This window comes from Bradyrhizobium sp. SZCCHNRI20481 (assembly GCF_032485055.1).
Lineage (GTDB): Bacteria > Pseudomonadota > Alphaproteobacteria > Rhizobiales > Xanthobacteraceae > Bradyrhizobium.
In genome coordinates this window covers 339031-394885 of record NZ_JAUEUE010000004.1, presented here as the reverse complement: position 1 = coordinate 394885, position 55855 = coordinate 339031, and the positions used below count along the sequence as shown (strand labels likewise).

The 55855-nt window shown below is 64.4% G+C and carries 54 protein-coding genes, 1 tRNA gene and 1 pseudogene (2 of these 56 running past the window's edge); 37 read left to right on the top strand and 19 right to left on the bottom strand.

Going from position 1 to position 55855, the window contains the following annotated elements; translation table 11 throughout:
- The 3 genes from QX132_RS08645 to QX132_RS08635 all read left to right on the top strand — a co-directional run.
- Window positions 1–532: the 3' portion of a YeeE/YedE thiosulfate transporter family protein gene (locus tag QX132_RS08645; protein WP_315772277.1), read on the top strand. The gene continues 26 nt to the left of window position 1, outside the view; 532 of the gene's 558 nt are visible here — the last part of the coding sequence; its start codon lies beyond the left edge, outside the window; the stop codon is at window positions 530–532.
- Between the two features lie 49 nt (window positions 533–581).
- Window positions 582–923, top strand: a complete 342-nt coding sequence (locus tag QX132_RS08640; protein WP_315772279.1) for a rhodanese-like domain-containing protein — start codon at window positions 582–584, stop codon at window positions 921–923.
- 257 nt (window positions 924–1180) lie between these two features.
- The gene (locus tag QX132_RS08635; RefSeq protein WP_316160745.1) at window positions 1181–3148 is read left to right on the top strand and encodes a methyl-accepting chemotaxis protein; all 1968 of its coding nucleotides are present in this window, start codon (window positions 1181–1183) and stop codon (window positions 3146–3148) included.
- Between the two features lie 157 nt (window positions 3149–3305).
- On the opposite strand, the gene QX132_RS08630 is transcribed toward QX132_RS08635, so the two are convergent.
- The gene (locus tag QX132_RS08630) at window positions 3306–4145 is read right to left on the bottom strand and encodes an SDR family oxidoreductase (RefSeq protein WP_316160744.1); all 840 of its coding nucleotides are present in this window, start codon (window positions 4143–4145) and stop codon (window positions 3306–3308) included.
- A 151-nt stretch (window positions 4146–4296) separates the two neighbouring features.
- Between QX132_RS08630 and QX132_RS08625 the strand changes: the two genes are divergently transcribed.
- Window positions 4297–4686, top strand: coding sequence for a response regulator (locus tag QX132_RS08625; RefSeq protein WP_315736285.1), 390 nt, complete (start codon window positions 4297–4299; stop codon window positions 4684–4686).
- Between the two features lie 135 nt (window positions 4687–4821).
- Here QX132_RS08625 and QX132_RS08620 read toward each other — a convergent pair whose 3' ends face one another.
- Window positions 4822–5019 carry a hypothetical protein gene (locus QX132_RS08620; protein ID WP_315813825.1) on the bottom strand — a complete coding sequence of 66 codons (198 nt, stop codon included), beginning with the start codon at window positions 5017–5019 and terminating at the stop codon, window positions 4822–4824.
- A 257-nt stretch (window positions 5020–5276) separates the two neighbouring features.
- Between QX132_RS08620 and QX132_RS08615 the strand changes: the two genes are divergently transcribed.
- The gene (locus tag QX132_RS08615; RefSeq protein WP_316160742.1) at window positions 5277–6512 is read left to right on the top strand and encodes a GGDEF domain-containing protein; all 1236 of its coding nucleotides are present in this window, start codon (window positions 5277–5279) and stop codon (window positions 6510–6512) included.
- A 21-nt stretch (window positions 6513–6533) separates the two neighbouring features.
- Complete coding sequence (locus QX132_RS08610) at window positions 6534–7157, top strand: peptidoglycan recognition family protein (RefSeq protein ID WP_316160740.1); 624 nt, start codon at window positions 6534–6536, stop codon at window positions 7155–7157.
- 92 nt (window positions 7158–7249) lie between these two features.
- Here the strand turns inward: QX132_RS08610 and rpoH are convergent, their stop codons facing one another.
- Both rpoH and QX132_RS08600 read right to left on the bottom strand, forming a co-directional pair.
- Entirely contained in the window at window positions 7250–8149 is a 900-nt protein-coding gene (rpoH, locus tag QX132_RS08605; RefSeq protein ID WP_315737032.1) for an RNA polymerase sigma factor RpoH, read from the bottom strand.
- Between the two features lie 219 nt (window positions 8150–8368).
- Window positions 8369–9349: an RluA family pseudouridine synthase gene (locus tag QX132_RS08600; protein WP_315796600.1), complete on the bottom strand. Its 981-nt coding sequence runs from the start codon at window positions 9347–9349 to the stop codon at window positions 8369–8371.
- A 31-nt stretch (window positions 9350–9380) separates the two neighbouring features.
- Here QX132_RS08600 and QX132_RS08595 point away from each other — a divergent pair, with 31 nt between their 5' ends.
- The 3 genes from QX132_RS08595 to QX132_RS33025 all read left to right on the top strand — a co-directional run bounded on the left by QX132_RS08595 (window position 9381) and on the right by QX132_RS33025 (window position 11367).
- Window positions 9381–9719, top strand: coding sequence for a hypothetical protein (locus tag QX132_RS08595; protein ID WP_315795684.1), 339 nt, complete (start codon window positions 9381–9383; stop codon window positions 9717–9719).
- 402 nt (window positions 9720–10121) lie between these two features.
- Window positions 10122–10196, top strand: a tRNA-Glu gene (locus tag QX132_RS08590).
- Window positions 10197–10905: 709 nt separating this feature from the next.
- Window positions 10906–11367 (top strand): very short patch repair endonuclease, encoded by a 462-nt coding sequence (locus QX132_RS33025; RefSeq protein ID WP_410052852.1) that lies wholly within the window; start codon window positions 10906–10908, stop codon window positions 11365–11367.
- A 40-nt stretch (window positions 11368–11407) separates the two neighbouring features.
- On the opposite strand, the gene QX132_RS08585 is transcribed toward QX132_RS33025, so the two are convergent.
- The 7 genes and pseudogenes from QX132_RS08585 to QX132_RS08555 all read right to left on the bottom strand — a co-directional run bounded on the left by QX132_RS08585 (window position 11408) and on the right by QX132_RS08555 (window position 17985).
- On the bottom strand, window positions 11408–12652 hold the full coding sequence (locus QX132_RS08585) for a 5-methylcytosine restriction system specificity protein McrC (RefSeq protein WP_315795731.1): 1245 nt from the start codon (window positions 12650–12652) through the stop codon (window positions 11408–11410).
- Window positions 12649–13563, bottom strand: coding sequence for an AAA family ATPase (locus QX132_RS08580; RefSeq protein WP_315795732.1), 915 nt, complete (start codon window positions 13561–13563; stop codon window positions 12649–12651). Before QX132_RS08580 ends, QX132_RS08585 begins: the two co-directional genes overlap by 4 nt.
- Before the next feature lie 46 nt (window positions 13564–13609).
- On the bottom strand, window positions 13610–14449 hold the full coding sequence (locus QX132_RS08575; RefSeq protein WP_315795734.1) for a hypothetical protein: 840 nt from the start codon (window positions 14447–14449) through the stop codon (window positions 13610–13612).
- Window positions 14450–14463: 14 nt separating this feature from the next.
- Window positions 14464–15564 (bottom strand): DNA cytosine methyltransferase, encoded by a 1101-nt coding sequence (locus QX132_RS08570; protein ID WP_315795736.1) that lies wholly within the window; start codon window positions 15562–15564, stop codon window positions 14464–14466.
- A gap of 8 nt (window positions 15565–15572) precedes the next feature.
- Entirely contained in the window at window positions 15573–16937 is a 1365-nt protein-coding gene (locus QX132_RS08565) for a DNA cytosine methyltransferase (protein ID WP_315795738.1), read from the bottom strand.
- Window positions 16938–17211: 274 nt separating this feature from the next.
- A pseudogene (locus tag QX132_RS08560) lies at window positions 17212–17718 on the bottom strand (cytochrome P450); the annotation flags it as partial.
- Between the two features lie 57 nt (window positions 17719–17775).
- The gene (locus tag QX132_RS08555) at window positions 17776–17985 is read right to left on the bottom strand and encodes a hypothetical protein (RefSeq protein WP_315756027.1); all 210 of its coding nucleotides are present in this window, start codon (window positions 17983–17985) and stop codon (window positions 17776–17778) included.
- 309 nt (window positions 17986–18294) lie between these two features.
- Here QX132_RS08555 and QX132_RS08550 point away from each other — a divergent pair, with 309 nt between their 5' ends.
- The 4 genes from QX132_RS08550 to QX132_RS08535 all read left to right on the top strand — a co-directional run bounded on the left by QX132_RS08550 (window position 18295) and on the right by QX132_RS08535 (window position 21514).
- Window positions 18295–18684 (top strand): HPF/RaiA family ribosome-associated protein, encoded by a 390-nt coding sequence (locus QX132_RS08550; RefSeq protein WP_316160738.1) that lies wholly within the window; start codon window positions 18295–18297, stop codon window positions 18682–18684.
- Between the two features lie 314 nt (window positions 18685–18998).
- A complete protein-coding gene (locus QX132_RS08545) occupies window positions 18999–19214 on the top strand; it encodes a hypothetical protein (RefSeq protein ID WP_316160737.1) in 216 nt (71 codons plus the stop codon).
- A 305-nt stretch (window positions 19215–19519) separates the two neighbouring features.
- Window positions 19520–20206: a Crp/Fnr family transcriptional regulator gene (locus tag QX132_RS08540; RefSeq protein WP_315736294.1), complete on the top strand. Its 687-nt coding sequence runs from the start codon at window positions 19520–19522 to the stop codon at window positions 20204–20206.
- 168 nt (window positions 20207–20374) lie between these two features.
- The gene (locus QX132_RS08535; protein WP_316160735.1) at window positions 20375–21514 is read left to right on the top strand and encodes a sensor histidine kinase; all 1140 of its coding nucleotides are present in this window, start codon (window positions 20375–20377) and stop codon (window positions 21512–21514) included.
- 82 nt (window positions 21515–21596) lie between these two features.
- Here QX132_RS08535 and QX132_RS08530 read toward each other — a convergent pair whose 3' ends face one another.
- The 3 genes from QX132_RS08530 to QX132_RS08520 form a co-directional block, all read right to left on the bottom strand.
- A complete protein-coding gene (locus QX132_RS08530) occupies window positions 21597–22781 on the bottom strand; it encodes a cytochrome P450 (RefSeq protein ID WP_316160733.1) in 1185 nt (394 codons plus the stop codon).
- A gap of 197 nt (window positions 22782–22978) precedes the next feature.
- Window positions 22979–27799 (bottom strand): DUF3320 domain-containing protein, encoded by a 4821-nt coding sequence (locus tag QX132_RS08525; protein WP_316160731.1) that lies wholly within the window; start codon window positions 27797–27799, stop codon window positions 22979–22981.
- Between the two features lie 96 nt (window positions 27800–27895).
- Complete coding sequence (locus QX132_RS08520; RefSeq protein ID WP_315736298.1) at window positions 27896–28540, bottom strand: glutathione binding-like protein; 645 nt, start codon at window positions 28538–28540, stop codon at window positions 27896–27898.
- Between the two features lie 89 nt (window positions 28541–28629).
- On the opposite strand from QX132_RS08520, the gene QX132_RS08515 reads away from it, so the two are divergent.
- Window positions 28630–29301, top strand: a complete 672-nt coding sequence (locus tag QX132_RS08515) for a TetR/AcrR family transcriptional regulator (protein ID WP_316160729.1) — start codon at window positions 28630–28632, stop codon at window positions 29299–29301.
- Window positions 29302–29305: 4 nt separating this feature from the next.
- On the opposite strand, the gene QX132_RS08510 is transcribed toward QX132_RS08515, so the two are convergent.
- On the bottom strand, window positions 29306–30271 hold the full coding sequence (locus tag QX132_RS08510; RefSeq protein ID WP_316160728.1) for a glyoxylate/hydroxypyruvate reductase A: 966 nt from the start codon (window positions 30269–30271) through the stop codon (window positions 29306–29308).
- Window positions 30272–30360: 89 nt separating this feature from the next.
- Between QX132_RS08510 and QX132_RS08505 the strand changes: the two genes are divergently transcribed.
- The 5 genes from QX132_RS08505 to QX132_RS08485 all read left to right on the top strand — a co-directional run bounded on the left by QX132_RS08505 (window position 30361) and on the right by QX132_RS08485 (window position 33357).
- Window positions 30361–30666, top strand: a complete 306-nt coding sequence (locus tag QX132_RS08505) for a hypothetical protein (RefSeq protein WP_316160727.1) — start codon at window positions 30361–30363, stop codon at window positions 30664–30666.
- Window positions 30667–30766: 100 nt separating this feature from the next.
- Window positions 30767–31135 carry a YciI family protein gene (locus QX132_RS08500; protein ID WP_315717600.1) on the top strand — a complete coding sequence of 123 codons (369 nt, stop codon included), beginning with the start codon at window positions 30767–30769 and terminating at the stop codon, window positions 31133–31135.
- Entirely contained in the window at window positions 31132–32403 is a 1272-nt protein-coding gene (locus tag QX132_RS08495) for an RNA polymerase sigma factor (RefSeq protein ID WP_315777769.1), read from the top strand. Before QX132_RS08500 ends, QX132_RS08495 begins: the two co-directional genes overlap by 4 nt.
- A gap of 132 nt (window positions 32404–32535) precedes the next feature.
- Window positions 32536–32907, top strand: a complete 372-nt coding sequence (locus QX132_RS08490) for a DoxX family protein (RefSeq protein ID WP_315737036.1) — start codon at window positions 32536–32538, stop codon at window positions 32905–32907.
- A gap of 30 nt (window positions 32908–32937) precedes the next feature.
- Window positions 32938–33357: a VOC family protein gene (locus QX132_RS08485; RefSeq protein ID WP_315736303.1), complete on the top strand. Its 420-nt coding sequence runs from the start codon at window positions 32938–32940 to the stop codon at window positions 33355–33357.
- Between the two features lie 5 nt (window positions 33358–33362).
- Here the strand turns inward: QX132_RS08485 and QX132_RS08480 are convergent, their stop codons facing one another.
- Both QX132_RS08480 and QX132_RS08475 read right to left on the bottom strand, forming a co-directional pair.
- Window positions 33363–33809, bottom strand: coding sequence for a hypothetical protein (locus QX132_RS08480; protein ID WP_315736304.1), 447 nt, complete (start codon window positions 33807–33809; stop codon window positions 33363–33365).
- 4 nt (window positions 33810–33813) lie between these two features.
- Window positions 33814–34614, bottom strand: a complete 801-nt coding sequence (locus tag QX132_RS08475) for an SDR family oxidoreductase (RefSeq protein ID WP_316160726.1) — start codon at window positions 34612–34614, stop codon at window positions 33814–33816.
- A gap of 946 nt (window positions 34615–35560) precedes the next feature.
- Here QX132_RS08475 and QX132_RS08470 point away from each other — a divergent pair.
- On the top strand, window positions 35561–36769 hold the full coding sequence (locus QX132_RS08470) for a hypothetical protein (protein ID WP_315772320.1): 1209 nt from the start codon (window positions 35561–35563) through the stop codon (window positions 36767–36769).
- Window positions 36770–36815: 46 nt separating this feature from the next.
- On the opposite strand, the gene QX132_RS08465 is transcribed toward QX132_RS08470, so the two are convergent.
- On the bottom strand, window positions 36816–37334 hold the full coding sequence (locus QX132_RS08465) for a helix-turn-helix domain-containing protein (protein WP_315772322.1): 519 nt from the start codon (window positions 37332–37334) through the stop codon (window positions 36816–36818).
- Between the two features lie 107 nt (window positions 37335–37441).
- On the opposite strand from QX132_RS08465, the gene QX132_RS08460 reads away from it, so the two are divergent.
- The 17 genes from QX132_RS08460 (at window position 37442) to ftsH (ending at window position 54834) form a co-directional block, all read left to right on the top strand.
- On the top strand, window positions 37442–37993 hold the full coding sequence (locus QX132_RS08460; protein ID WP_315812869.1) for a dihydrofolate reductase family protein: 552 nt from the start codon (window positions 37442–37444) through the stop codon (window positions 37991–37993).
- A 186-nt stretch (window positions 37994–38179) separates the two neighbouring features.
- Complete coding sequence (locus QX132_RS08455; RefSeq protein ID WP_315812870.1) at window positions 38180–38830, top strand: glutathione S-transferase family protein; 651 nt, start codon at window positions 38180–38182, stop codon at window positions 38828–38830.
- Between the two features lie 112 nt (window positions 38831–38942).
- Window positions 38943–39356, top strand: a complete 414-nt coding sequence (locus QX132_RS08450; protein ID WP_315812871.1) for a YciI family protein — start codon at window positions 38943–38945, stop codon at window positions 39354–39356.
- Between the two features lie 30 nt (window positions 39357–39386).
- Complete coding sequence (locus QX132_RS08445) at window positions 39387–39803, top strand: YciI family protein (protein ID WP_316160722.1); 417 nt, start codon at window positions 39387–39389, stop codon at window positions 39801–39803.
- A gap of 33 nt (window positions 39804–39836) precedes the next feature.
- Window positions 39837–40205, top strand: a complete 369-nt coding sequence (locus tag QX132_RS08440; protein WP_315772332.1) for a hypothetical protein — start codon at window positions 39837–39839, stop codon at window positions 40203–40205.
- A gap of 262 nt (window positions 40206–40467) precedes the next feature.
- Window positions 40468–41193, top strand: coding sequence for a TetR/AcrR family transcriptional regulator (locus QX132_RS08435; protein WP_316160721.1), 726 nt, complete (start codon window positions 40468–40470; stop codon window positions 41191–41193).
- A gap of 129 nt (window positions 41194–41322) precedes the next feature.
- The gene (locus QX132_RS08430) at window positions 41323–41808 is read left to right on the top strand and encodes a DUF2852 domain-containing protein (RefSeq protein WP_315736314.1); all 486 of its coding nucleotides are present in this window, start codon (window positions 41323–41325) and stop codon (window positions 41806–41808) included.
- Between the two features lie 457 nt (window positions 41809–42265).
- Window positions 42266–42949 carry a protein TolQ gene (gene tolQ / locus QX132_RS08425; RefSeq protein WP_315717584.1) on the top strand — a complete coding sequence of 228 codons (684 nt, stop codon included), beginning with the start codon at window positions 42266–42268 and terminating at the stop codon, window positions 42947–42949.
- Between the two features lie 39 nt (window positions 42950–42988).
- Window positions 42989–43468 (top strand): biopolymer transporter ExbD, encoded by a 480-nt coding sequence (locus QX132_RS08420; RefSeq protein WP_315736315.1) that lies wholly within the window; start codon window positions 42989–42991, stop codon window positions 43466–43468.
- Window positions 43465–44499, top strand: coding sequence for a protein TolA (locus tag QX132_RS08415; RefSeq protein ID WP_316160720.1), 1035 nt, complete (start codon window positions 43465–43467; stop codon window positions 44497–44499). Before QX132_RS08420 ends, QX132_RS08415 begins: the two co-directional genes overlap by 4 nt.
- A 68-nt stretch (window positions 44500–44567) precedes the next feature.
- Complete coding sequence (gene tolB / locus QX132_RS08410; protein ID WP_315812927.1) at window positions 44568–45848, top strand: Tol-Pal system beta propeller repeat protein TolB; 1281 nt, start codon at window positions 44568–44570, stop codon at window positions 45846–45848.
- A 248-nt stretch (window positions 45849–46096) separates the two neighbouring features.
- Window positions 46097–48436 carry a putative bifunctional diguanylate cyclase/phosphodiesterase gene (locus QX132_RS08405; protein ID WP_316160719.1) on the top strand — a complete coding sequence of 780 codons (2340 nt, stop codon included), beginning with the start codon at window positions 46097–46099 and terminating at the stop codon, window positions 48434–48436.
- Window positions 48437–48798: 362 nt separating this feature from the next.
- Complete coding sequence (locus tag QX132_RS08400; RefSeq protein ID WP_315736318.1) at window positions 48799–49521, top strand: N-acyl amino acid synthase FeeM domain-containing protein; 723 nt, start codon at window positions 48799–48801, stop codon at window positions 49519–49521.
- A 279-nt stretch (window positions 49522–49800) separates the two neighbouring features.
- Window positions 49801–50295: a peptidoglycan-associated lipoprotein Pal gene (gene pal / locus QX132_RS08395; RefSeq protein ID WP_315736319.1), complete on the top strand. Its 495-nt coding sequence runs from the start codon at window positions 49801–49803 to the stop codon at window positions 50293–50295.
- A 201-nt stretch (window positions 50296–50496) separates the two neighbouring features.
- Window positions 50497–51546, top strand: a complete 1050-nt coding sequence (ybgF, locus tag QX132_RS08390; protein WP_315736320.1) for a tol-pal system protein YbgF — start codon at window positions 50497–50499, stop codon at window positions 51544–51546.
- A gap of 62 nt (window positions 51547–51608) precedes the next feature.
- A complete protein-coding gene (gene tilS / locus QX132_RS08385; protein ID WP_316160717.1) occupies window positions 51609–52682 on the top strand; it encodes a tRNA lysidine(34) synthetase TilS in 1074 nt (357 codons plus the stop codon).
- Between the two features lie 235 nt (window positions 52683–52917).
- Window positions 52918–54834 (top strand): ATP-dependent zinc metalloprotease FtsH, encoded by a 1917-nt coding sequence (gene ftsH, locus QX132_RS08380; RefSeq protein ID WP_315736322.1) that lies wholly within the window; start codon window positions 52918–52920, stop codon window positions 54832–54834.
- A 216-nt stretch (window positions 54835–55050) separates the two neighbouring features.
- Here ftsH and QX132_RS08375 read toward each other — a convergent pair whose 3' ends face one another.
- Window positions 55051–55855, bottom strand: partial view of an alpha/beta hydrolase family protein gene (locus QX132_RS08375; protein ID WP_316160715.1) — the 3' portion only. 401 nt of this gene lie beyond the right edge of the window; only the last 805 of its 1206 coding nucleotides appear in the window; the start codon falls outside the window, past its right edge; the stop codon is at window positions 55051–55053.

Here is a 55855-nt window from a genome sequence, read left to right as displayed (position 1 = left end):
CCCGCTGCTGATGGGCGCCGTGTTCGGCTATCTGCTGCAGCAGGGCAAGGTCACGAGCTGCAACGTGATCGAGAACCAGTTCCGGCTGCGCGACTTCACCGTGCTGAAGGTGATGGGCACGGCGATCTTGGTCGGCGGCATCGGCGTGCTGCTGCTGGTTGATACCGGCAACACCAAATATTACGTCAAGGACGCCAACATGCTCGCGGTCGCGCTCGGCGCGGCGCTGTTCGGCGTCGGCATGGTGGTCTACGGCTACTGCCCGGGCACCGCGCTCGGCGCCATCGCCAGCGGCAGCGTGCATGCCGCAGTCGGCGCTTTCGGCATGATTGTCGGCGCGATCCTCTATGCGCTGAGCTTCGACTGGGTGAAGGCTCACGTCCTGAATGTTTGGGCGCTCGGCAAGGTGCGGCTGCCCGACATCACCGGCGTGCCGGATGGCGCCTGGTTCGCCGCGCTCGCGATCGGCGCAGGTGCGTTCTTCTTCTGGGTCGAAGCATCCGAGGCCAAGGCGAAGCGGACACAGGGGTAGGCGGAGTCGCCTGAGTGCCCCCTATGTCAATCAGTGAGAGGTTCCTCCTATGCTATCAGGACTGTTCAGCAAGCTGACCGGATCGACGAGTGTGCCGGCGATCGAGCATGACGAGCTGGTGCGGGCGCATCAGCAGCGGAGCTGCGTCATCGTCGACGTGCGCGAGCCGCATGAGTTCAAGGGCGGACACATTCCCGGCGCCGTCAATCACCCGCTGTCGCGTTTCGACCCGGGCGACCTCGTGCACGACAAGCCGGTGGTTCTGATCTGTCAGGCTGGCGGCCGCTCGGCCACCGCGCTGCGGCGGGCGCTGTCGGCGGGGCGGCAGGATATCCGCCACTATGCCGGCGGCATGAGCCGCTGGCGGGCGCGCGGCGGTCCTGTCGCCTGAACGCGCCCTGTCCGACAGATCCGACCTTCTGCTCTGTCAGGACGTTCCGAACGGATCTGTTCTGGTTGAGATGAAATGACCTGCAACCAGCGTGGGTTGCGGCAGGTTAAGAGTAAAGTGTGCGGCGGAAAGCTTCGATAGCCGTTCTCGCCCGCAGCAGCTAATTTGTTGTTGGTCCACTCCATTGGTTGACTCGTTCAGGAATAATTAGTTGCAACGCTGCAATACTCGAACACCGGTCGACGTTCGAGGATTGCATGTTGAAGCTTGTTGGCTTGAGAACCCGGATCACCCTCTCTCTGGTGATCGGCGCGGCCGCGACGGCCCTCTTCGTGCTGCTGGTCGCCATGTGGATCATCGGCGGCATCATCGACCGCGCCAATGAGCGCGAGCTCCACGCCCAATATGACGCCTTCAATTCGCGCCTGCAGCTGGAGTCGACCCGCGCGGAAGCCATGAGCGCGGTGGTCGCCAAGATCCCCGCCGTCCAGGACGCCATGGCGCAGAACGACCGCGACGCCTTGATGCGGCTGTTCGGCGCGGGCATGGCCAGCATGAAGTCCGATTACGGTGTCGACCAGTTTCAGTTTCACACGCCGCCGGCGATGTCCTTCCTGCGCGTGCACCAGCCGGCCAAGTTCGGCGACGATCTGTCGGGCTTCCGCAAGACGGTGGTGGCCGCCAACACCGACCGCAAGCCGATCGTCGGGCTGGAGGGCGGCGTTGCCGGCCTCGGCCTCCGCGGCGTCGTACCGATCGTTTCCGCCGGCAAACATCTGGGCTCGGTCGAGTTCGGCCTGACCTTTGGCCAAAACTTCTTCGACGAGTTCAAGCGCAGCCGGAATGTCGACGTCGCGTTCCGCTTGGCTGGCGACAACGGCTTCAAGCTGTTCGCGACAACGATCGGGGAGACCTCCTTCTTCGCAAGCGGCGAGTATCGGGAGGCATCGGCCGGCAGCTTCCTGTCGCGCCAAGGACAGCTCAAAGGCGTTCCGGTGGTCGCGCTGCTGGGCCCGATCAAGGATTTCTCCGGCAAGCCGATCGGCGCCGTCGAGATCATCATGGACAACAGCGAGTTCATCCAGGCTCGCAATCGCGCCGGGGCGTTGGCGATCGGGATGACGCTGGCCGGCCTCGTGCTGATCGCGCTCGCCGGGCTGTTGATCGCGCGCAGCATCTCCCGCCCGATCGTCCAGATGACGAGCGCCATGCGCGAGCTCGCCGATGGCAACCTGGACGTCAGCGTCCCGGCCGACTGGCGCAAGGACGAGGTTGGACAGATGGCGCGCGCCGTTTCGGTCTTCAGGGACAACGCCATCCGGATGAGGGATCTGCAGGCGGAGCAGGAGAAGGCCCAGGCTCGTGCCGAGGAGGACCGGCGCCGCATGCTGATGGAGGTGGCCGATGGCTTTGAGGCCAGCGTCCGCGGCGTTGTCGACGCAGTGTCGGCTGCGGCCATTGAAATGGAGGCGACCGCTCGTTCGATGTCGGTGACGATCGATCAATCGAAGCAGCAGGCCCTGACGGTGTCGCAGGCGTGCGGCTCCGCATCGGATAATGTCAACACCGTTGCCTCGGCGGCCGAAGAGCTGTCATCCTCGATGAACGAGATCAGCAAGACGCTCGAGCGTGCATCGTCCGTGGTTCGCAAGGCCGCGGACGAAGGGCAGCAATCCAACGACAAGGTGCAGCGGCTCAACGTTGCCGCCAGCAAGATCAGCGAGGTCGTCGCACTCATCAACCAGATCGCCAGCCAGACCAATCTGCTGGCGCTGAATGCGACGATCGAGGCCGCGCGCGCCGGCGAGTCGGGCAGGGGATTCGCCGTCGTCGCCAGCGAGGTCAAGACACTGGCGACCCAGACGGCCAAGGCGACCGAAGAGATTGGTGCTCAGATCGCCGCGGTTCAGGCCGAAACCGCCGCCGCGGTCCAGAGCATCGGCATGATCTGCACCACGATCCAGGAGGTCGACGAGATCTCGACCATCATCGCCTCATCGATCGCGCAGCAGGACGCCGCGACCCGCGAGATCGCCGGCAATGTGAACGTCGTCGCCGGCAAGACCCAGGACGTCACGCGCAACATCGCGGGCGTCACGACCGGGGTCGTGCAGACCGGCCACGCCGCTAACGAGGTGCTGTCGGCGGCCGGCGAGCTCGCGCAGCAGTCGACCCGGCTGCGCAGCGAGGTCAACCAGTTCCTGGCTCATATCAGAGCGGCCTGACCGGTCGTTGGGTGGCTGAAGTATCAAGCTCGCCGACACGCCGATCGCTCCGGCGTATCCGCCACGGGGGTGATTCCCGTGTCCGACCGGCATGAGCTGTGTCCTGGTGCCGTGGTCTCGAGAGCGCGAGGCGGGGCGGCGCCTCCCGTCCCGTGGCTCACGCCTGCTTCGCGGCCGCCTTCTCGAGCCGCTTCGCCATCACGCGCCAATAGGTGCCCGGCATGAACCGCTGCAGGAGATCCATGAAGCGCGCATCGCCGCCGATCAGGATGCGGGGCTCATTGCGCTCGATGCCCTCGATGATCCGCAACGCGGCATCGCGCGGGCTGGTCCTGGCGAGCCGCTCGAACCGTTCGATGGCCTGCACGCGGCGCGCATTGTCGGTCATGCCGTGGCCGGCGCGGGCGTTGCGCGCAATCGCCGTGGCGATGCCGCCGGGATGCACGACGGACAGCCGCACGGGACTGTCGGCGGCTGTGAGTTCGTGACGCAGGCTCTCGGAAAATCCCCGCACCGCGAACTTTGCCGCGGCGTAGGCCGATTGGCCGGGCGGAGCGATGATGCCGAAGATCGAGGACAGGTTGACGACATGCGCTTCGCGCTGGCGCGAAAGATGCGGCAGGAACGCGCGCGTGCCGTGCACGACGCCCCAGAAATTGATGTTGAACAGCCACTCCATCTCCGCCTGATCGATCTCGGCGAAGCTGCCGAACAGCGCCACGCCGGCATTGTTGACGACGATGTTGAGGTCGGGATGCGCGCGGGTCGCGTCCTCGGCGAACTGGGTGACTGCAGCGACATCGCTGACGTCCAGCCGGTGCGTGGTCACCTTGCGGCCGCTCGCGGCGAGCTCGGCGGCGAGGCTTGCGAGGCCCGCCTCGTCGCGGTCGGCGAGCGCGAGATCGCAACCGCGCGCCGCCAGCTCCTGCGCCAGCGCACGGCCAATGCCGCTGGCTGCGCCTGTCACGGCGGCAGATGCGCCTCGAATGATCGTCATTGTCGCTTCACTCCCCTGATCGACCGGATCTACGTGCCTGTTCCAATTGCAGCTGGGTTTTCTGCCACTTTTTCTGATTGGAACCGAACCATCCGGCCGTTCAGCTTTTAACTCACATTACTTTACGAGCACACATTCGTGGAGGACCTGCATGGGACAGTCGCAACCTTTCCGTGCCACCGCACTGATCGTGGAAGACGATCTGGCGCAGCGCGAGATGATCACGCTGCTGCTCGAAGAGAGCGAGTACGACGTGATCGCGTGTGAGAGCGCGGAGGCCGCCGAACTCGTCCTGAACAAGCCGGGTCATCGCATCGTGCTGCTGATGACCGACGTCAATCTGGCGGGCCGCATGAACGGGGTCGAGCTTGCCCATCTCGCCAAGGCGCGTCACCCCCACATCAATGTGGTCGTCACTTCTGGCCGGCCGTTGTCGCAGCCGCTGCCGGGCGGCACGAAGTTCTGGAGCAAGCCGTGGGCGCCGCTGGACGTGCTGCGCGAAGCCGAGGTGACGCTCGAGCGCGCGCCCGATATCGGGTGAGGCCAAGGTCTTGCTCCGCCAGCGTCGCTCAAAGGGTGATGCGTGGCAATGTCGACCGGTGGAGACGTGGGACCGGCTAGCGGCCGAGTCGACTGAGAGCCGGGTGGAAGCCGCGCTCCCACCCGGGAAGTGCAACTACTTCTTCTTGGCAGCCTTCTTGGTCTTCTTCGCAGCTTTCTTGGTGGCCTTTGCGGCCTTCTTCGCCTTCTTCGCCATGGAATCCTCGTCAGGAGTTGATGGATTGCAACGCGACTTCGAGGCTTCGCTGGCGCACGCCAGCCATGCATCAGCCTCGGGTGTCGATCCCAGCAGATTCGCGAAGCTCTGCCTCACGCTGTCACCAGCACGGTTGCGCTTATCCACAGCTCGATGCATTCGCCGGCCAGTTGCGCCGTTGGCACGCAGGTCGTGACAAGGTTAGCGGATCGTAAAAGGTGTCTTCATTGATTCAAAACCAAGGCGCAATCTTGGTTGCGACCTTGAGGAACCGTTAACTGCGCCGCGCCCATGTTGCCGCGAACAACAGGGTAGCTCATGAGCGCGGCGCTATTGAACATCGAGGACAGGAGCTGCGGCGTCCTGCTGTCGGGATGCTGAACGTTCCGACGCTATGGACCGCCTTCGTGGTCAATTTCCTCGCGCTGGGCCTGATCTGGGCCTACGTGATGCGCAGCTATCCCAATCTGGATTCGGCGCGGTACTGGACGGCGTCTGCGTTCATGTGCGCGCCAGCGGCGACGTTCGCGCTGACGCGGTTCTATTTCGGCTCGTTCGTTCCGCTGCTGGCCGGCGGCTCGCTGATGACCTTCGCGATCTGCCTCGCGGCGATGGGTGTCGAGCGCTTCTATGGCTACAGGGCGTCGTGGCGGCTGAGCTTGACCGTCGTTGCGATGACCTGCGCGTCGATCGCATTCTTTCAATACGTGTACGACCACGGCCCGCTGAGGATCCTATGCTACTCGATCGGGCAGGCGGTCCCCATGGCGATCATCGCGCGGCTGGTGCTGGATGCGAGGCGCGGGCCCGTCAATCCGGGAGCGCGGCTGGCCGGCCTGCTGTCCGTTCTGATCATCGCGGTGTTTGCCGCGCGGTCGATCGGGGCGTTCGTCGGCGCCGATTTCAATTTCAGCCACTCCACCAGCGGCCAGGCAGCCGCGGTGCTGCTGCTGATCTTCCTGTCGATGTCGCTCAACTTCGGCTTCCTGCTGATGGCGGTGGACCGGCTGCGCAACGAGGTCGCCGATCTCGCGCTGCTCGACGATCTCACCGGCGTCGCCAACCGCCGTCACCTGATGCAGCGCCTGAGCGAGGAATGCGCGCGCGCCGAGCGCTCGCGGCGGCCGTTCGCGCTGCTGGTGATCGACCTCGACGGCTTCAAGACCATCAACGACACCCATGGCCATGCCGCCGGCGATGCCTGCCTGCAGCACTTCACGCTGATGGCCCAGACCCGGCTGCGCCCCGGCGACATGCTGGCGCGCACCGGCGGCGACGAATTCTGCATCGTGCTGCCGGCGTCCGCCTTGCGCGAAGGCGCGATGATCGCGCGGCGCATCCTGCAGGTTTGCCGCGACGATGCGGAGGCCTGTGCCGGCGCCGAGGTGCCGATCGAGGTCTCGATCGGCATCGCCGAATGGACCGAGGATGTCGGCGCATTCCCCGACCGGCTGATGGCGCGGGCGGACCAGGCGCTCTATGCCGCCAAGAAGGAGGGCAAGAACCGCTATGCCGTCTTCGCCGGCGACCATGAGACGCCGGCACTGGCGCCGGACCAGATCGAGCCGATGATGGCGCCGCCGCGCCGGCAGGATGCCACCGCCGGGTAGCCGGTGCTATCGTTGCCGGCCATGAGGCCGGTTCTGTTCTTCCTCCGCGCAGCGCTCGCGCTGCTTCTCCTTCCTGCGCCGGTCTCGGCCGAGGATCTCACGTCGCTCGCCCGCTCGTCCGGCACGCCGGACATCCCCGGTCTGAAGATGGTCTGGCTGGCGCCGTGGGGCGATCCCGCCCAGGCCCATCCCTGGACCAACATCATCGTCCACCAGACCGAAGGGCCGGCGGGATCGGCGCGATCAGGGGCGCTGGCGCAAGCCAAGAACCCGAAACGGCGCGGCGTCACCCTGTGGGTGGAAACCGACGGCACGGTGTATTGGGCGGTGCCGGAAACCCTGGTGACGCTGCATGGCGACGGCGCCAACCGCAACGACAACCGCTATATCGACAACGGCCCGACCTATCGCAAGGTCGTGCGCGACAATTCCATCGGCGTGGAGTTCGCCGGCAACTATCCCGACGTCACCCGGCCCGCCACCGAAGCCCAGGTCGCCGCGTGGCGCATTCTCTCGAAGCTGCTCCGGCTGCGCTATCAGATCCCGCGGGAGCGGATCTATGCGCACAACTGGATCGACTACAAGGATGCCCGCTATTGCGAGGGCTGTGCGCTCGCCGGGCTCGCCCGCGCTGCGCCGGACTGATCACATAACAAACTGATCACATAACAAGAAGCCGGCGTCTCCGCCGGCTCCGATCGCATCCAAAGACCACCTTCAAGCCGTAAGCCGCGCCGTTAATGCGCGGCCTCCAGGGCCGCCGCCTCCTGCTTGGCGATGGCGCCCTTGACGGCGGACTGCACCTTCTCGAACGCGCGCACCTCGATCTGGCGCACCCGCTCGCGCGACACGCCGAACTCGGCGGCGAGGTCCTCGAGCGTCATCGGCTCATCGGCCAGGCGTCGCGCCTCGAAGATGCGGCGCTCGCGCGCGTTGAGCACGCCGATCGCGCCGTTCAGCGCCTGCCTGCGGTGGTCATACTCCTCGTGCTCGGCCATGATGGCTTCCTGGTTGGGCGAGGTATCGACCAGCCAGTCCTGCCATTCGCCCGCTTCGCCGTCGTCGCGGATCGGCGCGTTCAGCGAGGCGTCGCCGCCGAGGCGGCGGTTCATGTCGACCACGTCCTGATCGGTCACGCCGAGGCGCTTCGCGATCAGCTTGACCTGATCCGGATGCAGATCGCCTTCATCCAGCGCGGAGATCTTGCTCTTGGCCTTGCGCAGGTTGAAGAACAGCTTCTTCTGGTTCGCCGTGGTGCCCATCTTCACGAGCGACCAGGAACGCAGGATGTACTCTTGTATCGACGCCTTGATCCACCACATGGCGTAGGTGGCGAGGCGAAAGCCCTTCTCGGGCTCGAACCTCTTCACCGCCTGCATCAGGCCGACATTGCCTTCCGAAACGACTTCGGATATCGGCAGGCCGTAGCCGCGATAGCCCATGGCGATCTTGGCCACGAGCCTGAGGTGGCTGGTCACGAGTTTATGCGCTGCGTCGCTGTCGTCATGCTCGCGCCAACGCTTGGCGAGCATGTACTCCTCCTGCGGTTCCAGCATCGGGAACTTGCGGATCTCGGCGAGGTAGCGTGAAAGTCCGGATTCTCCATTGAGAACCGGCAGCGTAGCTGTACGGGCCATCGAGCGCCCTCCAGTTGGTTCAGGCCCCCGATAGCGGCGGGCCAGGCAAAGCGGTCGCTTGGTTAAAGCCGGCCGGTTTGCGACGTTCCATGCGTCGACCATTCGACGCAGGCGCAACATACACCATTTTCGCCCCCCGGTGGAAGGATTCCGGGGGTCACGTCCCCGTGTGGCTGCCATAACCTGCTGGCATACTTGCGTTTTTCTGAAGGCGCTGCGTCATAGCGCCGCTCGCAGGGCGCTCCTCAACAGCATGAGATCCTCCGGCAGCTCCGATTCCCAGTGCATTATTTCTCCCGTCCGCGGGTGCTCGATGACCAGGAGATAGGCGTGCAGCGCCTGCCGCCCGAGCGCCTCGAGCGCGTCCCGCGCGGCCGGCGCGAGCTGGTTCGCCTTGGTCTTGAAATGCGGGCCATAGACGGCATCGCCGAGCAGCGGATGGCCGAGGTGAGCCAGATGCACCCGGATCTGGTGGGTGCGCCCGGTCTCGAGATGGCAGGCGATCAGCGACGCCACCGGCTTGCCGTCGCGGCCGACGAAGCTCTCCTGCACCTCGTAATGGGTGATGGCCTCGCGCCCCCGCGGGCGCACCGCCATCTTGTCGCGGGCATGCGGATGCCGGTCGATGGCCGCGTTGATGGTGCCATGCGGCCGGTGCGGCACCCCCCACGCAAACGCCAGATAGCCGCGCTCCATCGCGCCGGTGCGGCCGTGATCGGCGAACTGCGCGCTGAGCGAGGCGTGCGCCATGTCGTTCTTGGCGACCACCATCAGCCCGGTGGTGTCCTTGTCCAGCCGGTGCACGATGCCGGGGCGCTTCACCCCGCCGATCCCGGAAAGACTGGCGCCGCAATGCGCGATCAGCGCGTTCACCAGCGTTCCCGTCTCGTGCCCGGCCGCGGGATGCACGACGAGGCCGGCCGGCTTGTCGATGACGACGATGTCGTCGTCCTCGTAGATGATTTTCAGCGGGATCGCCTCGGCCGCGGGCTCGGCCGGCACCGCTTCCGGCACGTCGATTGTGATCGTGTCGCCGGCGGCGACGTGATAAGCGGGGTCCCGCACCGCCTCCGCGCGGAGGCTGACCTGACCGGCCAGGATCAGCGCCTTCAGCCGCGACCGCGACAGCTCCGGCAGCCGGACCGCGAGCACGCGATCGAGCCGCGGCGAGCCTTCGTCGCCGGCGACCGTCACCGTCATCACGCCGCTAGGATTTGAAGTCGAGATGTCCATGAATTCCACCGTTGCGCCCGAGCCGTCCTCGCCCGAGCAGGCCCAGCTGATGGCGCGGCTGCGGCGCATGATGATGATCGCGGGCGTGACCACCTCGATCGCGATCGCAGTGCTTCTGGTCGCCATCGGCTACCGCCTTTTCCGCGGCGATGGAAGCACAGCTTCGGGCCCGGACCTCACCGCCATGCTGCCCAAGGGCGCCCGCATCGTCGCCACCGGCACCGCCGGCGACCGCCTGGCCGTGACGCTGGATGTCGGCGGCACCACCGAGATCCGCACCTTCGACGCCAAGTCCCTGAAACCCACCGGCCGCCTCCGCTTCGCCGTGGAGCCGTAAGGGCAGGGCGGTTTCGCCCGGACGCCAGCCATTATTGCGTTGCTGCCCCATCTCTGCCGACTCGGGCGGTCAGCGCCTCCCCCGCCTGCGGGGGAGGTCGCATCGCATCGAAGATGCGATGCGGGTGGGGGAACTCTCTCCATTGGCACCGGCGCCGGCAGCGCCCCCACCCCAACCCTCCCCCGCAAGCGGGAGAGGGAGCCCACCGCCGCCTTGGCCGGCTGTTTCCATCCTATGATGGCCGATCCCTTCGCCACCCGGGCAGCCCACTCCCCTCCCCCTTGCGGGGAGGGGTCGGGGGTGGGGGTCCCCACGGGGAAAGACCCTCGAGGCACTCACCCCACAAAATTCCCATCCCCGTCTTGCGGCGCGGCGATTTCGAGGCTATGCGGTTCACCTCACGCTCCCTTCGTCTAGCGGTTAGGACGCGGCCCTCTCAAGGCTGAAACAGGGGTTCGATTCCCCTAGGGAGCGCCATTTCCGGCGCTCAACCCTTCATGTCTGACCTGTAAGCGCGGCTCCGCAGCCTCGCGGCGCGCTGTCGCGTCCGAGCTTTGCTCATCGGCACGCCCCTCATAGAGAAGGGCGCAGGGAAGGCCGGGTGCAGGCCGCACCCATGGCCCGCCTGCAGAAAGAAAAGCAGGCGGCAGTCACCACAGGATTGGCCGAACAACCGGCCTTCCCTGCGCGATGGGTTGAACGGCTGCTCCGTGCTCTCCCAGGGGACCGGGCTTGCTTGCCCCCGTCATCGGGATGTCGCCGACCAAGACACCAGCGTCGGGGTGTCGGGACCACACGGCTTGACCGTCCGCTTGAGGTCGTTCGTCCGCACGCGAAACGCGCACTGCGACCCCGGGCGGCCACCGCATCTCCCGCTCCACGGTCCGTGACGATCGCGAAACGCCCCTTCAGTGAGCGCGAGACGGCGAAGAGGATCGATCTGATTTGCCCGACGACACAAGGCCGGATTTGCCCGACGGAATGCGGCAAACTGGCACGACGGGCAGCTCCAAACTTGCTGCTGCTTTTTCAGTGAGTAACGACCAACACCTATGCTTGCATTTAGGTTTTATACCAAACGTATTCTGGAATCTCAGCGAATCGATTTTGCATGGCTCTATTGGATGCCATAGTAAGATAGTGGTCGAGGCTTTCGCCAGTCGCCGACCACCTCACGCCTCGTGTCATGTGCAGCGGTAAAAATGCTATGACGAAACGGAATCCTTCGCCGGCACCGGTCGATCCGAAGAGGAGCGCCAACATGGCGCGTGTTCGGAGTAAGGGAAATCGTTCTACTGAGCTCGATATGGTGCGCAGGCTGCGTGCAGCGCGCCTGACAGGCTGGCGTCGCCACTTGCGTTTGCCTGGAACTCCCGACTTAGCGTTTCCGAAAGCGAAGGTCGCCGTCTTCCTTGATGGCTGTTTTTGGCATGGTTGCCCAAAATGCTACCGCGCGCCAAAGCACAATGCCGAATTTTGGAAACAGAAGGTTGAGCGAAACCGGAAACGAGATAAGGCTGCTGACTCGCAACTCCGCGCAATGGGTTGGAATGTGGTTCGCGTTTGGGAGCACAGCCTACGAACTCCGAACATTGCTGAGCAAAGACTTCGACGGGCATTAGAGCGCGCCGCTGACGCCAAACAGTAGCATTTGCAGCTGCAAGGTTGGTAGAGGCTATCGGAACAATCTAAGCCGCCGCTGGGAGTGGTGGCGCCACTGGCAGACCGAGCTGTTGGAGAGCTTGGCTAATTGCATACGACAGCTCAGCGAAGGGGACAGCGAAAACCCACACTTCGCAGCCGGTCTTCGCTTTACCCAACGACCTTACGAAAAAACTAGTACCAGAGGGATAAACCAGTGCCGCCTTCGCCGCGTTAAACGATGCGGAATGGGCCAGGAGTTCGTGAACGTCGCTCGTTGACGGCCAACCATCCAGATCCTTGTATTTTGCGTCAAGGATCCACGTTTCTCCAGCACAACGCACAACGATGTCAGGATTGGCCCGAAATCGATTCGATATGTTTGGAAAAAGAGGAGGGCGCTCTATCGGGCCGCTAACGTGAGCCTTCCCGATGAGCAGTCTTGCAACGCATTCTCGAACGACTCGCTCAAAGAGGTTTTCCAAATTTAAAAACCACGAGCGCGGCGCCGCGCCCTGATGCGGTCTATCCTCCGATAAGGTGGCTGCTTGCAGTACAGCAGCTGCAAGGGCTGCTACTTCCGAAACCTCCCGCCTCCTGTCTGGTTGAGCTGCTTCGTCAAGAGCTACCGCAATGGCCTCTACACGATTTAAGGGCGTCTTTGAGTGGCTACTCTCGGCGAATCCCGCGCGCAACGTCAGGGCATTCGTCACCAACTCCCGAAGCGGCCCAGAACCGAACCCTGCGATAACATTAGCAAGCGCAAGATAGATAGCTCGGTTAAGTGGAATATCGTCCGATAGCAGTGTACGTCGAAACGCAACTTTATGTCTGGTGCCGCGCGCTCGCAGAGCTGCCGTACGCGGAACATTGAGACGCCCAGCAGCATACGCGCCGGTTTCTTCGAAATTTTGGTACTCAACCTGTTTCGCGCCTGAGAGATAGGTGCGGGTAGCGGCGAGGAACATTCGAACTAAAACCGTGTGGGGTACCTCGTCAAAAATGAGGGGAGATTGTGCGCGAGCAAGGATAAACGCACGGGGAGTTAGAACCTGAGCCATTGCCACGAAGGCCCCGGCGACCTTCTCGCGAATTTCAAGCTCAACTTCTCCAAACAGCGCGCGGCCGACATAGCCTCCTGCGCCGATGGTCCAACTTTCATGCTTGCCGAATCTCGCCCAAAGTATTTTTCGATCCGCTAGATCCTGAAACTCTGGACTAAGAAAGATATCCTTCCAGAAGGCGCCCTTGACAATCGCGATACCCCTCTCGCGGACAGCAACCTTCGTCATTGACTACTCGTGGTCGGAGTCGAGGAAGCTTGTTCTGCTGTCGTGGCCTCTCCTTCCGCGGTAGAAGGCACGGGCAGCCTGAATTGCGGGGCGTCCCGCCAAGGGAATGCTTCTTCGATGGTGTCTGTGAAGGGGTGTGGGTCCAGGAGAGGCCGCCGTAAAATTCGTTTTATCCTCTGGTGCCACAGCGCGTACAAGTCTGCTTCGGAGTAGACCTCGCTGAAAATGCCGTGGCCGAAGGGCATGAGAGTTTCGTAGTCAGGGCCGTGTTGCTGTCGGCATCGATCGAAAACCAACTTTAGCTTTTCGATAACGTGGAGTGGGACCTTTCTCCCCTCTTGTCCGAGCATCTCTGCCAGCTGATCATCATCGGGTAGAAAGTCGATAATGCGAAGTCGACGAAGCAGGGCGTCATCAATCGACAATGCAGATCTATCCACCGGGTTAAACGTCGCGAGGATAGTGAGATTTTTTGCAATCCTGGCCTTTGTACGGCTGAATAGGGTCTCGAAATCCCTGTCTCTGTGCTCGACATAAGTGAGTAGCTCACCCAGTACCGTTGAGAGATTCGCCCTTGTTAACTCCTCGATCAGTAGGACGTACCGATGATCGGCCACGGGGTCGGCAGAAGCATCCTCATTCCAATCGAGAAAAACGCCGGGGGTCGGTTGGACCGCTCCAGTCGAATCGATCCGAAGCCCTTCAATGAATTCCTCGTACGTGAAGGATTGATGAAATTGTATTTCCTTAACACGCGTTGGCTCACCAGCGTGTCGCTGCGCGGCTATGATCGCGATGTGACTCTTGCCGGTTGCCGGGGCTCCCGCCAGCGCAATTATTGACGAGCCGCCATATCTTGCGCACGCGTCGACGACTTCTTTTACCCGCGCTTCGGTTGCTGGTCCTGCCATCTTCCATCTCCGAATCGTTCGGAAGTCTACAGGAGTTTTAACGACGCTACAGGTGATTCATTGGGATGGCCGCGCAACGAGATAAGTATTCGACATATTCAGGCACGCTCTGAAAATCGCGGTGACGATGCTTTACCTGGGCTGCGGCCTGCAAAGTGCGCAGTGCCCACCGGTCCTTGATTGTATAGCTCTGACCATCGGCACTGTTGCGCTTGTCCGTGATGAGAGACCACCCAAAAGATGCCCAGCCCACCCAAACAAGGACTCTATCGTTCTTTCTATCTCCTGAGATCACTTCAGGGCTTAGGAGTCCTAGATCGTTCGCGAGTCGGGCTTGCCGAATCCGCTGGATAGCCTGAGCTAAATCGGCCTCGTCCTTCGTGCGATAGATTTCGCGGTTCAGTTCGTCTGAGGTTATGCGATTATCCAAGGCGAGCATTGCCTTCCAGATGAACTGGAAAGGAAAGACCTTCATGATCGGGTCGTACTCCATTCCGTTCCGCGTTGGATTTCGCAGCTGACAAGCAGCTAACGCCAGACTGCCATGGCGCGCTATAATCCGAACATTCTCAGAAAGGAGACTTGGACGCCATCTTGCCAAAGCTTTCCCAAGCTCGGTAACATGCACAACGGTCTTACCTTCGATCACCTCATCGTAAACAAGACCAATGGTCTGCAGTAGTTGTCGCATGTCACGATAGCGCTTCGGGTCAGGCGTGCCGCCTTGCGCGCCTCGTGCTTCATCATATGGCCACTGAGCAAGCAACTGCTGGTCTGTTTGACCTTCACCGTTGAGAAACAAATCAACGGCTTTGTCGGTCAGCTTGCCGGCGGGCACTACCGAAAAGCTGGAATGGAACGAAGTTGACCATACCGTTGCGGGCATTGTCGCCTCGCTCGCTAGTTTGACAGGGCGAACAATGGAAGTTCTGGCTGATGGTTGCGCAAGTGCCAGCGGGAGGATGAGTTATCGCCGGCGAGAGATTTGGCAACTGCTGCGGCAACAGCGGTGGCGAGTGGTGGCGGAATGGCATTGCCAATTTGAGCTGCGACGTCTTCTTGTGTTCCAAGGAAGATGTGCTCGTCTGAGAAGCCCTGAAGCCGCGCACCCTCCCTTAGGGTTATGTTGCGATCTTCGAAGGGGTGCGCAAAACGGCCGCGTGTGAAACTGTCGAAGCGGGCAGTAATGGTCGCTGAGGGCCGATCCGGATGCAGTCTTCCGTAAACAGCTCTATGCCCAATGCGCCCCGCGCCGGCCTTGTGACAATTGACCCTTAGCTCAACGGGAATGTCCTCGAAGCCGCCACCAGGTGGTACATGTTTCAAACGCAACAAATTCAGCTTTGACAGCTTCGTCCGGCGGTGAAGAGGGTCTCCCGGGACAGGTCGCAAATCCTCTGGCGGTGATTTTAGATCTGCTAAGGCTTCCGCGACCGTCTTGTGCTGAGCTACAGTAGGATAGGGGAATTCGAACGCGCCGGATTCACCCCCGCGTAACCCGACGAAGAAAACTCTCTGCCTAGCCTGCGGCACGCCAAAGTCTGCAGCTTCTAGAACGCGATGCTGAACTGAATATCCTGCTCGTTCCATTTCCGCTAAGAAGCGCCTTACGGTCGTTTTGCCTCTAGCGCCGAGAAGGCCCCGCACATTCTCCATTATGAAAGCTCGTGCCTTCAATGCGATAACGGCGCGGCCAAAACACAGGACTAAGTCGTTTCGCTCGTCCTCGTCGTTTCCTATGCGTTGAACCGAGAACCCCTGACAGGGCGGTCCGCCAGCGACCAAATCAATCCCGCTTGGAATTCCCAGCTCGTTAAAGCTCGCCGCATCGAGCGAGGCGACATCTCTTAGCCATGAGGGATGATCCACGAAGTTTGCACGATAACTGGAGATTGCCGGCTCCCAGGAATCTATCGCTCCCAAGATTTTGAAGCCGGCTTCCATCAAGCCTCGTGTCAGGCCACCGGCGCCACAAAATAAATCTAGTGCTGTTGGCTTCACGAGTTTCTCTAGAGGGCCGGCGGGTGCAAATGTCTGTGTCCAGCTTTGAGCGCTGGGATGAGTCGTGAAAAGGATGGCCCTACGGACTGGGTTATGTCCACCTCAGTGTCCAATTTTTCAACAGCTGGCCCCATCATCTCACCGATCATGTGAACCGCTAGAAACGCCGCAAAGGCCGGAGGAACGGCATTCCCGACCTGCATGAATGCTGGACCAAGGCCACCGCTAAAAAGCCATCGAGATGGAAAGCCCTGTAAAAGCGCTGCTTCTCGCACCGAAAGGCCGCGGTGCTGGGTCGGATGGACATATCGGCCACTTGCAGGATTTCGGGCGTGGCCCGTGATTGTGATGGAAGGCTTATCCCACCAGAGGCGTCCGTAAACATCATCATAAGCTGACCGGCCCTGTCGGTCTGCGGCACGCCTCAGGCATTCCGGCCCCACGTTCGGCGGGCGACGGCCACCATCCAGGGGGACTGCCATAATCGTTTGGATCGTGGACGGCCTATGACCCGCAGTGAAGTGCATCGGGTCCGTCGAGCAGACTTCGCCAGCGGCGATTTCAGGAAGCGCGCCAATCGCCTGACGCACTGTCCGGCGCTCCTCGCCACCAAGGAAGCCGCGAGGCATTCTAAACGGGCGTCGCATCGCAATCATCACGGCACGGTACCGTTGTTGTGGCACCCCAAATTCGGACATGTCATGCGCCGTGAGCACCGTTTGATATCCGGCGCGATTCAGAATTCGTCGAGCCTCGACCATCACTGGCCAGTATTGATCAGTAATGACCTCTGGCACGTTCTCCACAATGATCGCATCGGGCCCGATGGCGGCGGCAATGCGCGCAAACGTGACGAAAAGCGAATTCCTTGAATCTGAATGGCCGTGCGCGTTCCGGTGAGACGAGAAGCCTTGGCACGGCGCGCACCCTATCAAAACCAACGGGTTGGCTTTCGAGAGACGAGCCTCATGGACTTGCTTGACAATCCCTGTCTGCCTTTTTGCGAACCTATGCAGATCAACTGCGCAGGGCTTTAGGCCGAGATTGGCCTCGTAGGTCTGCATAGCCAATTCATCGATATCGACTGCCATGGCCAACCGATAGGCGGGGATCACTGAATTCGCCGCGAGAAAGCCGGCCGACATGCCGCCGCAACCGGCAAACATATCAACGACGTCAATTGGCCCAGTGGGATGAGATAGGTTGCCCTTCCAAGCGGTGTCCAGCTCCAACGCAAGTTCGGATGCTGCCTTGCGGACCTTTAATCGGTCGCTCGCAAACTTGGTCAGGTGGGCGAGCTGCGACTTGACGAGCTGTGACCCCGCCGCTGTCCCTAATTTAGTGGAACCGGTGGTTTTTCTTAAGCCGCTCATCGTACTGTTCTGAACCCTTGAGACGCGAATCACTGTCCGAGGCTCGCAAAATGAGCACGGCATCGCCTACGAGACAGTTTTCAGTTGGAATATGGTCTCGGCCGGGACCGCCCCTTACCCTTCAGCCCTGGAACGAAATAAGAACCAAATTTGCGGTTCTGTCCAGAGGCATTCGTCAATTCCCAGGCCCCTGAAGGCAAAAGGCCGTGGAAAGGCGTCCTTACAATTGCTTCACGGGTACAAAATCCGCTACAAAATTGGAATTACGGTGGAATTACGGTGACAGTGCACTTAATGACCTACTGCGAACCGGCAAATTGAGCGGTCCCCTAAACCCGAACCCGTGCCACCGCACGCTTGCCGCATCCACCAGCTCCATCTTCGGAAACCGCTCGAACAGCATCGGCAGCAGGATGGCGCCGACGGTGCGGCGGGAGAGGTGGGCGCCGGCGCAGTGGTGGGGGCCGTTGCCGAAGGCCTGGTGGGGATTGGGGTCGCGCAGCGCGTTGTAGGTCTCGCCGTCGGTGAACAGCTCCTCGTCGCGGTTGGCGGAGGCCTGGATGGTCATCACGGTGTCGCCCTTCGGGATCAGGCAGCCGCGGATCTCGGTGTCCTCCATCACGAGGCGTGAGCTCGCCTGGATCGGCGCCACCCAGCGCACGCCTTCCTCGAAGGCGGAGCGCCATCTGTCCTGAGCGCGCACGGCTTCGAACTGCTCCGGATTGGTCCGGAGGCCGTAGAGGATCGTCAGCAGCGCGTCGCGCGGCTCGTTGATGCCGCCGCAACGGCCTTGGCACAGGAACGTGCGAGACGGGACGTTCGCCTTTCGAGCCCGCCGCTACGGCGTCCAATTCGCCGGGCCGAGCAGCGTCGGAGGAATGAGCGCGCCGGTCATGGCGTGGATGAAGTGAAATCTCGTGCAGGCCGGGCAGCTCACGGTCTCGAAGGTCACGGTCTCGAACCGACAGTCGTCTTTCGGCTGGTGCAGGATGGCATCGACCTCGGACCCGGTCTGGGGGCAGCGAAATGTGATCGGACAATCCATCATCCCATCTCCGGTGCAGACTCGAAAGTTGGGTCGCCGCAGGTTGCGCCTGATTCTCCGGGGTTGACTGAGCAATATTGATCAGCCGCTCGCGTTCGCCTCTGGCAGTCTGGTCGCGGGAGACATTGGGAGACGCGCTTGAACGGCCGCTTCGCCGCGCCTGAAAGGCCCGAGGCGGATCAAGCGTCGCTTCAGACCCGCTGTATCACGGGGCGTCCAGTCGTGGCCGCCGCCCGCGAATGACGTGTCATGGCGTCGCGTGCCGTGCGGCGACGTCGAAGCCTGGATGACGACCATGCCGGGGAGCCGATCATGATCGCGAATTCCATCCTGCGACGTTTGACGCTTCACCTGATGGAGACACGGATGTTGATCGACGTCAGGGCCGATGGAAACGTCGAGGGCGGTGAGCAGTTGTCGCAGGACGTGAAGGCGTCGCTTCATGCGGTGCTCCATCGCTATGAGGATCAGGTCAGGCGGATCGACGTGCGGCTCAGCGACGCGGTGAGCCACAAGCCCAGTCACGATGACAAGAGCTGCAAGATCGAGGTGCACCGTGACGGCGGCGAGCCGATCGTCGCGGCGCATCAGGACAGCTTCATGGAGCAGGCCGTGCGTGGCGCGGTCCACAAGCTGGAGCGCGCGCTCGACCACGCCTTCGGCAAGGAGGCGGTGTCCGATCAGCTTCGCGATCATCGCTAGACGCGTGGCGGGACGGTTTGCCTGCAATGCCGCCGGTTGGGAGATCCGTGATGGATGTGCTTGCTGATGAGATCACCGACATCGGGCCGCAGCCGCAGGCATTCGACATCGCGCGGGCGACCCGGGACAATGCCAATTATCGGTCGGTCGCCTGGAGCGGGCGCTAATCTGCAGGTGACGCTGATGTCGATTCCGGTCGGCGGCGACATCGGCCTGGAGGCGCATCCGGAAACCGATCAGTTCCTGTGGCTCGATGCCGGCCGCGGCCGGGTGCAGATGGGCCCGCGAAGGACAGGCTGACATTCGACCAGACGGTGTCGAACGGCTGGTGCGTGCTCGTTCCGGCCGGGACCTGGCACAACATCGCCAACATCGGCCCGACGCCGATGCAGGTCTATGCGATCTATGCGCCGGCCCATCACGCGCCCGGCAAGGTGCAGGCGACGGCGGCTGCGGCCGCAGCCGACCGTGACGACGCGCCCGCGGCCTGGTCCGTGCAACCCAAACAGGTGGTCGATCACCACGGATGAACGACCGCGAGGATGCGATGAGGTCTCATTCGCTCGGCCGGCTCGCGCTGAGGAGATGGTCGAACGCACGGGGTCTGGTGGACGTCGGTCTCTCGTACGAGGCGGCTCCGCCGTGAGCATCCTCCATCATGTGAGTGGCGACATCGCATGGAAGGTCTCGCATCGATTGCAGAATGGTGCTCGCGGCGCCCCGGCCTCGCCGAGAGCTCAATCGGAGGGTGATAGGCAGATTGATCTAGCGCAAAGCGGGAGGCGGTTTCCACCGTAAAAGTTAGGCATGTCCATCAACATGTCCATCGAGCGGGATGGGGGCTGTGCCGAGTTCGAACCTCGCCAGATTTGATCCGAAGGCCTTTCTCGACAAGGTTTGCCCGGGCCAGAAGGTCCTGAAGGTTCCCAAGGGGGGAAGCGTGTTCGCCCAGGGCGATCCGGCCGACGTCCTGTTCTTTCTCCAACAGGGAAAGATCAAGCTGACCGTCGTCAACGACGTCGGCAAGGAAGCGGTCATCGGCATCGTCGATGCCGGGCAGTTTCTTGGCGAAGGCTGTCTGACGCGGCAGGCGGTGCATACCGGCTCGGCATTCGCGCTGCAGGATTGCGTGGTCACCGCCATCGCCAAGAAGACGATGATCGCAGCGCTTCGCCTCTACCCTGAGCTTGCGGAGATGTTCATCGCGTTTCTGCTGGCCAGGATCGACCGGTTCGAAGCGGACCTGATCGACCAGCTCTTCCATAGCAGCGAAAAGCGGCTGGCGCGGCTGCTTCTGACGATGGCCAATTACGGCCGTGACGAAACGCCGCTGCCGGTCATTCCAAGAATCAGCCAGGAAACGCTGGCCGAAATGATCGGCACGACGCGGTCGCGCGTCAGTCATTTCATGAACAAGTTCAGAAGGGCGGGCCTGATCGAATATGACGGCGAGATCGTCGTCTATCCGGCGCTGCTGCAAGCCGTCCTGAACGACAACCTGCAGGCGGAGCAGCAGAACTAGCTGCGGGGTGTGCAGCGCGCGGGTGGTCTGTCTTGCACAGACGGCTCCGTCCGCGTCGCCAGCTGCCCCTAACTCGCCGCCGGGCTCCGCGTTTCGTTTCGCCGCTTGAAGGCGGGACGCGCGAAGCGTTCGTGGACGGGGTGAAGTGTTGCGTAGGGAGGGGACCACATGTTCAAGCAGCAGTTTTCCGACGCGTCTGACGCGTGCGCACTTGCCGAAGCCATTGTGGACACGGTCCGGGAGCCGCTGCTCGTCCTCGACCACGATCTCCGCGTGATTGCCGCCAGCCGTTCGTTCTATCTCACCTTCTCCGCGGCGCCCGAGGATGTGCTGGGACAACTATTCTATGAGCTGGATGACGGCGCCTGGAATATTCCGGCGCTGAAGTCGTGGCTGAGCCAGATCTTCTCCAACACCGGCGCGCTGCATGATTTCGAGGTGGAGCACGTTTTTCCCGCCGTCGGACCCCGGGCGATGCGGCTGAACGCCCGGCAGGTGTCCTACACGGTCGGGTCCCATACGACCATCCTGCTCGGCCTCGAGGACGTCACCAGCGAGCGCGCGATGGCGCGCCGGAACGAGGAGCTGCTGCGTCAGAAGGACATGCTGCTCGAGGAGTTTCAGCACCGCGTCGGCAACAGCTTGGCGATCATCGCCAGCATCATCTCGTTGAAGGCACGCTCCGTCGGCTCCGAGGAGGCGCGACGCCACCTGGACGACGCCCGCGACCGGGTCATCTCGTTCGCGAACATCCAGCAGAGTCTCCACACCTCCGCGCGCAGCGGCGTGATCGCGCTCGGACCGCATTTCGCGAGGCTCTGCCAGGCGATCTCGCAATCGATGATCGCCGACCAGCAGCGGACCAGGATCGAAACCCGCGGCGACGGCCAGGCGACGACGAGCGAAGCTGAAAGTCTCGGGCTGATCGTCACCGAGCTCGTCATCAACTCCCTCAAGCACGCCTTTCCCGAGGACACCGCGAATGGGCTGATCACCGTGATCTACGAGTCCTCCGGAGCCGGCTGGACCCTGTCCGTCTCGGACAATGGAACGGGGAAATTGCAGGTGAGCGGCCGGCCAAAGGGGGGCCTCGGCACCGGCATCATCATGGCCCTGGCGAAGCAGCTCGGTGCCGAGGTCACGACCGTGCCCGGCCGGCCCGGTACGATCGTCTCGGTGCGTCACGCCGCCGTGGCGACATGCGACGACTTGACCGGAGCAAGCGTGCCGTCCGCTCCCGCGATCCGATCCAGGACCGAATCCAGGGCAGGATCCACGGCCGGATCGCGGACCGTCAGCCGATCGTGACGTCGTCGCCGATCAGTCCAGCATCGCCCGAACTCGTCTCCTCGCGCGACGCCGCTCCATCCGCAGGCCCCGCGGGCCGGTCCTACTGCGGCCGAACCGGCAGATTGAGCGGGCCGCGGAAGCCGAAACCGTGCCAGCGCACGCTCGCGGGATCGGGCAGCGTCATGTCGGGGAAGCGCTCGAACAGCATCGGCAGCAGGATGGCGCCGACGGTGCGCCGCGAGAGGTGCGCGCCGGCGCAATGATGCGGGCCGTTGCCGAAGGCCTGGTGGGGGTTGGGGTCGCGCAGCGCGTTGTAGGTCTCGCCATCGTCGAAGAGGTCCTCGTCGCGGTTTGCGGAGGCCTGGATCGTCATCACGGTGTCGCCCTTCGGGATCAGGCAACCGCGAATCTCGGTGTCGTCCATCACGAGGCGTGAGCTCGCCTGGATCGGCGCCACCCACCGCACTCCTTCCTCGAACGCGGAGCGCCATTTGTCCTGAGCGCGGACGGCGGCGAGCTGCTCCGGATTGGTCAGCAGGCCGTAGAGGATCGTCAGCAGCGCGTCGCGCGGCTCGTTGATGCCGCCGCCGATCGCGATCTTGATGTTGGCGATGATCTGGCTCTCGGGAATCGGGTTCTTCGCGTTGACCATGAAGGAGAGCGCGGAGGAATCCGGCTCGGCGCGCACGCGCTCCATGTTGGCGCGGATGCAGCGGTCCATCTCCGCGTTGGCGATATCAGACGCGTCGAACGGCCCCGGCGTCCAGCCAAAATTGCCGGCGCCGTCGATCAGGGCCTGCGACCAGCGCTGCATGTCGGCATCGCCGGCGTCGGGAATGCCCATCACTTCAGCGAGAATGCGCGCGGCCAAGGGGCCTGCGAGGGCGGGGAAGAGATCGACGACCTCGCCGCGCGGCAGCCGGTCGAGATAATCAGCGGCGAATTTGGTGTAGAGCGGCTCCCAGACGGCTTCGATCGTCTTCGGCATCAAGGCGGGCATCATCGCCATGCGCTCGGCCCGGTGCTCGTCGTGATCCTTGCGCATCAAGGTATGCGCGAGGAAGGCGCGCTTCATCGGCGTGTTCGGATCGTTGGACGAGAACAGCGCCGCATTGTCCTTCACATATCTGGTATCAGCCGCCTTGGTGAGGAACGTCCGGCCCACGGATTTGACCCGCAACACGGGGGCTTCGCGTCTCAGGCGCTGGTAGATCGGATAGGGATCGCGCGTCAGCTCCGCGATCGTGATGGTCTCGTCCAGGGGAGCCAGGGTCGCGGTCGGCATGGGGCGCTCCTATTGGATGCGGGCCAGCGCGTGTCTCGCCTCAAGGATAGTGGCAGGGACGGACCCGTGCAATCCTGGTCCGATGCCTTGGCCGGGACGAGCGTCTGTTCTGAACGAGCTCTGACCTTGCCAGTCGCCGATTTCGGCGGCTGGCAAGCGGCGTTCGGGCTGTGAGCTCCTAGCACCAATTCAGCCGGTCAGTCCTGCGCAGCCGGCGAGACCTCCTGTGGCTTGATCAGCAGCTCTCCCTCGCGGCGCAGGTTTCCTGCGGCGAGAAGATCCTTGAGGCTGCCTTGCAACGCCTCGCGCAACTGGGCGCTGGTCGAACCGAAACCGAACAGCCGGGCGACCGCCTGGATCAACTGGTCTTCCTCGGCGCCGTAGTTTTGCTCCACGACCTGCACGATGGCCGCCTTGATCTCCTCCGGCGGCAGCATCTCGGGCTTGCGCAAAGACTGCGATTGCACGTCCTCGCGGCTTCGAACGACGATCGCCTGGCCGGGCACGGCGTAGAACGGGCCTCCAGCGATCTGTCCCTTCGCGACTGCCGATTTCAGCGCCGTTCGCACGGCATCGCGGATGCGATTGCCGGCGCGGGCAAGGCCCCAGGCCGATCTGATCCGGACGATGATTTCCGATTCATGCACCGGCCCTTCGATGGCGACGATCTCGACGACGTGCCGCGTCATGTCGGCGAGCGGCGTCTCGTGCGGCTCGATCTCCCGACGGACGCGCAGCTTTGCCTCTTCATAGGGGGCCACCGTTGGCGCCTGCGCGAGGATCTCCAGAGGGCGCTGCTCGGTCTGCTCCGGTGCCGGCACATCGGGGTTTGCCGGAGGCTCGGGTTCAGCTCGAGCAGTCCCTTGGTCGATGTCCCGCCAATGCGCCTTCGCAGCGTCGATCGCGCGGAGGACCTTCTCGGTTTCCTCCTTGGGTCGGAGAAACCAGTCCGTCGACCAGATGCGATGCAGCACCCAGCCATGCGCTTCCAGCACGTTCTGTCTCAAGCGGTCGCGGTCCCGCGCCGAACGAGACGCATGGTACTGGGCGCCGTCGCATTCGATCCCCAGCAGGAAGCGGCCGGGCTTGTCGGGGTCGACGATAGCGAGATCGACGAAGAATCCGGCGGTGCCGATCTGGGTCTTCACGTCGTGACCAAGCGCCCGGAGCCTGGCGGCGACCTGCTCCTCGAACACCGAGTCGGGATCGCGCCCGGTCTCCTGCGCGATGCCGAGCTGCCCCGTCTGCGCGAAGGTCAGGAACGTCTTCAGCGCCGCGATGCCGCGGCCCTTGGCGCGCGACAGGTCGATGTCGTCGCCGGTGATCGAGGAGAAAACCTCGCAACGGAGCTTGGCGCGCGAGATCAGCACGTTCAGCCGGCGCTCGCCTCCGTCGGAGTTGAGGGGACCGAAGCTCATCGAGACGAAGCCTTCCTTCGTTCTCCCATAGCCTATGGAGATGAAGATGACGTCGCGTTCGTCGCCCTGGATGTTCTCGAGGTTCTTCACGAAGAACGGCTCGCTGGCACCGCGGACGAAGAAGCTCTCGGTCTCCGGGCTGTCCTTCCGCAGGATCTCGAGCTGATCCTGAATCGCCTGGCGCTGCGCCACCGAGAAGGTCGCGACGCCAAGGCTTCGGTCCGGCGTCTCGCGCGCATGGCGCATGACGGCCTCGGCGACGAGCCGCGCTTCCCTGGGGTTGGTCCGGCTGCTGCCACGTTCGTAGTGTGCATCGGGGTTGTAGTTGAACTTCAACCCCATTCCCGCGACGGCATCGTACGGGCTCGGCACGATGAACAGCCGGTTGTCGTAGAACTGCTTGTTGGACACGGCGATCAGCGACTGATGCTTGCTGCGATAGTGCCAGTTCAGCATCCGATGCGAGAGGCCCTTGGCAAGGCAGAGGTCGAGAATGCTTTCCGCATCCTTGACCTGGAATGTCGGCTGATCCTCGTCGTCGTTGTCCTCGTCATCATTGCCTGTCAGCTTCGCGAAGAAGCGTGTCGGCGGCAGTTGCCGCTCGTCGCCGACGACCACCATCTGCCGGCAGCGCGCGACGGCGCCGAGCGCATCGACCGGCTCGATCTGCGAGGCCTCGTCGACGACCAGCAGATCAAAGGCGATCGCGCCGGGCTTCAGGAACTGCGCCACCGACAGCGGACTCATCAGGAAGATCGGCTTGATCTGCTGGACGACCGGGCCGGCGCGCTCCAGGAGTTGACGGATCGGCAGATGGTTGCGCTTCTTGGCAAGCTCGCCGTTCAGCACGCCGAGCGGCCCGATGCCACCGGCGTTGCGCGGCAGCGCCGCGGCATGCTCGTGGGCGATCTGATCGCGGGCCAGTTGCATCCGTGCGACGTCGAGCTTGCGGAAGCCGTCGACCAGCCGATCGTGCGATTCGCCGTCGAAACGTTTCAGTTCAGGATGGTCAGCGAAGATCACGCTGCGCATGGCGTCGTAATAGGATCGGTCGAAAGCGGCTTCGAGCGCTTCGCCCGGCAAGGAGCCGTCGAGCGCGCGATCGACCAGCGCGGCGAGACCTTGCGCGCGCGCAAGGCGGACCCGGCCCATGAACGCGATCCAGCGGGTGAGGCGCTCGGTCGCGTTCTGCCACTCCGACAAAGTCTGCGACAGCTCGTCCAGCCGGATCTGGCCGCCGGCGTCGAGTGGGATGCGGGCGGGCTCCAACTGGAGAGAGTCGATCAGCCCGCGGAGGCCGGACATCAGACTTGCGAGGCTGTGGTTGAGCTGTTCGATCGATCGCCGATCATCGGCCGACAGCTTAAGCTGCGTCAGCCGCTGGCGCGTTTCATCGCTTGCAAACGGTTTGGGGAATGCAGTCCACCAGGTCGCCAATTTGGAAAGCGCATCCCAATCCGACCGTTCCTTCTGCCACGCGGTCCCGAAGGCGGTGCTGCCGGCGGCTTCGACCTCCTCGAAGGACCGGCGAGCGGCTTGCGCCGCGATCAGGCCGTCGATCAGCAGAAGCCGCTGCTCGAGCGTTTTCGGCATCGGCACCTTCAGGTACGAGGCCAGCAGCGCCACCTGTTGGCGATAACGCGGGCTGAGCAGGCGCAGCCAGGAGCGGCCCCTCTCGGCGATGACCTTGCGGCAATCGGCGATCGGTGCATCCCAGGCGGCCTCGACGAAGGCGCTCTCGAAGGCCGTCCTCAATTTCGCGTAGCGCAGTCCCTTGTCGACGATGTCCGTGATGAGTCCGGCCTGGCTCCAGACGGCCTCGCGGAAGGCAGTCCGATCGCACTCCGGCATCGCGGCCGCGGCCTCCGCAAAGGCGAGTATCTCCGCGGCATCGGCCAAGGTGGCCGGCGGCGGGAGATCGAGCAGCGTGCCGAGGCGGGCCGCGCCTGAGGATGCGTTGCTGACAACGTTCGAAATGTCGCCCAGCGATCTCCGCAGCTCGGTCATTTCGGCTGGATCGAGCGCGTCGCGGTCGACGCCGCGCCAGGGATGCAGGTGCGGCGCGCCGTCGGCCGCGATTCGTTCGGCGAGCTCGGCGATCAGCTCACGCCGCCGCTCCAGATCCAGGGGAGACCAGGAGGGCGCGCCCTGCAACGGGTAGGGCGGCTGCGCGGAGATGTCCCCGCAGCGCACGAGGTGACCGAGCAGCCTGAATGGCGTCAGCTCGCTCGGCTGGTGCGGCTGGTGCATCATGTCCGCATGCCGGTTGAGGCCATCACGGCTGTCGCTCAGGCGCTGCACCAGCGTGGCTTCGCCGCGCGGGACCGGGACCTCAGCCGATTTGCAGCGTTTCAGCTCTTCGAGCAGAACGCGCTTGTTGGCCTTGTTGGAGTGCAGCTCCAGCGCGAGCGCGCCGAGACCGACATGCTTCAGCCGCCGGTGCACGACCTCGAGCGCCGCCATCTTCTCGGCCACGAACAGCACCGTTTTCCCCTCGGCGGCCGCCGACGCGATGATGTTGGTGATGGTCTGCGATTTGCCGGTCCCAGGCGGTCCCTTGACGACGAGGTCGCGTCCACGGACCACTTCCTCGATCACCACGGCCTGCGATGAATCCGCGTCGACGACATGGTTCATCGCTACTGGCTGGATGACGGAATCGATCTTGCCGTCGTCGGCCACGATCGGCTCCGCGCCCTCGAAGCCGTCCTGAAGCAGCGCTGAGATCAGGGGATGACGATCAAGGCTGCCATCTGCGGGCCAGTTGTCGGGGTCCAGATCGCGATACATCAGGAACTTGGAGAACGAGAAGAAGCCGAGGACGATCGCGTCCGCCCTGACCTCCCACCTCTGCTTGTTGGCGACCGTCTCCGCGACGCCGGCGAGATAGGTCGCGATGTCGACGTCGTCCTCGTCGCCAAAATCCTCGATCTTGAGTCCGAACTCGGCGTCGAGCTTGGCCTGGAGCGAGAGGTTCGGCGACGGCGGCTCAGCGCGCGAGACCAGGTGAAACCGATCAGCGGCGCTGCTGCGTTCGAGGCGAACGGGCAGCAGGACGAGCGGCGCGAAGCGCTCGACGTCGGATTTGTCGTCCTCGAACCATTTCAGCAGCCCGAAGGCGAGATAAAGGATATTGACGCCCTGTTCTTCCTCGAGCGTTCGTGCGTCGTACCAGATATCCAGCAGGCGCTTCTGCAGCGCCTCCGATGACAGCCGGGTCTTGAGCCGGGTGTCCGGCTGCCGCGTCTGCGACTCCGAATCATCACCTCCCTGGTCCCCCTTGGTGATCGGCGTGTCGGATCGCGGCGCCGGCTCGCTCAAGGGCAGGGTGCCGTCCGTCTCCGCAGTCTCTGCCTTCGTCGGAAGGAACGTGAAGCGCTTGCCTTCGCCGAGAAGCTCGAAGAGCGCAGCAGAGCGCGCGCCGACGATGTCGATGGTGCGGATGGTCTTGGTCTTGAGCGGGATGTGCACGAGCCGGTTGCGCGTGCCCAGATCGAGCAGCGCGCGCCGGTCCGCCAGCAATCGGTCTCTTACGGATGTGGTTGCCACGTGCAATCCTCCTGCGATTCGAGGATTGCAACCCGAAGTCATCTCGGTCAAGCGTTCGGCACGATGGAGATGTGCTCATTGAGCAATGTTTAATCTCCTCGCAGAATTTCATCTCCCCATAAGAGGGAGATGAAACTCGTATGCGGCCTACGCCGCCGCCTTATGCCGCGCCAGTTCCGCCTTGTAGAGCTCGAACTCCTCGGCGATGGCACGGGCGATCGACGGCCGCACGCGCAGGCGCTCGTAGTACGCCTTCACGGCCGGCCATTTCGCGAGCTGGACCGGCGGCGTTGCCATGGTCCAGTTGATCACGGTGACGAGATACGCGTCGGCGACCGTGAAATGATCGAGCAGATAGTCGCGATCCCGCAGGTGGTTCTCGAGATGATCGAGCCGCGACAGGTTCTTCTTCAGGACATGGGCCTTCATCTCCTCGGGCGCGGTCTTGTCGAGGATCGGGATGAACAATCCCTTGTGCAGCTCGGTGCCGATGAAGCAGAGCCATTGATGCAGCCGGCTGCGGTCCATGCCGGGGCCGGTGCCGAGCTTCGCCTCGGGGAAGCGATCGGCGACATATTGCAGGATCGCGGCATTCTCGGTCAGCAGGTCGCCGTCATCGGTGCGGAGCGTCGGGACGAGCCCGAGCGGATTGACGGCGCGGAAATCGGAGCCGTCGTTGAGGACGATCTTCGTCTTCGGATCGACCTCGAGATAATTCGCCGCAGCGCCAGCTTCATACAGCGCGATGCGGGTGGCGAGCGAGCAGGCGAGTGGCGAGAAATACAGGTCCATAGACGTCTCCCTCGGGCTCCGGACCGGAGCGTTATTGATTTTTATACTGTCTCGCATAATATAAGGCCGGTCAAGGAATTTATTGCGAAATGGTACAAAAAAAGAAAGGTCCGCCGCAGGGCGACCTTCCCCTAAAAAAGGCAACCGCCCCGGTCGAGCCGAAGCGGCGCGGGAGGCCGCGGGCGTATGAGCCGGATGTCGCGCTCGGCAAGGCGCTCGACCTGTTCCGGTCGACCGGATTCGCCGCGACCTCGCTCGACGATCTCAGCGCCGCCACCGGCATGAACCGGCCGAGCCTCTATGGCGCGTTCGGCGACAAGCGCGAGCTCTACATCAAGAGCTATCAGCGCTACCGCGACAACGCCCGCGCGGTGATGGGCGAGATCTTCCGTCACGACTGGCCGGTGCGCGAGCAGCTGCAGAAGATCTTCGCCGCCGCACTCGACATCTATCTCTCGGGCGAGGAGGGGCCGCGCGGCTGCTTCACGGTGATGACGGCGGGCTCGGAAGCGGTCGCCGATCCCGACATCCGCGCCATGGTGCAGAACGCCCTGACCGAGCTCGACATGGCGTTTGCGCGCTGCTTCCGCCGCGCCAAGGAGAAGGGCGAGCTGCCTGCGGACGCCGACCCCGCCGTGCTGGCGCAGCTGGCGTCGGCGACGATCCACTCGATCGCGGTCCGCGCTCGCGCGCGGGCGCCGCGTCAGGAGCTGGAGGCGATCGTCGCCGGCGCAATCGATGTGATGGTCGGCAAAGGATAGCGTTTCAATATCCCCTGATGCGATCGACCAGGTTGCGCAGCGCCCCGCCGGCCTCGAAGGTCGCAATCTGCTCGGCGACGTAGCGCGAGATCGCGTCGGCGTCGGTGTCGGCTGCATTGTGCGGCGTCAGCACCACCTTCGGGTGGGTCCAGAACGGGCTGTCGGCGGGCAGCGGCTCCTGGCCGAACACGTCGAGCGAGACCGAACCAAGCGTGCCGTCGTCGAGGCAGGCGAGGATGTCGGCCTCGTTCTGCAGCCCGCCGCGGCCGGCATTGATCATGACGGGGGCGCCGAGCGGTGATGAGCGCCTGAGCTTGGCGAACATCTTGCGGTCGAGAATGCCGCGCGTATCCGGCGTCAGCGGCAGCAGCGACACCAGGATGTCGGTCCGCGCCAGGAACGCGTCGAGCTGCGCCGCGCCATGGAAGCATTCGATGCCGTCGGCCTGCTTGACGCTGCGGCTCCAGCCGGCGACCTGGAAGCCCAGTCGCTTGAGCACCTCGGCTGCGTCGATCCCGAGCGTGCCCAGTCCGAGAACGCCGACGCCGATCGCGGCCGCCGGCCACTGGTATTTCGGCGCCCAGCGCTTCACGCGCTGCGACTCGCGCAGGTACAGCTCCTGGCGATGATGCATCAGCACGTGCAGCACGACATATTCGGTCATTCGCGCGGTGAGATCGTCGACCGCGACGCGGACCAGGGGCACGCTGGGCAGCGTCTTGTCCGCCATCAGCGCGTCGACGCCGGCGCCGAGGTTGAAGATCACGCGCAGGTTCGGAAAGCCGGCGAGCTCGCCGGGGACCGGCTTCCAGACCGCGGCGTAATGCACCTCGGCTGGATCGAGCCCGGAATCGGGCAGCAGCACCACAGGGCGGTCGCCGCAGACATCGTCGAAACGCGCTTTCCAGCGCTGTGGCGACCAGTTGTCGGTGCCGCCATGGATCAGGAGCGCCAGCGCGCCTTTGGTCATCGGAGGGTCCTCGAGCTAATGTGACGTGTTCCACATACCAGATCGCGCGGGCACGCCAATCTCCGCCCATCAACACGGAGACAATCGTCATGCGCAAATTGCTTCTCGCCACTGCTTTCGTCGTCGCGTCTGCCTCGGTCCAGGCCCAGACCATCGATGTCGGGTCGATCCTGTCGGCCAACGGCATCTCGATCGGCAAGGGCAGTCAGCCGCAGGCCGGCGGCCAGACGCAGGACGGTATGTCCCCGAACGCGGGCAGCCAAGGTGGACAGAGCGCCGCGGGGCAAGGGCAAGGCAAGTCGCAGCGCCAGGCCGCGCGCGCCAGGCAGCCGCGCGAGAGCGCGCAGGAGACCCGGGCGCGCAACATCGCGGCCAAGTACGGCATCTCCTGGTAGGCGGCTTGTTCCTGCAGGCGGAACCCCGCGAAAATACTTCGTGGGACTGTCGGCCGGAGGCATACTCCGCCGTCTTGAAGACGAAGGGAGATGCCTGCCGATGTTGTACGCGCTGCTCTGCTATCATGACGAGGATGTCGTCTGCGCCTGGAGCAAGGACCAGGATGCCGCGGTCATGGCCAAGCTTGCCGTCATCCAGGAGAAGCTCGCCAAGCAGGGGCGGCTCGGGCCGGTGGCGCGGCTGCTGCCGACCACGGCTGCGACGACGCTCCGGAAGGAGGATCCGCCGCTCGTCATCGACGGCCCCTATGCCGAGACCAAGGAGCAACTGCTCGGCTTCTATCTCGTCGACTGCGCCAATCTCGATGAGGCGCTGGAGGTCGCGCGCGAGCTCGGCGAGGCCAATCCCGGCGGCTCCTACGAGATCCGTCCCGTCGGCACGTTCAGGCCGGGTGGAGCGCTGGCATGACCGATACGGCCTGGATCGATGCGGCCCTGACATCGGCACGACCCCAGGCCGTCGGCGCGCTGCTGCGCTATTTTCGCGATCTCGACACGGCGGAGGAGGCGTTCCAGAACGCCTGCCTGCGCGCCCTGAAGAGCTGGCCGCAGAACGGTCCGCCGCGCGATCCGGCGGCCTGGCTGATCATGGTCGGACGCAACGCGGCCATCGACGATGTCCGCCGGGTCCGCCGCGAGCAGCCGCTGCCGGATGACGAGGCGATCTCCGATCTCGACGACGCCGAGAGCGCGCTCGCCGAGCGGCTCGACGGCTCGCACTACCGCGACGACATCCTCCGCCTGCTGTTCATCTGCTGTCACAAGGACCTGCCGGCGACGCAGCAGATCGCGCTGGCGCTGCGGGTGGTGTCCGGCCTGACGGTGAAGCAGATCGCCCGCGCCTTCCTGGTCAGCGAGGCGGCGATGGAGCAGCGCATCACCCGCGCCAAGGCGCGCGTCGCGCAGGCGGACGTGCCGTTCGAGACGCCGGGCGCGATCGAGCGCGCCGAGCGCCTGACCGCGGTCGCGGCCATGATCTACCTGATCTTCAACGAGGGCTATTCGGCCAGCGGCGAGACCGCGGCGCTGCGCCAGCCGTTGTCCGAGGAGGCCATCCGGCTGGCGCGGCTGCTGCTGCGGCTGTTTCCGAGCGAGCCCGAAATCATGGGGCTGACGGCGCTGCTGCTGCTGCAACACGCGCGCAGCGCCGCCCGCTTCGATGCGGAGGGGACGCTGATCCTTCTCGACGAACAGGATCGCTCGCTGTGGAACCAGCCGATGATCGCGGAAGGCGTGGCCCTGATCGACAAGGCGATCCGCCACCGCCACAGCGGCCCGTACCAGATCCAGGCGGCGATCGCGGCGCTGCATTCGCGCGCCGCGCGCCCGGAGGACACCGACTGGACGCAGATCGATCTTCTCTATGGCGCGCTGGAAGTGGTGCAGCCCTCGCCGGTGGTGACGCTCAATCGCGCCGTCGCTGTCTCCAAGGTGCGCGGGGCCGAGGCGGCGCTCGATTTGATTGCGCCGCTCGAAGGGCGGCTTGCCAACTATTTCTATTTCTTCGGCGTGCGCGGCGCGCTGCTGATGCAGCTCGGGCGCAATGACGAGGCGCGGACCGCCTTCGACCGCGCCATCGCGCTGGCGCACAGCTCGGCGGAGGCCGCGCATATCCGCATGCAGCTCGATCGCCTGATGCGCGACAGCGCGACGGCTCAGGCTCGGGTCGGCCAGTGAAATACTGCCGAGATTCGGTCTAAAATTCTGCACCGGGCTGTCGGCGGCACGATCCTTCATTCGTCCTGGGAGCAGCATCACGGAGAGGAGCTGCAGATGACGACGATGGAAGAGCCGGTCTCGCGCGCCGAATTGTGGAGCGGCCGCATCCTGAGCGGTCTGGTGACGCTGTTCCTGCTGTTCGACGGCGCGGTCAAGCTCATCCCTCTGCCCGTCGTCACCCAGACGCTGGATCAGATGGGCTATGGAGCAGGCGACGCCATGGCGCGGGCGCTCGGCCTCATCACGCTTCTCTGCACCGTGCTCTATATCCTGCCGCCGACATCGTTCGTCGGCGCGATCCTGCTCACCGGCTATCTCGGCGGCGCCATCGCCTCGCATGTCCGCATCGGCAGTCCGCTGTTCAGCCACGTCCTGTTCGGCCTCTATCTCGGACTCCTGCTGTGGGGCGGCTTGTGGCTGCGCGACCGCCGCCTGCGCGCGCTTCTGCCGCTGCTGCGCTGACAAATGATTTTTCAACCAAGGAGGATGACGATGATCTGTCCCTATCTGACGTTCAATGGCGATTGCGCGCAGGCGCTCAAGCACTACGGCGAGGTGCTCGGCGCCAAGGTCGACATGATGATGCGTTATGGCGAGGCGCCGCCGGAGATGCCTTCTGCACCGGAGCACAAGGACAGGATCATGCATGTCCGCTTCTCGATCGGCGGCGGCGTCCTGATGGCCTCGGATTCGCCGCCCGAATATTATCAAGGCAAGCCGCACGGAATCTCGGTCTCGCTCCAGATCGCAGACCCGGCCGAGGCGGAGCGTAAGTTCCACGCCCTGCTCGAAGGCGGTGCCGTCACCATGCCGTTCGGCAAGACCTTCTGGTCGAAGGGCTTCGGCATGGGCGTCGATCGCTTCGGCATTCCGTGGATGATCAATTCCCCGGCGGATGGCTACGAGGCGTGACGCCGCTAGCGGCACGAGGCGTACATCGCCTTGAGCTCGCGCCCGCGCAACAACAGAAGCCGCGACGTCAGGCCGCCGCGGCGCTCGATCCAGCCGCGCACCGGCGTGGGATAGGTCTGCAGCACCAGCTTGGAAGCCTCGGGTTCCGCATAAGCGCGGCCGCGCCGGTCGACCGAGCGTGCGGCGTGGAAGCCGAGGGTGGCTCGCCGCGTCACGCAGATGCGGTCCTCGGGCACGACGCTGAGCACCAGCGTGCAGGCCGACAGGCAGGGACCGTCGATGATGACACGCTCGCCGGAGGCGCGAACCTTCTCGAACAGATCGATGAACGGCCCCACCTCGCCGCCGGGCGAGGAGATGATGCGGACGTCGGCGCGCGCCAGCATCGTCGCGATTCCCCACAGGACGACCGCCAGCAGCAAGGTCAGGATGATGCGCATCCGGCTCGGCATCGTTTCACGTGTTCCTGCGTTGGCCGCGCAAGGTCGGCAATCCGATTCCCGCGGCGTCGAAGCCGCCATCGACGGCCAGGATCTGTCCGGTGATATAGCTGGAGCGTTCGGAGCTGAGAAACAAGATGGCCTCGGCGAGCTCGTCCTCGAGGCCGTAACGGTTGAGCGGAATGGCGTCGTGATAGTCGGCGCGGATCTCCGGCGTGTGCACGTCCTTGGCCATCGCGGTCTCCACCGGGCCCGGCGCCACCGCGTTGACGCGGATGCCGGCGGATGCGAGCTCGACCGCGAGCTGCTTGGTCAGATGCGCCAGCGCCGCCTTGCTGGTGCCGTAGGCGGAGCGCAGCGTGGAGGCGCGGACGGCGGAAATCGAGGTGATGTTGACGATGGTGCCGCCGCGCTCGCGCATCAGCGGGACCGCGGCCCGCGTGCACAGAAACGGCCCGGTCAGATTGACGTCGAGGATGCGTTGCCAGTCGGCTTCGCTGGTTTCCATGATCGGAGCGAAGCGTGCGACACCGGCATTGTTGACCAGCGCATCGAGACGGCCGAACCGGTCGGCGAGGCGCGCCAACGCATCGGCGACCATCGCGGCTTCCGCGACGTCGCAATGCAGCGCGAGCGTTCGATCGGGAGATTCGAGTGCGGTCGTGGCGTCGTCGAGCAGCTTCTTCTCGATGTCGAGCAGGGCCACACGCCAGCCCTCGTGCAGAAATCTCTTTGCTGTCGCCAGCCCGATGCCGCGCGCCGCCCCGGTGATCAGGGCGACTTTGTCGGTCTGCGTCGTCGTCGATGTTTCCGTCACGGCGGTCGACTCCTCGGGCCGGCAGCCCGGCTTTTCTCTTCGTTGAGTCCTAACATGCGCTGCGCGGATCAGCTGTGAAGGCCGTCACATCTGTCAGTGTACGTTCAATCCAGCTCCGCGCGATGCGCATAGCCAGCGAAGTTCGTGGGCGTTGTCAAACAGCCAGCGGTAGTAGCGGTCGCATCAGCTCGCGTCCTCGCGGCGGAGAAGCCATCCGAGTCATGCTCGCCTTGGCCTCCCGCTCGATCGGAGGGAGCAGGGAAGACCGGGAGCTTGGCGCCCCATTGGCCCCGTGCGGGAAAAATGCACGGGGCCGGAACCCCAGGTTCGGCTGAGACATCCCGGCCCTCCCTGCGCGACGGTCTGACGGCCTATAACACGCTCCCCGGGGACGGCTGTCTTGCCCCCGTTTCCGCCACAATGCGCTCACGCATCGGACACGGCATCAGCATCGGGATGCCGGGACCACACGATTTCGCCGTACGCGCCGCGTTGTTCGTCTGCGTGTCCTCATATGAGCATGATCTTGTCGGAAAGCTGTGGCGCAATGCGCGTCAACATCCTCCGGTTCCGAATCATGCTCCACGCTGCAACATCGACGCTTCCACCGCGTCCTGCTCCCCACGTTCGTGACGACCGCGAAACGTCCCTCTCGATCGGGAACAGGACGTGGCTAAAAGAGCATGAATTCTGGAAAGGAGAAAGAGGAACATTCTTACGGGAAGGACTGGACAAGGGTAAGGGTGATCGACTTGAAAGTCTTCACGAAAAAGCTCCGCGGCGCCGGCGGTTTCGCGGCCGCGCCGCAGCCTCCAAAGGCGCATTCCCCCGTGGAATTGGACAGTCCCGCCGTCGGCTGATTTGCCCGTCGTCGGGTCGCTCTCGGACGTGTCTGGGACGAATCTGAACCGGTAGCGTAGAGTTTAAGAGTCTCGGTAGAATCGACATGGGCGATCAATTCATCAGCCGGCGAATCACTCTCGTCAGAACCACGGAGCTGCACGCTTCGTCGCGCGGGCCGAATGATCTGAGGCGCGTGTGCGGCGCGTTGCTGTTGTCGTGCATTGTCCTCGGGCTCGCGGCGTCCGGCGCCGCCGGAGCGGATGGCAGCGTTGCCGCGAAACCGGCAGAGACCGAGCAGGCTGCGCACGATGTCGCGCCGCCGCAGCAGCCGCAGACGGCGGAGCCCGAGACGGTGGGGCGGCCGTCGGACGTGCCGACGCCGGCTCTGAAGGTGGCCGTGCCATCGACCGAGCCCGCGAAGCCGGTCGCGGCCGAGCGCAAGGCCGACCCGCGGAGCGACACCAAGACGACGAAGAATCTGTCGGTGCCTCAACGTGCGCTCCCGGCCGACGTTGCGCAGATGATCGGCCGCAAGATCTGGCTCAACGAGGCCGGGGGACGGCGCGACGCGATCACGTCGTGGAATGCGGGTGAAGAATTCGCCTCGCTGGGAATCGGGCATTTCATCTGGTACCCGTCCACCGCGAAGCCGCCTTATGAGGAGGGCTTTCCGGGGCTGATCGCGTTTCTGCGCAAGGGTAGGACGCCGTTGCCTGCATGGCTCGACAAGACGCCGATTCCGGCATGCCCGTGGACCAGCCGGGCCGACTTCAAGCGGAATTTCAACTCGCCGCAAATGCGGCAATTGCGGCAGTTCCTGCTCGACACGATTGCGGAGCAGACGCAGTTCCTGGTTGCGCGTGCGCAAGGCGCGATGGACAAGATCCTCGCCAACACGCCCGACAGCGCCGAACGCGAGCACATCGTCGCGCAGTATTCGCGGGTCGTGCGCGCCTCCAACGATCTCTATCCGCTGATCGACTACATCAACTTCAAGGGCGAGGGCACCAATCCGTCCGAGACGGCGGTGGACAAGGAGACGGGCCAGCGCCAGGGCTGGGGTCTCAAGCAGGTGCTGCTCAAGATGAACGGCACTACCACCGAGTCCAAGGCCGTGCTCGCCGAATATTCCGACGCGGTGCAGGTCGTGCTGCAGCAGCGGGTTCGCAATCTGCCCTCGAACCGCGTGTGGGAGGCGGGCTGGCTGCGTCGCGCGGAGACCTATCGCCGCCCGATCGCGCAGCTCGAGCAGGCCCCCGAACGCGCCCCGCGCAAATCATCGCGCTACAGGGCCGACAACACACGGTTCTGATGCGGGAAGCGGCGCGCACGATCCGTGCGCGTTGCGAGGCGCACGATCACCTGCCTCCTGCCTCGGCTTTCTTGGCAGCGACGACCTTCTGGTAAGCCGCCTGCAGCCGCTCGCCGACGCTCGGTCCAGCCTTCCTGCGCCGTTTCGCGCCGAGATGGGTCTCGCGCAGCTCGTCCATGAATTCGGCCCACATTTTCGGGCCGCCTTCCATCAACAGCTTGGCGCGGATGCCGAGCTCCTCCGAGACGGGGAGATATTTGTAACCCCAGCCCGCCATCTGCGCGAGGATCGGCAACAGCTCGATGCCCTGCTCGGTCAGGGAATAGATGCCCTTCTGCTTGTGGCTCGGATCGTCCTCACGGCTGATGATGCCGGCCGCGAGCAGCGTCTTCAGCCGGTCGGCGAGAATGTTCGAGGAGATGCCTTCCTCCGAGCCGCCGAGCAGCTCGCGATAGTGCCGGCGATTTCCGAACATCATGTCGCGGATGATCAAGAGGCTCCATTTGTCTCCCACCACTTCGAGCGACAGGTTGATCGGGCAGCCGGAGCGCTGAGGGTCGGACATCGAAGTCTCGTGAGCAGGGATCGCGTATAAACCGCTTGCAATATTGCACCGGTCTGGGCATTCTCCAACTGCTTGCAAAATGAAAGCAGTCAGGGGAGAGGCAGTCGATGGCGAGACTGGTGATGTGGAACATGATGACGCTGGACGGCATGGTTGCGGGCCCGAACGGCGACATCTCCTGGCATGAGGATGTGTGGGGTCCGGAGCTGGAGCAGATCTCCGAGACGCAACTGCACGAGGCGGGCGGATTGCTGTTCGGCCGGGTGACCTACGATCTGATGGCCGGCTATTGGCCGACCGAGAAGGGCGTGATCGCCGACTTCATGAACAGCATCCCCAAATATGTCGCCTCCCGCACGCTGTCTCGCCTGGCATGGTCAAACGCGCATCTGCTGGGTCCGCAGCTCGCGGCCGATGTCGACAAGCTCAAGCAGGAGAATGCCAAAGACCTGTTCCTGTTCGGCAGCGCGGACCTCGCGTCGACGCTCGTCGCGCACGATCTGATCGATGAGTTTCGTATCGCGATCAATCCGCGCGTGCTCGGCGCCGGACGGCCGCTGTTCAAGCCGGGTCAGGCCGTGAAGCTCCGCCTGATCGACAGCCGGGCGCTGTCCAACGGCGTTGTCATCGCGCGCTATGCCCCCATTCGGGACGTGTGAGTCCAGCTCTCGCGACGCGCTCCGTGTCCCCGGGGGAGTGCAGGTCTATAAACCACACCGCCGGTGCGTCTAGCCCTCGCCTCAACCCTCTCTCCGTGAAGAACGGGGCGAGGGAGCGCACCATCCCTGCGGCCGCGCGTTCGGGACCAAACAACTTGTTCTCACTCAACTCATCAGGAGCGTAGGATGTCGCTGACCCTCTACTATCATCCGCTGTCGTCGTTCTGCTGGAAGGTGCTGATCGCGCTGTATGAGAACGACGTTTCGTTCACGCCGAAGCTGATCAATCTCGGTGACGCGGATGAGCGCGCGGCGTTCTTGAAGCTTTGGCCGGTCGGTAAATTTCCCGTGCTGCGCGACGAGCAGCGCACGATTCCGGAATCGAGCATCATCATCGAATATCTCGACCAGCACTATGCGGGCAGGACGCGCTTCATTCCCGATGATCCCGATCTCGCTTTGCGGACACGTCTGCGCGATCGCTTTCTCGACCTCTATCTGCACATGCCGACGCAGACCGTCGTGTTCGACCGGCTGCGGCCGGCCGATGCCCGCGATCCGCTCGGCGTCGCCGACGCTCTAAGCCGGCTGCGCACGTCCTACGCCATGCTCGAGGCCGAGCTGCCGCCGCGTGGCTGGGCGATGGGAGACCCGTTCACCCTGGCGGATTGCGCGGCCGTGCCGGCGCTGTTCTACGCCGACAGAGTGGAGCCGCTGGGTGATGGGCTCCCCCGGGTCAAAGCCTATCTCGACCGGCTCAAGGCGAGGCCATCCGTGGCGCGGGTGCTCGCAGAGGCCGAGCCTTATTTCCACATGTTCCCGCAGGAGCCGGGCTGAACCGGGAACCCGGCCAAAATAATTGCGGGAGCGTGTCGGCGGCACCAGGGCCGGATCGTCCTACTGATGAGGGCAGGGCAGTCCTGCCGGACAGCATCAGGGGAGAGGCGCCATGCGGTTCATGGTGATCGTGAAGGCGACCAGGGACACCGAAGCCGGAATCCTGCCGACGACCGAGGAGTTCGCGGCGATGGGCCGGTTCAACGAGGCATTGGTCAAGGCCGGCATGATGGAAGCCGGCGAGGGCCTGCATCCGACCGCGAAGGGGGCGCGCATCGACTTCTCGAACGGGACGTCGAGCGTCGCGCGCGGTCCGTTCGATCTCTCCCGCGATCTCGCGGCGGGCTTCTGGATGATCAAGGCCGGCTCGCTCGATGAGGTGATCGAGCATATGAAGCGGGCGCCGTTCCCGAGCGGCCAGATCGAGATCCGCCAGGTCTATGCCGCGGAGGATTTCGGCGAGACGTTCACGCCCGAATTGCGTGAGCGGGTCGAACGGCTGCGTGCGCAGGCCGCCAGGAGCTGAACCGACCCTGATCAGGAGAGGAGGAACGCGATGCGATTCATGATGCTGATGATCCCGCTCGGCTATGAGAGCGCGCCGCCGGACGTGCAGCTCGATCCCGAGCGAGTCAAAGCGATGATGCGCTACAACGAGGCCCTGAAGGACGCCGGCGTGCTGATCACGCTGGAGGGCTTGCATCCGCTGTCGATGGGGGCGCGGGTCTCGTTCGCGGGCGGCGCGCCTGTGGTGACCGACGGCCCGTTCGCGGAGGCCAAGGAGGTGCTCGGCGGCTATTGGATGATCGAGGTCGCCTCGCGCGACGAGGCGATCGCCTGGGCCAAGCAGTGCCCGGCCTCGGACAACGAGATCATCGAGATTCGCCAGGTCCAGGAGATGGCCGACTTTTCCGAGGAGGTGCAGCAGGCCGCGGCCGGCTTCGCCGAGCTGCCGCATGCCGGCCGTGTCTGATCGATCCGTTTCACAGCAGGAGAGGGAAGTGCAATGAGCGACAACAGCAACACCTATCTCGCCGTCTTTCTCGGCAGCAAGACCAGTCCGGCCTGGAAGGCCTGGGAGGCGCTGTCCGAAACGGAGCGCAATGCCAGGGGGCAGCAGGGCATGGCGGCCTGGCATGCCTGGGCGGATCAATACAAGGACGCGATCGTCGCGATGGGCGGGCCGCTCGGCAAGACCAAGCGGGTCGACAAGGGCGGCGTCAACGACATCGCCAACGAGATGGGCGCGTTCACCGTGGTCCGCGCCGCGTCGCACGAGGATGCCGCGAAGATGTTCGTCAACCATCCGCATTTTGCGATCTTCCCGGGCGAGCGGGTCGAGATCATGCCGGTGCTGCCGATTCCGGGCGGTTAGTTGAGCGGCCTGCAGGGCGGAACGTCGGCTGAGGTGTGAACATCGCGCTTGCTGCGGCGCCCGGCGTTTGTGCCGGGCGCGCTGATCTCGCGGCGACTTCGGTGCCAGCCTGCCCCTTGCGCGACCCTCCAGGCGAGGGTGGCGCCTGTTTCGCTGGGGGGCTTAACGGGACGACGGGAAGGACCCCTCGCACACATCGGCGGCTGACCCCGCCCAAAAGTCGCTGGCTTCCTTTGACCCGGCTCATGTAAAAGCCATTTACATGAGCTGGCGCAAGGAAGAGCGCCGCGCCGAGCGCGGCTATCATCACGGTAACCTCAAGGAGGCGCTGCTGCAGGCGGCGCTCGACCTGATCGCGCAGAAGGGGGCTGCCGGCTTCACCTTTGCCGATGCGGCCCGCATGGCCGGCGTCAGCCCGGCCGCGCCCTATCGCCACTTCCGCGACCGCGACGAACTGCTGTCGAGCATCGCCCAGCGCGGCTTCGAGCAGTTCGAGGCGCAGCTCTCGGCGGCGTGGGACGACGGCCGGCCCGACACCGTCACGGCGTTCGAGCGCGTCGGCAAGGCGTATCTCGCATTTGCCCGTTCGGAGCCTGCGTTCTATTCGGCGATGTTCGAATCCGGTGTGCCGGCCGACTCCACCGCGGGTCTGCTGGCGGCGGGGGAGCGCGCTTTCGGCGTCATCCGCGCTGCGGCGGAGCGGCTGGCGGCGCTGGCGCCGCCCGGGGTGCCGCGGCCGCCGGCCCTGATGATGGCGCTGCACATCTGGTCGATGGCGCATGGCATCGCCTCGCTGTTCGCGCGCGGCGATGCCGCCCGGCGCAAGCTGCCGATGTCGCCCGAGGAGCTGCTGGAGGCCGAGGTGTTGATCTATCTGCGCGGGCTCGGCTTCCCGACCGACCGCCGGCCTGCGCCGTCCTCCACTGCCGAGCCGCCGCCGCTGCCGGACGATGACAAGCCGGCAGGGCCCTGGGGCCGCCCGAAATAAGGTTCAAAGAACGCCGAAAAATAATTCGAGCGACGCGTCAGGCGGTCGCCTTGACAAAATCCCGGGTTGAGCTAGCTATGTAAATGTTATTTACATTCACACGGCATGGCGCCGCGAATGGAGAGGGAGATGGCCTACACCGCAGATGTCAATCGTTGGCGCGGTTCGGAGGAGGAGCAGAGGTACCGGCCCCGCATGATGGAGTCGCCCTGGCATCCCGGCTGGATCGCCGTGACCGTGCTCGGCTTCATCATCTGGTGGCCGATCGGACTTGCCCTTCTCTTTTTTACACTCGGGAGCAGAAAGATGGCGTGCTGGAACGGCGGTGATCGCTGGTCGAACAAGATGGAGCGGATGCAGTGGAAGATGGACCGCATGCGCGACAAGATGGAGCGCCGCGGCTTCGGCTTCGGGTTCTCGCAGCCGGCTTCGAGCGGCAACCGCGCCTTCGATGAGTACCGCATGGAGACCCTGCGGCGGCTCGAGGAGGAGCAGCAGGAGTTCCGCGACTTCCTGACCCGGCTGCGCCACGCCAAGGACAAGGAGGAGTTCGACGCGTTCATGGCCCAGCACAAGCCGCGTCCGACCCCGCCGAACGACCAGCCGCAGAGCTGATCGCCTCTCACCTGACGGCGCAGGGCTTTCAGCCCCCGCCCTGACGGCATAAGACGCCCGCTTGCGGTTTCCCCCGCCGGCGGGCGTTTTGCGTTCTCCGATACCGCCCGCCTGCGGCGGCTGGCCGCTGCCCGCTGGCGGCCAAAATGGTCAAGCTGCTGATCACAAAGGCTCTATCTGGCTGGTCCGGCTGGACCTTTGACCTCGGCAATACTCCGCGGTAACCCCGCCTTAACCCCGGAGGGGGTTTGGTTAAGGGGCGCTTACGCGCGCCAAGAGCCCTTGTTTTGACACGTTGGCAGAGGAAGCAGGCCGCTTATGGCTTCGGCGGGCCTCTTAAAGCGATCAGTTCAGGGTTTTCTCGCGCAGGCGCTTTCCGCCGCGACGGCATCCGGCATGGAACGGCGGCTGCATGGTCCCGGGCGTCCCGGGATGATTGGTTGAGAGGATACTGCAGATGTCTGTCGATAGCGGCGGCCTGTCCCTGATCGATCTGTTCGGCAATGCCGGCTGGGTGGTTCGGATCATCATGCTCGGCCTGATCTCCTGCTCGATCTGGGTCTGGGCGATCGCGATCGACAAGATGTTCCTGTTCTCGCGGACCCGCCGCTCGATGGATCGGTTCGAGCAGGCCTTCTGGTCCGGGGAATCGATCGAGGAATTGTATCGGGTGCTGTCGGCGAAGCCGACGCAGTCGATGGCGGCGTGTTTCGTGGCGGCGATGCGGGAATGGAAACGCTCGTTCGAGGGCCATGCGCGCTCCTTCGCCGGGCTGCAGATGCGCATCGAGAAGGTGATGAACGTGTCGATCGCGCGCGAGGTCGAGCGGCTGGAACGCCGTCTCCTGGTGCTCGCCACGGTCGGCTCCGCCGGCCCGTTCGTCGGTCTGTTCGGCACGGTCTGGGGCATCATGACCAGCTTCCAGGCGATCGCGGCTTCCAAGAACACCTCGCTGGCGGTGGTCGCGCCGGGCATCGCGGAGGCGCTGTTCGCCACTGCCATCGGCCTGATCGCGGCCATCCCGGCGACGATTTTCTACAACAAGTTCTCTTCGGAGGTGAACCGGCAGGCGCAGCGGCTGGAAGGCTTCGCAGATGAATTTTCGGCCATCTTGTCCCGTCAGATCGACGAGCGGGGATGAGGGCAGGTATAGTGGCATCCGGATCGTGAGTACCACAGCATGGGCATGAGCATGGGCAGCGCGTCCGGCGGCGGTGGTCGCCGCGGTCGGCGCAAGGCGGCCGTGATGGCGGAGATCAACGTCACGCCGATGGTCGACGTCATGCTGGTGCTGCTGATCATTTTCATGGTCGCGGCGCCGCTGCTCACCGTCAACATCCAGGTCGACCTGCCCCAGGCGCAAGGCGGCTCGGCCTCGACGGCCGACGCCAAGCCACCGCTCGAGGTCACCGTGAAGAAGACCGGCGGCGGCTGCGCGTCGAAGGTGGACGTGTATCTCGGTGACTCGCCGATCGCGATCAACGAGCTTGGGCCGAAGATCAAGGCGATGAAGGAGGCGGGCGCCGGTGGCGCCGACAACGTCGTCAAGATCCGCGGCGACCGCGACGCCTGCTACTCCGACATGATGAAGGTGCTGGGCCTGGCGCGCGACGCCGGCTATCGCGCCAGCATCGTCGTGCTGCCGGATCAGGGCTCATGACGTCGGCAGACCTCATCCGGTTCGTTCGCACGCGCAAGGGGACGGTGCTGTCCGTCGCCTTGCACGTGCTCGTGCTGTGCTGGGGTCTGTTCAGCTTCTCCGCGCGCTCGATGGTGGTGCCGGCGGAGGACTTGGTACCCGTCGATGTGATCTCGGAGGACAACTCGTCCAAGGCCAAGGCCGGCGCGCTGACGGGCAAGAAGGAATCCCAGAAGCTGCTGGCCGACAAGATCGGCGAGAAGAAGCCGACCGAGGACATCGTCGGCAAGGTTGACACCAAGCAGGTCACCGAGACCGACGCCGCGCCGACGCCGCAGCCCAAGCCGGAGAAGCCGGTCGAGAAGAAGCCCGACCCGCCGAAGCCGGTCGAGAAGCAGCCGGAGACGCCCAAGCCGGTGGCCGAAAAGAAGCCGGAGCCGCCGAAGCCCGCGCCGGCCGAGAAGCCGAAGCCGGAAGAGAAGAAGCCCGATCCCTTCAATCCGGACCAGATCGCCAGCGTGCTCAACAAGGACAAGGCGAAGCAGCCGCCGAAGCCGCAGCAGGCCGCCGCCGCGCCTCCGGAGCCGCCGAAGCACAAGAGCGAGCGCAAATACGACTCTGAGAAGATCGCGAGCCTGATCAATCAGAAGGACCCGACGCGGCAGGCGGCGACGGGGGCGGAGCTCAATGCCAATGCCGCGCTGGGCGCAACGCAGGGAACGGCTGAGAGCAACGTCGCGAGCTGGCAGATCGCATTCCAGCAGGCGGTCGGCCGCTGCTTCAATCTTCCCTACACCGGCGTCGATGAAGACAAGATCGAGGTCGATATCGACATCCAGCTGCGTCCGGATGGATCGCTGGCCGCCGTGCCGGCCGTCGTTGGGACGCGAGGACCGTCGCGGGTCAGCGTAGCCATGGCGGAGAATGCCAAGCGCGCGGTGGAGAATTGCCAGCCCTATTCGTTCCTGCCGAAGAACCGGTACAATGAGTGGAAGCTCGTACCGACGACATTCAATCTCAAAATGATGAATTCGATGCGAGGCCGAACTTGACGACACCTCCGAAGCGCACGACCGGATTTTTCACGCGGCGCCAGCTGTTGCTGACCGGAGGCGCCGCGATGGCAGCGCTGGGCGCTGGGCCCGCGCTCGCCCAGCAAAAACGCCTGGAGATCATCCCGAGCGGCGAGTTCAAGCCGATCCCGATCGCCGTTCCGCCCTTCGTGCCCGGCGGGGCAGGGGATGCCGATGTCGGCAATGGCGTTGCGCAGGTGATCACCAACAATCTGAAGCGCAGCGGGCTGTTCGTGCCGGTCGACCCGGCTGCGTTTCCCGAGCGCATCAGCAATTTCGAGGCGCCGCCGCAATTCGCGAGCTGGCGTCCGCTCGACCTGCGCGGGCTGGTGACGGGCCGCGCGACGCGGCAGCCGGACGGGCGCCTGAAGGCTGAGTTTCGGCTGTGGGACCCGAACTCGGGCCAGCAGCTCACCGGCCAGCAATATGTGACGGCGCCGGAATATTGGCGGCGCATCGCGCATATCATCTCGGACCAGATCTACACGCAGATGACCGGCGAGAAGGGCTATTTCGACAGCCGCGTCGTGTTCGTCGACGAGAGCGGCCCGTCGGATCGCCGCGTCAAGCGGCTCGCGCTGATGGACCAGGACGGCGCCAACGTCCGCTATCTCACCCGTGGCGCCGACCTCGTGCTGACGCCGCGGTTCTCGCCGTCAAGCCAGGAAATCACCTACATGGAGTTCGGGCAGGGCGACCCGAAGGTCTATCTGTTCAACATCGAGACCGGCCAGCGCGAGATCGTCGGCAACTTCCCCGGCATGTCGTTCTCGCCGCGCTTCTCGCCGGACGGCCAGCGCATCATCCTGAGCCTGCAGCAGGGCGGCAACTCCAACCTGTTCGTGATGGACCTGCGCTCGCGCACGACCACGCGGCTCACCGACACGCCGGCGATCGATACCTCGCCGTGCTACTCGCCGGACGGCAGCCAGATCTGCTTCGAGTCCGATCGCGGCGGCAAGCCGCAGATCTACGTGATGTCCTCCAGTGGCGGGGCAGCGCAGCGCATCTCGTTCGGCGAGGGCAGCTACTCGACGCCGGTGTGGTCGCCGCGCGGCGACTTCATCGCCTTCACCAAGCAGGGCGGCGGCCAGTTCGCGATCGGCATCATGAAGACGGACGGCTCGGGCGAGCGCATCCTCACCGCCGGCTTCCACAACGAAGGGCCGACCTTCTCGCCCAACGGCCGCGTGCTGATGTTCTTCCGTGACCCCGGCGGCACCGCCGGTCCGTCGCTGTACTCGATCGACGTCTCCGGCCGCTTCGAGCAGAAGGTGCCGACGCCGGGCTTCGCCTCGGATCCGGCCTGGTCGCCGCTGTTGTCGTGACGGTGAGCGAGGCTCTGGGCCCGCTCACGTCGTGGTGGACGCGATTTTTCGAGTCGCGCGAGGCGTGTTCTGTGGAAAGGTGGAACTATTAGTTGTAGTAGCCGGGTAGTGTTTGCCTAGTTCTCTGAATTTTCGAGCGAATTCGTGCATTTCGCGAGCGCGGAAACGCTCCGCTAACGATGTTCCCTCAGAAAGACTTCACCTGCGAGCGGTAATGTTTGTGCACCGAACAGGACGCGTGCGCACGAATGCAGCTTGCCACTCAGAATGGAGAAGACGATCGAAAGTTGTCGCCTGCGATCCAGGCGGCTCTCGTCGACTCCCTCTTCCAGGATCCCGGCCCGATGTTCGCCGGCGCACTCTGCGCCGCCGTCGCCGCCGTCATGACCGCGATCAAGAGCGGCGACGTCAATCTGTGGCCGTGTGCCGCGATGCTGATCATCGCAGGGGCGTTCCGTTCGCTCGACATGCGCTACTATCGGAGCCTCTGCGACAACGGTCGCCTCACGCAGGAGGCGGTCGAGCGCTGGGAGGTTCGCTACCAGATCGGCGCCATGATCTATGCGCTGGTGCTCGGCGTGTGGTGCGTAGTCGCCCTTGTCGACAACAGCGACCCGGTGGTGCACCTGATCGCGATCACGGTGACGCTCTGCTACATGTCGGCGGGCGCTGGCCGGACCTACGGGCGGCCTTGGATATTCCATGTCCAGATACTGCTCGCCTGCGGACCGCTTGCAGTGGCTCTCGCGATCCACGGCAGCCCTTATTACCTGGGCATGGCGGCGTTCTGCGTCCTGTTCTTCGTGTCGCTGAAACATATCTCGACCAATCTGCAGAGGATCTTCGTCCAGGCCTTCGTGGCGCGGGAAAGCGAGGCTGCGCTGGCCAAGCAGTTCGATACGGCCCTGAACAACATGCCGCACGGCCTGTGCATGTTCCGCTCCGACGGGCGTCTGGCCGTGATGAACCACCGCTTCGGCCACATGATGAGCCTGCCGGATGACATCCTGCAGCGTGGCGGCAAGGCGGCCGACATCATCAACGCCTGCGTGATCGCAGGCTCGATCTCCGCTTCGAGCGGCCGGTTGATCCTGGCCGAGATCGAGCACACCAAGACCCATAACGTCATTACCAGCGATCCCGACGTCGCGCGCGACCGGTCGCTGTCCTGGACCTTCCAGCCGATGGCCGACGGCGGCGCCGTGGTCCTGCTCGAGGACATCACCGAGCGCCGGCATGCGGAGGCGCGCATCTCGCATCTGGCGCGCTATGACGAACTCACGACCTTGCCGAACCGCGTCAGCTTCCGCGACGAGATCGAACGGCTGCTCAGGATTCCGCAGCGGCACGGCGAATTGTCCGCGCTGCTGTTCGTCGATCTCGACCGCTTCAAGCAGGTCAACGACACGCTCGGCCACCCCTGCGGCGATCAACTGCTGTGCGCGGTCTCCGAGCGGCTGCGCGACATGCTGCGTCCGGAAGACTTCGTCGCGCGCTTCGGCGGTGACGAGTTCGTGGTGTTCCAGCGCAACATCCGCTCCAACGATGACGCGGCCATGCTGGCGCGCCGGATCGTCGATCAGCTCAGCGAGCGCTACAAGATCGACAATCACCTGGTCGAGATCGGCGCCAGCGTCGGCATCGCCATGACTGGGCCGGGGATCAGCGCCGACACGCTATTGAAGAACGCCGACATGGCGCTGTACCGCGCCAAGGCCGAGGGACGGGGCACCTTCTGCTTCTTCCGCGACGAACTCGCCCAGACGGTCGAGGCGCGCCGCGTCCTCGAGCTCGATCTGCGCAAGGCGCTGGCGAACGAGGAGTTCGAGCTGTTCTATCAGCCGCTGGTCAATCTGAAGTCCGGCAAGATCTCGACCTGCGAGGCGCTGCTGCGCTGGAACCACCCGGTGCGCGGCACGGTCTCGCCGGTCGACATTATTCCCGTCGCCGAGGACATGGGCCTGATCGTCGATCTCGGCCGCTGGATCCTGCGCAAGGCCTGCCTCGAATGCATGAAATGGCCGGATGCGGTCAGCGTCGCCGTCAACTTCTCGCCGCAGCAGTTCCATCAGCGCGATGTGCTCAGTGAGGTCCGCTACGCGCTCGAAGTGTCCGGGCTGCCGCCACATCGGCTCGAGATCGAGATCACCGAATCCTCGCTGTTGCGCAACACCCAGCTCACGCACGATGTGCTGTCGCAACTGCACATGCTCGGGGTTCGTATTTCGCTCGACGATTTCGGCACCGGCTATTCGAGCCTCAGCTATTTGCACAACTTCCCGTTGGAGAAGGTCAAGATCGATCGCTCTTTCCTCGAAGGCATCGACAGCGATCGGCCGCTGACCCTGTTGCGCGGTGTCGCAAGATTGTCCGCCGATCTCGGCATGTCGGTGGTGGTGGAGGGCATCGAGACCAACGAGCAGCTCGAACTGGTCAGCGCCGACGGCACGGTCACCGAGGCGCAGGGCTATCTGTTCAGCCGGCCCGTCCCCGCAATCCGCATCCGACAGCTCCTGAATGCCTCGCATGGGCGCCGTTCGAGCGACGGGGCGATCGCGGCCGCCGGCGGGACACGTTCGATCGCATGATCACCCGACCTCCGCCTTGATGCGGACGTGCCGCGAAGATCGACCGGCGCTGGAGGCGAGCTCTGTGCGTAGCATCCCGTCGGTCCTCTCTACGAGCGTGGCTCGCACGTGAATGGCGATGTGACAACCCCACGTCGCACCATTCGGAAACATTGCACGCGTCTACCAAGCGAATCCGTTTCGATTTGACACGCAAGTGATCCGAAGCAATCCGTCCGGTGCAGCGTCCAATCCCGTAAGTCACGGTTGCGCCTCCGGGATTCTGCGAGCTGTTAACTTTGTACCGCCGAAAGCTTTGCGTCGGCATTAACCCGCTGTTAAGCTCATACTGCTCGTAGGAGTTGTGTGAGAAGGGGTTGCGGATGAAGTCGGCGGCTAGAGTAAGTGCCGTTGCTGAACAGAAGTCGGATGTGCTGGAGAACGTGGACTATCGACTGGCGCTGACTGTTGAGGACAAGGACGAGATCTATCGGCTGCGCTACCGCGCCTATCTGCGTGAAGGCGCCATCCTGCCCTCGCCCAGCGAACGCGTCACCGACGAATATGACGATCTTCCCAACAGCTTCATCTTCGGCGTCTACGTCAATGGCGAGCTCTACAGCTCGATCCGCATCAGCGTGGTGAACTCGCAATGGCGCCGATCGTTGTCCTCGGACATGTTCGCCGACTTGCTGCATCCCGAACTTGATCGCGGGAAGGTCATCATCGACCCGACACGGTTCGTCGCCGACCATGAGAAGGCGCGGCTGTTTCCGGCGCTTCCCTATGTGACGGTCCGGCTCGGCTACGTCGCCTGCGCCCACTTCAATGCGGACATCGGTCTCGCCAACGTCCGCCCCGAGCATCGCGCCTTCTACAAGAAGGTGTTCCTGCAGGAACCATGGGGTGAGCCGCGGCTCTACTCCGGCCTCACCAAGCCGGTCGGCCTGGTGGCGGCGCATTACCCTTCGATCCGCGATCGCGTGTTCCAGCGCTTTCCGTTCATGCGCTCGAGCGCGTTCGAACGGCGGATGCTGTTCGATCGTCCCGCGCCGGACGCCTTCACTGATTCGTTCAGGATTCAGGCGGTCGCGAAGGCCGGCTGATCATCGGCCGATATCGGGGCCAGTTCGGCCGTCTGGCCGGTTCACACCGTGGCCCTGATGCAAAATTCAGCGAAAAAGCGCCCTGCTGCAGGCGTCGCGCCGCTTGCCTTCACCCTGGCGCCACATTTACAACCCATTAACCATCGCGGTCGCTTTTCGGGTTTCGTTAGCATTTGACGGGGTTCGGCAAGACCCCATCAAGGTTGACGGAACGTTCGCTTAACCATCGCCCTGTAGACCGGATGGCAGTCTAAGAACGTGAGCGTGGAGGCTCCGGGAATGAAATATCAGATGCGTATCCTCCAGGGATTGAAGTTGGCCGCCGTGCTGGCCGTGGCGCTGTCGATGGGCGCCTGCGCCAACAAGAATCTCACCGGGGCCGACGGGGCGATGGCCAGCGCTGCGACTCCAGGCAGCCAGCAGGACTTCGTCGTGAATGTCGGCGATCGCGTCTTCTTCGAGAGCGATCAGACCGATCTCACGCCGCAGGCGATCGCGACCTTGGAGAAGCAGGCGCAGTGGCTGCAGAGCTATCCGCGCTACTCCTTCACGATCGAGGGCCATGCCGACGAGCGCGGCACCCGCGAGTACAACATCGCGCTGGGCGCGCGGCGCGCGCAGTCGGTCCGCAACTTCCTGGTGTCGCGCGGCATCGACCAGGGCCGCATGCGCACGATCTCCTACGGCAAGGAGCGGCCGGTGGCGGTTTGTAACGATATCTCGTGCTGGTCGCAGAACCGCCGTGCGGTGACGGTCCTGAACGCCAGTTCATAAAGCTGAACGAATCCGTTGCTGATGAAGCCGGCGTCGCCCATCGACGCCGGCTTCATTGTATGTGATCGGCGGGTCTTGTCGGGCTTGATCTTGTCTTCGCTTGAACGTCATTTGTCTCTATCGCATTTCTGCTTTACAGCCTCGCTCACAGGCCTGTTTTCAATGTCTCGCCGATCCGGTCGTCAGGGCAGCATGTCATTCATGTTTCTTCCACGGAGCGCCGCCGCGATCCTCGCAGCGCTCGTCGTTTTCTCGTGCCAGGCATTTTCGTCGCGGGCGCTCGCCCAGACCGACGATGATCCCGAGATCCGGATTCAGCGGCTCGAAAATCAGCTCCGGCAACTGACCGGTCAGAACGAGGAGCTGCAATATCGCAATCGCCAGCTCGAGGAGCGGCTGCGGCAACTGCAGAGCGCAGCGCCCGGCGGCGCCCCCGCGGCGCAGCCGAGCGCGGCCGCGCCGGCGCAGGCCAATCCCGCCTACGGCCAGCCTCCACAGCCGGCCTACGGGCAGCAGCAATATGGCCAGCAGCAGTACGGCCAGCCGCAACAGGCCTCTCCCCAGCAGCAGCCGGGCTATGCGCAGCCGCAGGCCGGCGCGCCGGTGCAAATCGTCCAGGAGCCCGCGGCCCCTGGCCGGGGCCGCCGCGGCGATGCGTTCGATCCGAGCCAGAATCCGACGGCTCCCGGCGCCCCGCAAGCGCTCGGCGGCGGCCAGTTGCCGATCCAGCCGGGTGGCGGCCAGCCTGCTGGTCGGCCCGTCGGCGATCCCTCGAATCTCGCGAATGCCACGGGCGGTCGCTATCCCCAGGGTGCGCCGCCGGCCGCCGCTCCCGGCGCTGGCGGACTGGAGACCGCGCCGCCGCGGCAGACGCCGCGCGACGAATACGACCTCGGCATTGGCTACATGCAGCGCCGCGACTACGCGCTGGCCGAGCAGACGATGCGCAACTTCACCCAGAAATATCCGAACGATCCGATGGTCGGCGACGCGCAATATTGGCTCGGCGAGAGCTTCTACCAGCGTCAGCAATATCGCGATGCAGCCGAGGTCTTCCTCGCCGTGACGACGAAATACGAGAAGTCGGGCAAGGCGGCGGATGCGCTGCTCCGGCTCGGCCAGTCGCTGGCCGCGCTGAAGGAGAAGGAGGCGGCCTGCGCCGCGTTCGGCGAAGTGACGCGCAAATATCCGCGCGCGTCGGCGGGCGTGAAGGCGACGGTCGATCGCGAGCAGAAGCGGGTGAAGTGCTGAACGTCCCCGGGCGAGGGTAGGCCTCTCGCTTACGACCGACGGGGCGGGTAGGCTGCGGCGCCATGTCGAAGGCCGGTTCCGAAGATGATCTTGCGATCTCCGCCGCCGAAGCGGAGCGCCTGTTCGCGCCGCTTTCGGCGGCGCCCGTGCTGGTGCTCGCCGTATCGGGCGGTCCGGATTCGATGGCTCTGATGTGGCTCGCGGCGCGGTGGCGCGCGGGGCTTGCGCAGGGGCCGCGCCTTGTGGCTGTGACGGTCGACCATGCTCTGCGGCGCGACTCCGCCCGTGAAGCCCGCATGGTGAAGGAGACCGCGCGGCGGCTCGCAATTCCACATCGGACCTTGCGCTGGAACGATGAGAAGCCGGACACCGGGATTCCCGAAGCGGCGCGCCTGGCAAGATACCGCCTGCTGGCGCGCGCGGCGCGGCAGGCGGGCGCCGGACACGTCGTCACCGCCCACACCCGTGACGACCAGGCCGAGACCGTGCTGATGCGGCTCTTGCGTGGCAGCGGCATTGCGGGGCTCGCGGCGATGGCACCGCTCAGCGAGCGTGAAGGGCTGTTGCTGGCGCGGCCTCTGCTCGACGTTGCCAAGGCCAGGCTGGTGGCGACGCTGCGCTCGGCCGGGATCCCCTTCGCAGATGATCCGACCAATCAAGATTTCGCCTTCACCCGGCCGCGGCTGCGCGCTCTGATGCCGGCTCTGGCCGCCGAGGGCGGTGATGCCCGGACGCTGGCGACGCTGGCCGACCGGCTCGGACGGGCCAATGCCGCGATCGAATTGATGGCGGATGGCGCCGAACGCTATCTCGCATTGCGAGCGGCCGGCACCGGGCCCGGACAGGCGGATCACGGCGAGACCTTCGAGGCGCGCGCCTTTGTCGCACTCCCGGCAGAAATCAAACTGAGGCTGCTGATGCGCGCCATCAATCGCATTGGCACTGAAGGTCCCGTGGAACTCGGCAAGGCCGAGGCGCTGCTGGCGCGACTGGACCGGACTCTTGCGGGGAACTCAGATGGTGGTACGTCTGCTCCGGGCTGGCTAAAACAGACCCTGGCTGGTGCACTGGTAAGCATGACGCGAGGCGCGATCCGCATCACGCCCGCGCCGCCGCGGCGGTCGGGCGCGACTTGAAGCGGCTCGTCGCTTTCGCGGACCCTTAACCACCGGCCCTGGCAGCGGTTTCCCGCGCCATTTTTTGAGCGGGAATCGGGCTAGGATGCGATAAATAGTCCTTTCTAGTTCCCTTGGCATTGCCGCGAGTGGTACCTAGATTACGAGACGGTCGACCGGGGGATTCCCTCGTGGCTACCCAGGGATGAGTCCGAGGACGAACGGCCGCGATCCGCGCGACCACGAAGGAAAATCGATGAACGCCAATCTGCGCAATTTCGCCCTTTGGGTCATTATTGTCCTGTTGCTGTTGGCGCTGTTCACACTCTTCCAGAACCCGGGGCAACGCGCGTCGTCGACCGACATCAACTTCTCGCAGTTGTTGACCGAGGTCGATCAGGGCAATGTGCGCGACGTCGTGATCCAGGGGCCGGAGATTCACGGCACCTTCAAGAACGGCTCGTCGTTCCAGACCTACGCGCCGAGCGATCCGAACCTCGTGAAGCGCCTGTACGACGCCAAGGTCAACATCCAGGCCAAGCCGCCCGGCGACAACGTGCCGTGGTTCGTGTCGCTGCTGGTGTCGTGGCTGCCCTTCATCGCGCTGATCGGCGTCTGGATCTTCCTCTCCCGGCAGATGCAGGGCGGCGCCGGCAAGGCGATGGGCTTCGGCAAGTCGCGCGCCAAGATGCTGACCGAGGCGCATGGCCGGGTGACGTTCGAGGACGTCGCCGGCGTCGATGAGGCCAAGCAGGACCTGCAGGAGATCGTCGAATTCCTGCGCGATCCCGGCAAATTCCAGCGGCTCGGCGGCCGCATTCCGCGCGGCGTGCTGCTGGTCGGCCCTCCCGGCACCGGCAAGACGCTGATCGCGCGTGCGGTGGCCGGCGAAGCCAACGTGCCGTTCTTCACCATTTCGGGTTCTGACTTCGTCGAGATGTTCGTCGGCGTCGGCGCCAGCCGCGTCCGCGACATGTTCGAGCAGGCCAAGAAGAACGCGCCCTGCATCATCTTCATCGACGAAATCGACGCCGTCGGTCGCCATCGCGGCGCCGGTCTCGGCGGCGGCAATGACGAGCGCGAGCAGACCCTCAATCAGTTGCTGGTCGAGATGGACGGCTTCGAGGCCAACGAGGGCGTGATCCTGATCGCAGCCACCAACCGGCCCGACGTGCTCGATCCTGCCCTGATGCGTCCCGGCCGCTTCGACCGCCAGGTCGTGGTCTCGAACCCGGACATCATCGGCCGCGAGCAGATCCTCAAGGTTCATGTCCGCAAGGTGCCGCTGGCGCCGGACGTCAACCTCAAGACCATCGCCCGCGGCACGCCCGGCTTCTCCGGCGCCGACCTGATGAACCTCGTCAACGAGGCTGCTCTGACCGCCGCTCGTCGCAACAAGCGGATGGTAACGCAGTCCGAGTTCGAGGAGGCCAAGGACAAGGTGCTGATGGGCGCCGAGCGCCGCTCGATGGTGATGACCGAGGAAGAGAAGATGCTGACCGCCTATCACGAGGCGGGACATGCGATCGTCGGCCTCAACGTCCCGAGCCACGACCCGATCCACAAGGCCACCATCATTCCGCGCGGCCGCGCGCTCGGCATGGTGCAGTCGCTGCCCGAGGCCGACCGTCACTCGCATACGCGTGAGTGGTGCGTCTCGAAGCTCGCGATGATGTTCGGCGGCCGCGAGGCCGAGGTGCAGAAGTTCGGTGCGGAGAAGGTGACCAATGGCGCCACCGGCGACATCCAGCAGGCCACCAACCTCGCCCGCGCGATGGTCATGGAATGGGGCATGTCGGACAAGCTCGGCCGCGTGCGCTACCAGAGCAATGAGCAGGAGGTCTTCCTGGGTCATTCGGTGGCGCGCTCGACCAACATCTCCGACGATACCGCCCGCCTGATCGACTCCGAAATTCGCGGCCTGATCGAGGCCGGCGAGCAGGAGGCGCGCCGCATCATCACCGAGAAGCGCGACGACTGGGAAGCGATCGCCCAGGCGCTGCTCGAATACGAGACGCTGACCGGCGAGGAGATCAACGACCTCCTGAAGGGCAAGAAGCCGAACCGCGAATCGGCGATCGAGCCGTCGACGCCGCGCGCGTCGGCCGTGCCGCCGGCCGGCAAGCCGCGGCCGCGGCCCGATCCAGGCCTGGAGCCGCAGCCCCAGGCGTGAGCCAGGGTTGATATGCAACGGACTTCCGACGGGTCAGCCTATCTGATCCGGAAGATCGAGAGAGACGACAGGCCCGGCTTACAGCCGGGCTTTTCGTTTGTTTGGAGTCGTGCCGGCGGCAGTCCGATTCGCGCGCGGTGGGCGCGCGTTCTGTTTGTCACGTCTTTCGTTGACGGGGTGCCGCGCCGCGGACCGCATCCAGCGGCGCCGCGCGCATCACGGCTTGTCGAACCAGGCCTTCCACTGCGGGACGGCGGTGGCGAACGTGCCGCGATGGCTGGTTGGTCCCGTCGACACCGCCTCGACCTTGCTGTTGCCGGCGCCGATCGCCTGCTGATAGGTCATCGCCAGCCGGCCGAGACCGGTCGAGATTGCCTCGTCGGTCTCGCCGTAATAGTTGCGCACCGGCGTCTTGATGATCCAGCGATAGGCTTGCGTCTGCGCGACCAGGCGGCCGTAGGCCGACGCCGCGAAATACTGCGCATCGAAATAGTCGGGCTTGAGCAGCTCGTGCAGATCGGTCGGAACGTCGGCGACGTTGAAGGGCTCGCGCTCATAGGCCTTGCGGGCGACGTCGTAATAGGTGTCGCTGATCACCGAGCGCGCCAGCCCCGGCACCGCATAGTAGTTCTCGAACGCGAACGCCGACAGGATGAACAGCGAATTGACCCAGGCGGCGTCGTTCTTGCGCGGGAAGTTCAGGAAGCCGTTCAGCGCGACGAACACATCGACCGGCGCGCTCGCCGTCGCCGCTGCCGCGACCTGCACGCCGGCGCTTTCGAGCTTCTCGAGAAAGGCCATGGTCACGAAGCCGCCTTGCGACCAGCCGGCGATGTCGAGCCTGGCGCTCGTCAGCTTCATCTGGTCGAGCACGGCGCGGCTCGCCCGCAGCATGTCGTAGGTGGCCTGCTGATGGCTGGCCTTCACCATGTAGCCTTCCGGCTCGGTCGAGATGCCCATTCCGAAATAGTCGGCGCCGATCAGCAGATAGCCTTGTCCTGCGAACTGCGCGATCATCAGC

Excerpts from the sequence above, each read along its gene's own strand:
- QX132_RS08565 (WP_315795738.1), bottom strand. The coding sequence starts at position 16,937 with ATGAGCGGCTTAAGAAAAACCACCGGTTCCACTAAATTAGGGACAGCG.
- QX132_RS08470 (WP_315772320.1), top strand. The coding sequence starts at position 35,561 with ATGGGCGATCAATTCATCAGCCGGCGAATCACTCTCGTCAGAACCACG.
- QX132_RS08640 (WP_315772279.1), top strand. The coding sequence starts at position 582 with ATGCTATCAGGACTGTTCAGCAAGCTGACCGGATCGACGAGTGTGCCG.
- QX132_RS08480 (WP_315736304.1), bottom strand. The coding sequence starts at position 33,809 with ATGCCGAGCCGGATGCGCATCATCCTGACCTTGCTGCTGGCGGTCGTC.
- tolQ (WP_315717584.1), top strand. The coding sequence starts at position 42,266 with ATGTCTGTCGATAGCGGCGGCCTGTCCCTGATCGATCTGTTCGGCAAT.
- QX132_RS08625 (WP_315736285.1), top strand. The coding sequence starts at position 4,297 with ATGGGACAGTCGCAACCTTTCCGTGCCACCGCACTGATCGTGGAAGAC.
- QX132_RS08575 (WP_315795734.1), bottom strand. The coding sequence starts at position 14,449 with ATGCCCGCAACGGTATGGTCAACTTCGTTCCATTCCAGCTTTTCGGTA.
- QX132_RS08530 (WP_316160733.1), bottom strand. The coding sequence starts at position 22,781 with ATGCCGACCGCGACCCTGGCTCCCCTGGACGAGACCATCACGATCGCG.
- QX132_RS08465 (WP_315772322.1), bottom strand. The coding sequence starts at position 37,334 with ATGTCCGACCCTCAGCGCTCCGGCTGCCCGATCAACCTGTCGCTCGAA.
- QX132_RS08430 (WP_315736314.1), top strand. The coding sequence starts at position 41,323 with ATGGCCTACACCGCAGATGTCAATCGTTGGCGCGGTTCGGAGGAGGAG.
- ftsH (WP_315736322.1), top strand. The coding sequence starts at position 52,918 with ATGAACGCCAATCTGCGCAATTTCGCCCTTTGGGTCATTATTGTCCTG.
- QX132_RS08405 (WP_316160719.1), top strand. The coding sequence starts at position 46,097 with ATGCAGCTTGCCACTCAGAATGGAGAAGACGATCGAAAGTTGTCGCCT.
- QX132_RS08450 (WP_315812871.1), top strand. The coding sequence starts at position 38,943 with ATGCGGTTCATGGTGATCGTGAAGGCGACCAGGGACACCGAAGCCGGA.
- QX132_RS08595 (WP_315795684.1), top strand. The coding sequence starts at position 9,381 with ATGAATTCCACCGTTGCGCCCGAGCCGTCCTCGCCCGAGCAGGCCCAG.
- pal (WP_315736319.1), top strand. The coding sequence starts at position 49,801 with ATGAAATATCAGATGCGTATCCTCCAGGGATTGAAGTTGGCCGCCGTG.
- QX132_RS08615 (WP_316160742.1), top strand. The coding sequence starts at position 5,277 with ATGCTGAACGTTCCGACGCTATGGACCGCCTTCGTGGTCAATTTCCTC.
- QX132_RS08495 (WP_315777769.1), top strand. The coding sequence starts at position 31,132 with ATGACCGATACGGCCTGGATCGATGCGGCCCTGACATCGGCACGACCC.
- ybgF (WP_315736320.1), top strand. The coding sequence starts at position 50,497 with ATGTTTCTTCCACGGAGCGCCGCCGCGATCCTCGCAGCGCTCGTCGTT.
- QX132_RS08455 (WP_315812870.1), top strand. The coding sequence starts at position 38,180 with ATGTCGCTGACCCTCTACTATCATCCGCTGTCGTCGTTCTGCTGGAAG.
- QX132_RS08400 (WP_315736318.1), top strand. The coding sequence starts at position 48,799 with ATGAAGTCGGCGGCTAGAGTAAGTGCCGTTGCTGAACAGAAGTCGGAT.
- QX132_RS08500 (WP_315717600.1), top strand. The coding sequence starts at position 30,767 with ATGTTGTACGCGCTGCTCTGCTATCATGACGAGGATGTCGTCTGCGCC.
- QX132_RS08585 (WP_315795731.1), bottom strand. The coding sequence starts at position 12,652 with ATGACGAAGGTTGCTGTCCGCGAGAGGGGTATCGCGATTGTCAAGGGC.
- QX132_RS08520 (WP_315736298.1), bottom strand. The coding sequence starts at position 28,540 with ATGGACCTGTATTTCTCGCCACTCGCCTGCTCGCTCGCCACCCGCATC.
- QX132_RS08510 (WP_316160728.1), bottom strand. The coding sequence starts at position 30,271 with ATGACCAAAGGCGCGCTGGCGCTCCTGATCCATGGCGGCACCGACAAC.
- QX132_RS08630 (WP_316160744.1), bottom strand. The coding sequence starts at position 4,145 with ATGACGATCATTCGAGGCGCATCTGCCGCCGTGACAGGCGCAGCCAGC.
- QX132_RS08515 (WP_316160729.1), top strand. The coding sequence starts at position 28,630 with ATGGTACAAAAAAAGAAAGGTCCGCCGCAGGGCGACCTTCCCCTAAAA.
- rpoH (WP_315737032.1), bottom strand. The coding sequence starts at position 8,149 with ATGGCCCGTACAGCTACGCTGCCGGTTCTCAATGGAGAATCCGGACTT.
- QX132_RS08635 (WP_316160745.1), top strand. The coding sequence starts at position 1,181 with ATGTTGAAGCTTGTTGGCTTGAGAACCCGGATCACCCTCTCTCTGGTG.
- QX132_RS33025 (WP_410052852.1), top strand. The coding sequence starts at position 10,906 with ATGTGCAGCGGTAAAAATGCTATGACGAAACGGAATCCTTCGCCGGCA.
- QX132_RS08600 (WP_315796600.1), bottom strand. The coding sequence starts at position 9,349 with ATGACGGTGACGGTCGCCGGCGACGAAGGCTCGCCGCGGCTCGATCGC.
- QX132_RS08580 (WP_315795732.1), bottom strand. The coding sequence starts at position 13,563 with ATGGCAGGACCAGCAACCGAAGCGCGGGTAAAAGAAGTCGTCGACGCG.
- QX132_RS08535 (WP_316160735.1), top strand. The coding sequence starts at position 20,375 with ATGTTCAAGCAGCAGTTTTCCGACGCGTCTGACGCGTGCGCACTTGCC.
- QX132_RS08550 (WP_316160738.1), top strand. The coding sequence starts at position 18,295 with ATGATCGCGAATTCCATCCTGCGACGTTTGACGCTTCACCTGATGGAG.
- QX132_RS08555 (WP_315756027.1), bottom strand. The coding sequence starts at position 17,985 with ATGATGGATTGTCCGATCACATTTCGCTGCCCCCAGACCGGGTCCGAG.
- QX132_RS08610 (WP_316160740.1), top strand. The coding sequence starts at position 6,534 with ATGAGGCCGGTTCTGTTCTTCCTCCGCGCAGCGCTCGCGCTGCTTCTC.
- QX132_RS08435 (WP_316160721.1), top strand. The coding sequence starts at position 40,468 with ATGAGCTGGCGCAAGGAAGAGCGCCGCGCCGAGCGCGGCTATCATCAC.
- QX132_RS08420 (WP_315736315.1), top strand. The coding sequence starts at position 42,989 with ATGGGCATGAGCATGGGCAGCGCGTCCGGCGGCGGTGGTCGCCGCGGT.
- QX132_RS08485 (WP_315736303.1), top strand. The coding sequence starts at position 32,938 with ATGATCTGTCCCTATCTGACGTTCAATGGCGATTGCGCGCAGGCGCTC.
- QX132_RS08415 (WP_316160720.1), top strand. The coding sequence starts at position 43,465 with ATGACGTCGGCAGACCTCATCCGGTTCGTTCGCACGCGCAAGGGGACG.
- QX132_RS08505 (WP_316160727.1), top strand. The coding sequence starts at position 30,361 with ATGCGCAAATTGCTTCTCGCCACTGCTTTCGTCGTCGCGTCTGCCTCG.
- QX132_RS08440 (WP_315772332.1), top strand. The coding sequence starts at position 39,837 with ATGAGCGACAACAGCAACACCTATCTCGCCGTCTTTCTCGGCAGCAAG.
- QX132_RS08445 (WP_316160722.1), top strand. The coding sequence starts at position 39,387 with ATGCGATTCATGATGCTGATGATCCCGCTCGGCTATGAGAGCGCGCCG.
- tilS (WP_316160717.1), top strand. The coding sequence starts at position 51,609 with ATGTCGAAGGCCGGTTCCGAAGATGATCTTGCGATCTCCGCCGCCGAA.
- tolB (WP_315812927.1), top strand. The coding sequence starts at position 44,568 with ATGGCAGCGCTGGGCGCTGGGCCCGCGCTCGCCCAGCAAAAACGCCTG.
- QX132_RS08540 (WP_315736294.1), top strand. The coding sequence starts at position 19,520 with ATGGGGGCTGTGCCGAGTTCGAACCTCGCCAGATTTGATCCGAAGGCC.
- QX132_RS08460 (WP_315812869.1), top strand. The coding sequence starts at position 37,442 with ATGGCGAGACTGGTGATGTGGAACATGATGACGCTGGACGGCATGGTT.